Source organism: Exiguobacterium sp. s146, assembly GCF_018618415.1.
GTDB lineage: Bacteria > Bacillota > Bacilli > Exiguobacteriales > Exiguobacteriaceae > Exiguobacterium.
This window is the reverse complement of sequence record NZ_JACSMA010000001.1, coordinates 1,196,960-1,253,459: the sequence shown is the minus strand read 5'-3', so window position 1 is coordinate 1,253,459 and position 56,500 is coordinate 1,196,960. Positions and strand designations below refer to the sequence as shown.

At 52.7% G+C, this 56,500-nt stretch carries 59 protein-coding genes, 1 pseudogene and 2 riboswitches (2 of these 62 cut by a window edge); of the genes and pseudogenes, 23 read left to right on the top strand and 37 right to left on the bottom strand.

All coding sequences use genetic code 11. From position 1 onward, the window contains the following. The 3 genes and pseudogenes from KNP83_RS06485 to KNP83_RS06475 all read left to right on the top strand — a co-directional run. A protein-coding gene (locus tag KNP83_RS06485; protein WP_353048518.1) for a barstar family protein crosses the window boundary here: on the top strand, positions 1-140 show its 3' portion. It extends 865 nt beyond the left edge of the window; only the last 140 of its 1,005 coding nucleotides appear in the window; its start codon lies off the left edge, out of view; it ends in the stop codon at positions 138-140. A 64-nt stretch (positions 141-204) separates the two neighbouring features. Further along, positions 205-453 (top strand): annotated as a pseudogene (locus tag KNP83_RS15060) (CPCC family cysteine-rich protein); the annotation flags it as partial. Between the two features lie 225 nt (positions 454-678). Beyond that, positions 679-1,233, top strand: a complete 555-nt coding sequence (locus KNP83_RS06475; RefSeq protein ID WP_214753318.1) for a suppressor of fused domain protein — start codon at positions 679-681, stop codon at positions 1,231-1,233. Between the two features lie 52 nt (positions 1,234-1,285). Here the strand turns inward: KNP83_RS06475 and KNP83_RS06470 are convergent, their stop codons facing one another. Beyond that, positions 1,286-1,996, bottom strand: coding sequence for a GntR family transcriptional regulator (locus KNP83_RS06470; RefSeq protein ID WP_214753316.1), 711 nt, complete (start codon positions 1,994-1,996; stop codon positions 1,286-1,288). Between the two features lie 153 nt (positions 1,997-2,149). Between KNP83_RS06470 and bglA the strand changes: the two genes are divergently transcribed. Next, a complete protein-coding gene (bglA, locus tag KNP83_RS06465; protein WP_214761549.1) occupies positions 2,150-3,604 on the top strand; it encodes a 6-phospho-beta-glucosidase BglA in 1,455 nt (484 codons plus the stop codon). A 50-nt stretch (positions 3,605-3,654) separates the two neighbouring features. On the opposite strand, the gene KNP83_RS06460 is transcribed toward bglA, so the two are convergent. Both KNP83_RS06460 and KNP83_RS06455 read right to left on the bottom strand, forming a co-directional pair. Further along, on the bottom strand, positions 3,655-4,521 hold the full coding sequence (locus tag KNP83_RS06460; protein WP_214761547.1) for an AraC family transcriptional regulator: 867 nt from the start codon (positions 4,519-4,521) through the stop codon (positions 3,655-3,657). Between the two features lie 89 nt (positions 4,522-4,610). Next, entirely contained in the window at positions 4,611-4,826 is a 216-nt protein-coding gene (locus KNP83_RS06455) for a hypothetical protein (protein WP_214761545.1), read from the bottom strand. A gap of 538 nt (positions 4,827-5,364) precedes the next feature. Between KNP83_RS06455 and KNP83_RS06450 the strand changes: the two genes are divergently transcribed. After that, complete coding sequence (locus KNP83_RS06450; protein WP_353048524.1) at positions 5,365-5,595, top strand: excalibur calcium-binding domain-containing protein; 231 nt, start codon at positions 5,365-5,367, stop codon at positions 5,593-5,595. Positions 5,596-5,628: 33 nt separating this feature from the next. On the opposite strand, the gene KNP83_RS06445 is transcribed toward KNP83_RS06450, so the two are convergent. Continuing rightward, the gene (locus KNP83_RS06445; RefSeq protein ID WP_214761543.1) at positions 5,629-6,168 is read right to left on the bottom strand and encodes a hypothetical protein; all 540 of its coding nucleotides are present in this window, start codon (positions 6,166-6,168) and stop codon (positions 5,629-5,631) included. Positions 6,169-6,333: 165 nt separating this feature from the next. On the opposite strand from KNP83_RS06445, the gene KNP83_RS06440 reads away from it, so the two are divergent. Then, entirely contained in the window at positions 6,334-7,143 is an 810-nt protein-coding gene (locus KNP83_RS06440) for a glucose 1-dehydrogenase (protein ID WP_285801540.1), read from the top strand. Positions 7,144-7,174: 31 nt separating this feature from the next. On the opposite strand, the gene KNP83_RS06435 is transcribed toward KNP83_RS06440, so the two are convergent. Then, a complete protein-coding gene (locus KNP83_RS06435) occupies positions 7,175-7,972 on the bottom strand; it encodes a helix-turn-helix transcriptional regulator (RefSeq protein WP_214761541.1) in 798 nt (265 codons plus the stop codon). Positions 7,973-8,112: 140 nt separating this feature from the next. Next, positions 8,113-8,373 (bottom strand): DUF1294 domain-containing protein, encoded by a 261-nt coding sequence (locus KNP83_RS06430; RefSeq protein ID WP_251130438.1) that lies wholly within the window; start codon positions 8,371-8,373, stop codon positions 8,113-8,115. A gap of 208 nt (positions 8,374-8,581) precedes the next feature. Between KNP83_RS06430 and KNP83_RS06425 the strand changes: the two genes are divergently transcribed. Both KNP83_RS06425 and cls read left to right on the top strand, forming a co-directional pair. Then, positions 8,582-9,364 (top strand): LysM peptidoglycan-binding and 3D domain-containing protein, encoded by a 783-nt coding sequence (locus KNP83_RS06425; RefSeq protein WP_214761540.1) that lies wholly within the window; start codon positions 8,582-8,584, stop codon positions 9,362-9,364. A 120-nt stretch (positions 9,365-9,484) separates the two neighbouring features. Further along, a complete protein-coding gene (gene cls, locus KNP83_RS06420) occupies positions 9,485-10,951 on the top strand; it encodes a cardiolipin synthase (protein WP_214761538.1) in 1,467 nt (488 codons plus the stop codon). A gap of 47 nt (positions 10,952-10,998) precedes the next feature. On the opposite strand, the gene KNP83_RS06415 is transcribed toward cls, so the two are convergent. The 5 genes from KNP83_RS06415 to KNP83_RS06395 all read right to left on the bottom strand — a co-directional run bounded on the left by KNP83_RS06415 (position 10,999) and on the right by KNP83_RS06395 (position 15,857). Beyond that, entirely contained in the window at positions 10,999-11,976 is a 978-nt protein-coding gene (locus KNP83_RS06415; RefSeq protein ID WP_214761536.1) for a hypothetical protein, read from the bottom strand. Next, complete coding sequence (locus KNP83_RS06410; protein WP_214761534.1) at positions 11,973-13,001, bottom strand: DUF58 domain-containing protein; 1,029 nt, start codon at positions 12,999-13,001, stop codon at positions 11,973-11,975. Before KNP83_RS06410 ends, KNP83_RS06415 begins: the two co-directional genes overlap by 4 nt. A 1-nt stretch (position 13,002) precedes the next feature. Further along, positions 13,003-13,911: an AAA family ATPase gene (locus KNP83_RS06405; protein WP_029595449.1), complete on the bottom strand. Its 909-nt coding sequence runs from the start codon at positions 13,909-13,911 to the stop codon at positions 13,003-13,005. Between the two features lie 395 nt (positions 13,912-14,306). Then, entirely contained in the window at positions 14,307-15,002 is a 696-nt protein-coding gene (locus KNP83_RS06400) for an amino acid ABC transporter permease (RefSeq protein WP_214761532.1), read from the bottom strand. Positions 15,003-15,008: 6 nt separating this feature from the next. Beyond that, on the bottom strand, positions 15,009-15,857 hold the full coding sequence (locus tag KNP83_RS06395) for a transporter substrate-binding domain-containing protein (protein WP_214761530.1): 849 nt from the start codon (positions 15,855-15,857) through the stop codon (positions 15,009-15,011). A 332-nt stretch (positions 15,858-16,189) separates the two neighbouring features. On the opposite strand from KNP83_RS06395, the gene KNP83_RS06390 reads away from it, so the two are divergent. Together KNP83_RS06390 and KNP83_RS06385 are read left to right on the top strand one after the other, a co-directional pair. Continuing rightward, complete coding sequence (locus tag KNP83_RS06390) at positions 16,190-16,582, top strand: hypothetical protein (RefSeq protein WP_214761529.1); 393 nt, start codon at positions 16,190-16,192, stop codon at positions 16,580-16,582. 73 nt (positions 16,583-16,655) lie between these two features. Then, positions 16,656-17,198 (top strand): GNAT family N-acetyltransferase, encoded by a 543-nt coding sequence (locus KNP83_RS06385; RefSeq protein ID WP_214761528.1) that lies wholly within the window; start codon positions 16,656-16,658, stop codon positions 17,196-17,198. Positions 17,199-17,355: 157 nt separating this feature from the next. On the opposite strand, the gene KNP83_RS06380 is transcribed toward KNP83_RS06385, so the two are convergent. Genes KNP83_RS06380 through KNP83_RS06370 form a run of 3 tightly spaced genes read right to left on the bottom strand, consistent with a single transcriptional unit; the run spans position 17,356 to position 19,165 of the window. Beyond that, positions 17,356-17,805, bottom strand: coding sequence for a GNAT family N-acetyltransferase (locus KNP83_RS06380; protein WP_214761526.1), 450 nt, complete (start codon positions 17,803-17,805; stop codon positions 17,356-17,358). A gap of 17 nt (positions 17,806-17,822) precedes the next feature. After that, the gene (locus tag KNP83_RS06375; protein WP_214761524.1) at positions 17,823-18,539 is read right to left on the bottom strand and encodes an MBL fold metallo-hydrolase; all 717 of its coding nucleotides are present in this window, start codon (positions 18,537-18,539) and stop codon (positions 17,823-17,825) included. Positions 18,540-18,553: 14 nt separating this feature from the next. Beyond that, a complete protein-coding gene (locus tag KNP83_RS06370) occupies positions 18,554-19,165 on the bottom strand; it encodes an NUDIX hydrolase (RefSeq protein ID WP_214761522.1) in 612 nt (203 codons plus the stop codon). Positions 19,166-19,307: 142 nt separating this feature from the next. Between KNP83_RS06370 and KNP83_RS06365 the strand changes: the two genes are divergently transcribed. Beyond that, a complete protein-coding gene (locus KNP83_RS06365; RefSeq protein WP_214761520.1) occupies positions 19,308-19,814 on the top strand; it encodes a DinB family protein in 507 nt (168 codons plus the stop codon). Positions 19,815-19,852: 38 nt separating this feature from the next. On the opposite strand, the gene KNP83_RS06360 is transcribed toward KNP83_RS06365, so the two are convergent. The 4 genes from KNP83_RS06360 to KNP83_RS06345 all read right to left on the bottom strand — a co-directional run bounded on the left by KNP83_RS06360 (position 19,853) and on the right by KNP83_RS06345 (position 25,531). Further along, positions 19,853-20,521: a hypothetical protein gene (locus KNP83_RS06360; protein ID WP_214761518.1), complete on the bottom strand. Its 669-nt coding sequence runs from the start codon at positions 20,519-20,521 to the stop codon at positions 19,853-19,855. Positions 20,522-20,621: 100 nt separating this feature from the next. Continuing rightward, the gene (gene parC / locus KNP83_RS06355; RefSeq protein ID WP_214761516.1) at positions 20,622-23,027 is read right to left on the bottom strand and encodes a DNA topoisomerase IV subunit A; all 2,406 of its coding nucleotides are present in this window, start codon (positions 23,025-23,027) and stop codon (positions 20,622-20,624) included. A 2-nt stretch (positions 23,028-23,029) separates the two neighbouring features. After that, a complete protein-coding gene (gene parE, locus KNP83_RS06350) occupies positions 23,030-24,997 on the bottom strand; it encodes a DNA topoisomerase IV subunit B (RefSeq protein ID WP_214761514.1) in 1,968 nt (655 codons plus the stop codon). Between the two features lie 129 nt (positions 24,998-25,126). After that, positions 25,127-25,531, bottom strand: a complete 405-nt coding sequence (locus KNP83_RS06345; protein WP_021067467.1) for a CoA-binding protein — start codon at positions 25,529-25,531, stop codon at positions 25,127-25,129. A gap of 353 nt (positions 25,532-25,884) precedes the next feature. Between KNP83_RS06345 and KNP83_RS15215 the strand changes: the two genes are divergently transcribed. Further along, a complete protein-coding gene (locus KNP83_RS15215) occupies positions 25,885-26,940 on the top strand; it encodes a GGDEF domain-containing protein (RefSeq protein ID WP_214761512.1) in 1,056 nt (351 codons plus the stop codon). Between the two features lie 15 nt (positions 26,941-26,955). Beyond that, positions 26,956-27,966, top strand: a complete 1,011-nt coding sequence (locus KNP83_RS06335; RefSeq protein ID WP_214761510.1) for a tyrosine-type recombinase/integrase — start codon at positions 26,956-26,958, stop codon at positions 27,964-27,966. Between the two features lie 63 nt (positions 27,967-28,029). Here the strand turns inward: KNP83_RS06335 and KNP83_RS06330 are convergent, their stop codons facing one another. The 3 genes from KNP83_RS06330 to KNP83_RS06320 form a co-directional block, all read right to left on the bottom strand. Further along, complete coding sequence (locus tag KNP83_RS06330; RefSeq protein WP_214761508.1) at positions 28,030-29,169, bottom strand: hypothetical protein; 1,140 nt, start codon at positions 29,167-29,169, stop codon at positions 28,030-28,032. After that, positions 29,166-30,377 carry a hypothetical protein gene (locus tag KNP83_RS06325; RefSeq protein ID WP_214761506.1) on the bottom strand — a complete coding sequence of 404 codons (1,212 nt, stop codon included), beginning with the start codon at positions 30,375-30,377 and terminating at the stop codon, positions 29,166-29,168. The genes KNP83_RS06330 and KNP83_RS06325 overlap by 4 nt, the downstream gene beginning before the upstream one ends. Positions 30,378-30,447: 70 nt before the next feature. Continuing rightward, positions 30,448-31,620, bottom strand: a complete 1,173-nt coding sequence (locus tag KNP83_RS06320; RefSeq protein ID WP_214761504.1) for a MalY/PatB family protein — start codon at positions 31,618-31,620, stop codon at positions 30,448-30,450. Positions 31,621-31,736: 116 nt separating this feature from the next. Between KNP83_RS06320 and KNP83_RS06315 the strand changes: the two genes are divergently transcribed. The 3 genes from KNP83_RS06315 to KNP83_RS06305 all read left to right on the top strand — a co-directional run bounded on the left by KNP83_RS06315 (position 31,737) and on the right by KNP83_RS06305 (position 34,225). Beyond that, a complete protein-coding gene (locus tag KNP83_RS06315; protein ID WP_214761502.1) occupies positions 31,737-32,393 on the top strand; it encodes a M48 family metallopeptidase in 657 nt (218 codons plus the stop codon). A 183-nt stretch (positions 32,394-32,576) separates the two neighbouring features. Beyond that, a complete protein-coding gene (locus tag KNP83_RS06310) occupies positions 32,577-33,437 on the top strand; it encodes an Hsp33 family molecular chaperone HslO (RefSeq protein ID WP_214761500.1) in 861 nt (286 codons plus the stop codon). A 59-nt stretch (positions 33,438-33,496) separates the two neighbouring features. Further along, positions 33,497-34,225: a MerR family transcriptional regulator gene (locus KNP83_RS06305; protein ID WP_214761498.1), complete on the top strand. Its 729-nt coding sequence runs from the start codon at positions 33,497-33,499 to the stop codon at positions 34,223-34,225. Between the two features lie 385 nt (positions 34,226-34,610). On the opposite strand, the gene KNP83_RS06300 is transcribed toward KNP83_RS06305, so the two are convergent. The 6 genes from KNP83_RS06300 to KNP83_RS06275 all read right to left on the bottom strand — a co-directional run bounded on the left by KNP83_RS06300 (position 34,611) and on the right by KNP83_RS06275 (position 40,036). Further along, a complete protein-coding gene (locus tag KNP83_RS06300; RefSeq protein WP_214761496.1) occupies positions 34,611-35,054 on the bottom strand; it encodes a hypothetical protein in 444 nt (147 codons plus the stop codon). Positions 35,055-35,534: 480 nt separating this feature from the next. After that, a complete protein-coding gene (locus KNP83_RS06295; protein ID WP_214761494.1) occupies positions 35,535-36,440 on the bottom strand; it encodes a methyl-accepting chemotaxis protein in 906 nt (301 codons plus the stop codon). Between the two features lie 203 nt (positions 36,441-36,643). Next, positions 36,644-37,048, bottom strand: coding sequence for a YajG family lipoprotein (locus KNP83_RS06290; protein WP_214761492.1), 405 nt, complete (start codon positions 37,046-37,048; stop codon positions 36,644-36,646). A gap of 34 nt (positions 37,049-37,082) precedes the next feature. Next, positions 37,083-38,330 carry a hypothetical protein gene (locus KNP83_RS06285; protein WP_214761490.1) on the bottom strand — a complete coding sequence of 416 codons (1,248 nt, stop codon included), beginning with the start codon at positions 38,328-38,330 and terminating at the stop codon, positions 37,083-37,085. Positions 38,331-38,341: 11 nt separating this feature from the next. After that, complete coding sequence (locus tag KNP83_RS06280; protein ID WP_214761488.1) at positions 38,342-39,634, bottom strand: hypothetical protein; 1,293 nt, start codon at positions 39,632-39,634, stop codon at positions 38,342-38,344. 105 nt (positions 39,635-39,739) lie between these two features. Then, positions 39,740-40,036 carry a DUF302 domain-containing protein gene (locus KNP83_RS06275; protein WP_353048517.1) on the bottom strand — a complete coding sequence of 99 codons (297 nt, stop codon included), beginning with the start codon at positions 40,034-40,036 and terminating at the stop codon, positions 39,740-39,742. A 259-nt stretch (positions 40,037-40,295) separates the two neighbouring features. Here KNP83_RS06275 and KNP83_RS06270 point away from each other — a divergent pair, with 259 nt between their 5' ends. Continuing rightward, on the top strand, positions 40,296-40,691 hold the full coding sequence (locus tag KNP83_RS06270) for a Spx/MgsR family RNA polymerase-binding regulatory protein (protein ID WP_021067479.1): 396 nt from the start codon (positions 40,296-40,298) through the stop codon (positions 40,689-40,691). Positions 40,692-40,719: 28 nt separating this feature from the next. On the opposite strand, the gene KNP83_RS06265 is transcribed toward KNP83_RS06270, so the two are convergent. From KNP83_RS06265 to KNP83_RS06245, 5 genes are all read right to left on the bottom strand, one after another. Then, positions 40,720-41,382: a methionine ABC transporter permease gene (locus tag KNP83_RS06265; RefSeq protein ID WP_214761486.1), complete on the bottom strand. Its 663-nt coding sequence runs from the start codon at positions 41,380-41,382 to the stop codon at positions 40,720-40,722. Further along, positions 41,354-42,388 (bottom strand): methionine ABC transporter ATP-binding protein, encoded by a 1,035-nt coding sequence (locus tag KNP83_RS06260; RefSeq protein ID WP_214761484.1) that lies wholly within the window; start codon positions 42,386-42,388, stop codon positions 41,354-41,356. The genes KNP83_RS06265 and KNP83_RS06260 overlap by 29 nt, the downstream gene beginning before the upstream one ends. 9 nt (positions 42,389-42,397) lie before the next feature. Further along, a complete protein-coding gene (locus tag KNP83_RS06255) occupies positions 42,398-43,219 on the bottom strand; it encodes a MetQ/NlpA family ABC transporter substrate-binding protein (protein ID WP_214761482.1) in 822 nt (273 codons plus the stop codon). 72 nt (positions 43,220-43,291) lie between these two features. Beyond that, positions 43,292-43,396: riboswitch (SAM riboswitch) on the bottom strand. A 40-nt stretch (positions 43,397-43,436) separates the two neighbouring features. Beyond that, on the bottom strand, positions 43,437-44,453 hold the full coding sequence (locus KNP83_RS06250) for an iron-containing alcohol dehydrogenase (RefSeq protein ID WP_214761480.1): 1,017 nt from the start codon (positions 44,451-44,453) through the stop codon (positions 43,437-43,439). Next, entirely contained in the window at positions 44,450-45,625 is a 1,176-nt protein-coding gene (locus tag KNP83_RS06245; RefSeq protein WP_214761477.1) for an aminotransferase class I/II-fold pyridoxal phosphate-dependent enzyme, read from the bottom strand. Before KNP83_RS06245 ends, KNP83_RS06250 begins: the two co-directional genes overlap by 4 nt. A 77-nt stretch (positions 45,626-45,702) precedes the next feature. Further along, a riboswitch (SAM riboswitch) is annotated at positions 45,703-45,803 on the bottom strand. Positions 45,804-46,013: 210 nt separating this feature from the next. Between KNP83_RS06245 and KNP83_RS06240 the strand changes: the two genes are divergently transcribed. The 3 genes from KNP83_RS06240 (at position 46,014) to KNP83_RS06230 (ending at position 50,225) form a co-directional block, all read left to right on the top strand. Beyond that, complete coding sequence (locus KNP83_RS06240) at positions 46,014-47,078, top strand: AI-2E family transporter (protein WP_353048516.1); 1,065 nt, start codon at positions 46,014-46,016, stop codon at positions 47,076-47,078. A 265-nt stretch (positions 47,079-47,343) separates the two neighbouring features. Beyond that, a complete protein-coding gene (locus tag KNP83_RS06235; protein ID WP_214761475.1) occupies positions 47,344-48,588 on the top strand; it encodes an MDR family MFS transporter in 1,245 nt (414 codons plus the stop codon). 143 nt (positions 48,589-48,731) lie between these two features. Continuing rightward, positions 48,732-50,225: a peptide MFS transporter gene (locus KNP83_RS06230; protein ID WP_214761473.1), complete on the top strand. Its 1,494-nt coding sequence runs from the start codon at positions 48,732-48,734 to the stop codon at positions 50,223-50,225. Between the two features lie 50 nt (positions 50,226-50,275). On the opposite strand, the gene KNP83_RS06225 is transcribed toward KNP83_RS06230, so the two are convergent. Then, positions 50,276-51,571, bottom strand: a complete 1,296-nt coding sequence (locus tag KNP83_RS06225; protein ID WP_214761471.1) for a glutamine synthetase family protein — start codon at positions 51,569-51,571, stop codon at positions 50,276-50,278. Positions 51,572-51,763: 192 nt separating this feature from the next. On the opposite strand from KNP83_RS06225, the gene KNP83_RS06220 reads away from it, so the two are divergent. Further along, positions 51,764-52,801 carry an SDR family oxidoreductase gene (locus KNP83_RS06220; RefSeq protein ID WP_214761469.1) on the top strand — a complete coding sequence of 346 codons (1,038 nt, stop codon included), beginning with the start codon at positions 51,764-51,766 and terminating at the stop codon, positions 52,799-52,801. A 40-nt stretch (positions 52,802-52,841) separates the two neighbouring features. On the opposite strand, the gene KNP83_RS06215 is transcribed toward KNP83_RS06220, so the two are convergent. Then, entirely contained in the window at positions 52,842-53,165 is a 324-nt protein-coding gene (locus tag KNP83_RS06215; protein ID WP_021067491.1) for a YflT domain-containing protein, read from the bottom strand. Between the two features lie 103 nt (positions 53,166-53,268). Next, positions 53,269-53,496, bottom strand: a complete 228-nt coding sequence (locus KNP83_RS06210; protein WP_214761467.1) for a hypothetical protein — start codon at positions 53,494-53,496, stop codon at positions 53,269-53,271. A gap of 112 nt (positions 53,497-53,608) precedes the next feature. Here KNP83_RS06210 and KNP83_RS06205 point away from each other — a divergent pair, with 112 nt between their 5' ends. Further along, positions 53,609-54,667 carry a GTP pyrophosphokinase gene (locus tag KNP83_RS06205; protein WP_251139198.1) on the top strand — a complete coding sequence of 353 codons (1,059 nt, stop codon included), beginning with the start codon at positions 53,609-53,611 and terminating at the stop codon, positions 54,665-54,667. Positions 54,668-54,758: 91 nt separating this feature from the next. Beyond that, positions 54,759-55,196, top strand: coding sequence for a MarR family winged helix-turn-helix transcriptional regulator (locus tag KNP83_RS06200; protein WP_021067494.1), 438 nt, complete (start codon positions 54,759-54,761; stop codon positions 55,194-55,196). 104 nt (positions 55,197-55,300) lie between these two features. Here KNP83_RS06200 and KNP83_RS06195 read toward each other — a convergent pair whose 3' ends face one another. Both KNP83_RS06195 and KNP83_RS06190 read right to left on the bottom strand, forming a co-directional pair. Then, positions 55,301-55,918: a class F sortase gene (locus KNP83_RS06195; protein WP_214761463.1), complete on the bottom strand. Its 618-nt coding sequence runs from the start codon at positions 55,916-55,918 to the stop codon at positions 55,301-55,303. Beyond that, positions 55,887-56,500: the 3' portion of a DUF4397 domain-containing protein gene (locus KNP83_RS06190; protein WP_021067496.1), read on the bottom strand. It continues 184 nt past the right edge of the window; the window shows 614 of its 798 coding nt (coding positions 185-798); its start codon lies beyond the right edge, outside the window; the stop codon is at positions 55,887-55,889. Before KNP83_RS06190 ends, KNP83_RS06195 begins: the two co-directional genes overlap by 32 nt.

Genomic DNA, 56,500 nt, shown 5'->3' with positions numbered 1-56,500 from the left:
GGCCGACAGAGCCACAGACAGGGGAAACATTTTTAGGGGAGTTTCATCCGAACATATTCGGAAACTTTGTATTGGCTCACAGCGCGGATGATTGTTATCATTTTTTTGACCATATAAACTTAGCGATTAAGCGGTTTTAGGTGAGAATTTGCGTTTGAGTGTGTATTCATCCTTAGAAAACCTTTACGGATCGGAGATTTATTAATGAAGTTGTATACTTGCATCTGTTGTGGCTATAAGACGATGGACGAAGAACCTCCAGGGACGTTTTCGATTTGTCCAAAATGTTTTTGGGAGGATGATGGTGTGAATCCTGATTCTTGGGGAGGCGCCAATGGTATTTCATTGCGAACGGCGCAACGGAATGTAATTCGGTTTGGCGTATCCGATGAATGGTACATCAACGAACATAGTACGAGGGAATATGAAAAAGATATGACGTGGAAACCCGTATGGGAAATGGAAGAATCTCAATCTGCGTTCATTTTAATTAATGGTGATGTCTTTTGTAAAAAAAAGAACAAGAATGTTGATATTAACCGGTTTAATGAACAATTCGAAAAGATGTTGAAACAAAATGGGTGGGTATTCGCCGGAGAGTTGAATCAATCTGAAACTTAAGTTTGAGATCCGTAGTTACCGCACACATTTCAACATAAAAAGAAAGTAGGAATAGGATTGGACTATTTAGAACATTTAGAAACCCATTGCGGCGAATTTGTCGGTGGCTACGATTTTCCCGATTTACCGGAGGACCATGTCCAAATCCTCAAATTGAAAGAGCCAAAACCATCTGACGTCGTGAGCATCTCGACACTAGGGTTACATCTGCATCCTCTTCAATTCGAGGATGGCTCCGGTGCCCATCAAGAGGTGCTGTTTCGCTTCAAACAAAAGCGTGCCGAGCAGGACATCGTCCAGTTAGCATGGCACTTAGCGACCCATGCGCTCGAGACACATCAAGCATTTGATTTAGGTGAGTACTTCAGTTTGCCGAAAGGTGTGCTCAAACGTAGTAAATTCTCATCCATCTATGTGACCACACCATTCTACTCGGATGAATCGTTTTTGGTGTACGAAGGCGATACGCAGAACGTTCTCGTCGTCTGGTTCGTCCCGATTTTCCCGTCAGAAGAACGGTTTATCGAGGAGCACGGTGCCGAAGCGTTCGACGAATTGCTTTATGAAACGGATGACGAACTGCTCGATTTGAAACGCAAACCGCTCGTCTAAACCGAATCCGTGTTAACTGACAAGCCCCCATGCGCATGCATGAGGGCTTGTTTTACATATATGGACCGTTCGCTTGGACGACGAACTGCGAATGCTCGTAGTGGTACGTGATGCGTGAGTAGTCGAAAGGCTTTCCGTTCGTCAGATGAAAGATCGTCTCGATGCGAAGCGTCGGGTCGTCCTTCTTAAGACCGAGGTACTGGGCTTCGGTCTCGTCCAACCGCCCGACCTGCATGTACATGTCCGAGAAGCCGATCGTGACGCCAAGTGCGCCTTGGACGTAATCGAAAATCGAGTCGGCGACAATCTCCCGGTTCAAATACGGCACAATCGCCTTCACGTAATACGATTTCTCGTAACAGAACACCTCGCCGTCGACATAGCGGACGCGTTCGACACGATAGACGTCATCTGTCACGTCAATACCGAGGTTCGCTGCAATCGTCTCGTCGGGCTTTGTCACCGAGACGTCGAGCACATCCGATGTCAGAATGCGGCCCCCGAGGTTGCTCTTGAATCCTTGCGTCGAGAACAGGCTCATATAACCTGGGCGGTTGTGGCGCCGGACGAAGATGCCGCTCCCACGCAATTGAAAGATGATGCCTTTTCGCTCGAGCAACTCGAGCGCTTTCGTGATTGTGCTCTTACTGACGGCATATTGGCTCATCAACTGTTCGAGGACGGGCAGTTTATCTCCTTGCTTCAAATCGTGTTGATTGATGTATTGTTCAATCTCTGCTGCAATCTGTTGGTATTTTAGCATGTGGCATCCTCACCTTGTATGATCTGCTTTGATTGTACCACGTCACCATTTCGTCGAGAATACAAAATGTATCGTACTTGTATAATTGTACCGGTACAATTATACTTGACGTGTACGATTCATCATTGGTATCTCGAACAAGGAGGAACACATATGAAGACATTACCAAAAGACTTTCTATGGGGTGGCGCTCTTGCCGCGCATCAATTTGAAGGCGGCTGGGACGCCGACGGGAAAGGACCGAGTGTCGTTGATGTGTTGACGGCAGGCGCCCACGGTGTCGCACGTCGCATCACAGACAAGGTCGAGCCGGACGAGTTTTATCCGAACCATGAGGCCATTGACTTCTACCACCGTTATAAAGAAGACATCGCGCTCTTCGCCGAGATGGGCTTGAAGTGCCTCCGTACCTCAATCGGCTGGAGCCGGATCTTCCCGAACGGCGACGATGCAGAGCCGAACGAAGCCGGTCTACAATTCTACGACGACTTGTTCGACGAGCTATTGAAGCACGGCATCGAACCGATCATCACGTTGTCGCATTTCGAGATGCCACTCCACCTCGCGCGTGAGTACGGCGGGTTCCGCAACCGTAAAGTCGTCGACCATTTCGTCCGTTTCGCCGAAGTGTGTTTCGACCGTTACAAAGACAAGGTCAAATACTGGATGACATTCAACGAGATCAACAACAAGATGGACGTCAACAACCCGCTCTTCTTATGGACGAACTCCGGTGTCATCGCCGAAGACGGGGAGAACGCCCGTGAAGTGATGTATCAGACGGGACATCACGAATTGATTGCGAGTGCGCTCGCCGTCGCGAAAGGGAAAGCAATCAACCCGGACTTCGAGATCGGGGCGATGGTGTCTCACGTGCCAATCTACCCATACTCGTCGAACCCGGACGACGTCATGCTCGCCGAAGAGATGATGCGTCAGCGCTACTTCTTCCCTGACGTGCAAGTGCGCGGGGTCTATCCGAGCTACGCCTTGAACGAATTCGAGCGGGAAGGTTACACGATCCCGTTCCTTGATGGAGACGAAGAAATCTTGAAGAACGGGACCGTCGATTATCTCGGGTTCAGCTACTACATGTCGACGACCGTGAAGAGTGACGTCGTCGCCGACAACAGCGGGGACATCGTCAACGGCGGTCTGCCGAACGGTGTCGAGAACCCGTATATCAAGTCGAGCGACTGGGGCTGGGCAATCGACCCGGTCGGCCTCCGCTACGTGCTCAACCGGTTGTATGACCGTTATCAAATCCCGCTCTTCATCGTTGAGAACGGATTCGGGGCCGTCGATGAGATCGTCGACGGGAAGATTCATGATGCGGCCCGCATCGACTACTTGAAGGCACACATCGAGCAGCTGAAACAAGCGGTCGTCTATGATGGTGTCGACTTGATTGGTTACACACCGTGGGGCATCATCGACATCGTCTCGTTCACGACGGGTGAGATGAAGAAACGGTACGGTATGATTTACGTCGACCGTGACAATGAGGGCAACGGCTCGATGGAGCGGATGAAGAAAGATTCGTTCGATTGGTACAAGCATGTGATCGAGACGAACGGGGAAGCGCTCGCCTACGAGCCTTCGAAATAAACGACGATACCTCCCAGAGACGCCCGTCTTCAGGAGGTATTTTTCTGTGCTTATGTTGTTTTTGGTTTGACCGCTACCCACACTTCGCTATAGACGTTGTGTGATGGTCCGTCATGCTTCGTGAACGAGATGCTCGGCAAGTCGGCCAGCTCGTACCCAGACGTCGGTAGCCATTCGGCATAAGTCTTGGCCATCGTCTCCTGCAGCGTTTCCGGGAACGGGCCGGTATTTGGGAAGACGGCCCATAGGTTCGACTCGATTGTAATCTGTTCAAGGTCTTCATACGGATTGTGTTGCGTTGTCGCAAAGCCAATCATGTGCGTCAGTGAACCTTGTTCGTCCAAATAGCCTTCATCGAAGTCGTACGATACGTTGAGCACTTGGTGCGGATAGAGGTCCGCCAACTGATGCATCTCGCTACGCTGTTGCTCCGTGATGGACTGTGCCAACGCGACAATTGAATGGTTCACCCCTTCAAACTGAATCGGGACGCGTTTCGACACGCCGACGACGTTGAAGGAAGGTTTTTGTTCTAGTTTGAATTCCATCGAGATTCCTCCTTTGATGTCGATAAAGAATGTGAATTTCGGGAATGACTTTTGTATCTTGTTCTTGATCACTTCTGACGGTAAAAAGCCGCACCAGTCTCGAAACGCCCGCGAGAAGCCGTCGACGGATTGGTATCCATACATATAGGCCACGTCCGTGACCGATTTGCCATGAATCAAGTCCTTATTCGCTTCGGATAATCGACGGTTTCGGATGTATTCATTGAGCGTCATCCCGGCCATGTACGAAAACATGCGTCGAAAATGATAGTCCGACACTCCGACGATGCGGGTGATGTCCTGACTCGTGATGTCTTCTGTTAGGTGTTGATCGATATGGTCCATCAATCGGTTCAATGACTCAAGCATCTGCATTCCCTCCTTTCTGCACTCATCATACTTCGAACATCGTAAAGGGACTCGATGATTTCGATACGGATGTCATCGGATAGCAGACATCACTGGTTGTAGCCGATGAACGTTGTGAATAGGATCAGGATGACCGACGACGTCATGAGGAGGAATGCAAGCGAGCTCGCGAACACGAGAAATGCTTTGGAGCAGTGAAGACGTCGCTTCCAAATCCCGATGACAAACACCACGTTCAGCATGAGAAACAGTGCGAGCAACAGTAGCGGGAGGGCCCGGTCCTGCATCAATATAAGTAAGTCCATAACTAATTCCCTTCCTTTGCTGGTTTGTTAACAACGAAATTAGTGATGCTCGGTGAAGACAAGATACCAACAATCCTGTCCTTGCCAGACGCGTATCGTCCAACAAGATCCATTCGGAAAATCGTCAAGAGAAAACGCATGATTAAAGGTGAGGTGGTGTTTGAATGTCTTTTCCCACATTTGCTGTAATTGGTCGAGTGGCTGTTCTTCTAACTGGATCCTCCGCGAAGAATGGTGTCGGGTGATCAAACACCTGATGGCCTCAGGACCAAATACCAACCGTTCGATAAGCTCCAAAGTAAGCGGTTCAACCATCTCGTGTTCTGAGACAAGCAAATTCCCTTGATAGAGTTGTTCATTCGTATTGTCGATATGAAACGGTGATAAGGTCAATGTGATGGTCCTTTCATTTGAACATTTTATAAATCAGGTTAGTTATCCTAATCCCTCCTATAATGAACGAGAATGGTAACGCATATCGTTTGTGATCAAGGAGGAAACAATCATGAAGTAATTACTTCGCGCGACCATCGCTGGGATCGCGTTGTTCACGCTCAGTGTCGCGTCGTCAGAGACCGTGGACGCCGCACCGAAAAAATTTAAGAATTGTACCGAGCTGAATAAGACATACAAAGGCGGGGTCGCTAAAACGAAGACGACGAAAAACAAAGGCGGGAAGACGAAGTACAAGCCTTACGCCAACAGTTCGCTGTATGAAGCGAACAAATCAAAAGATCGTGATAAAGACGGTATCGCTTGTGAACGCTAAGAGATGAGAGGACAGCCGTCCTCCGTCTCTTTTTTAGTTATTAAAGCGGTACGATATATCCCCTTCAGCATCATATTCAGCGATCGACTCAATCGACTCGATTTCGTCGACGAGCACGAACCAGACATTATTCCCGGCCTTCGTCTTCAACAGCTCCGGTTCGAACCGTTCCCCGTTCAACTCGACGACGACCCGGCTCGTCTCGCCGTGGTTCATCCCATAAAGGATCTCGTATGGGGAACATGCTGACGTATCTCCGCACGTTCGGCCATCGATTGACCATGTGAGATTTTCTTCTGACAGCGTTCGCGATGTAATCGACTCAACGCGATCGTCAATGGTAATTTCAAGCCCGATACCTTGCGTGGACATATCGTCGCTCCATTCGTCGACAGCAAAGCTGTTCTTGAAAAAGCGAAGACTCATGTCACGGTCATCAACAGGGTAGGTGAGAATCGGTTGCGCTCCATCGGGCAGCTGTGGCTGCTTCGTCGAATCAAATGCCCAGGCAACTCCGGATGATAACAACAACGTGAACACGAGAATGAGGACAATCTTTTGCTGACGGTTCATGTATTCCACACTCCTTATGAGCAAAAAAATTCGTTCTAACTCTTCATATATGTATATCTTTTATTGTACGGGACGGTCTTTCATAACAGAAGAAGATATTTCCAAGTGGACACACACTTCTTCAAAAATCCTGGTATAGAATAATGACACGTGAGCAGGGTGCACTTGTCATTTTCTCTGTCGCTCTTCAGTTGTCTCAATAAGGAGGAATGCGGTGGAAAATTATCAGGTAAGACGGCGCTCGTCACCGGGGCCGGGTCAGGAATGGGGCGGGCCATCGCCAAACTGTTTGCCGAGGAAGGGGCGTGCGTCGTCGCCGTCGACATGAATGCGGATTCGGTCGAAGCGGTCGCCTCAGACATTAAAGCGAGCGGCGGGGAAGCCGTCGGTGTCGCCGGGAACGTCACGAAACAGGAAGATATCGACAAGATGGTCGAGACGGCGACGAGCACGTTCGGTTCGCTCGACATCTTGGTCAACAACGCCGGGATCATGGACAACTTTTTGACCGTCGGCGAAGTGACCCACGAAGTATGGGACCGGGTCATCGCCGTCAACTTGACTGGACCGATGAAATTGGCCCGGGCCGCCATCAACGTCATGGACAAGCAAGAATCGGGTGGCGTCATCATCAATAACGCCTCGGTCGACGGTCTGTTCGGGACACGGGGCGGTGCCTCGTACGTCGCCTCGAAGCACGCACTTATCGGCCTGACAAAAAACATTGCCGCCACGTACGGCACGTTCAACAAGATTCGGGCCAACGCCATCGCACCGGGCGGGGTCAATACGAATATCGGTGCCACCATCACCGCACCGAGCGAGCTCGGGATGCGTGCCATCCAAGGGGCAGGGGAGGCGCCGATGGGTGAACCGGAGCAGATTGCCAAAGTCGCGTTGTTCCTCGCCTCCGACGATTCGAGTTTCGTCAATGGCGACGTATTGAAAGCAGACGGCGGTTGGACCGCCCTGTAACGAGAAAAGCCGACACGCGTGTCGGCTTTTGTTATGTATTCAATTTGCGAAACGCGAGCGGCGTCCGATTATGTACTTTCTTGAACGTCTGGACGAAATGGCTCACGCTCGTGAAGGCAAGCCGGTTCGCCACTTCAGCGACCGGAATGTCCGTATCACGCAACAGACGTGCGGCCCGTTGCATCCGGACGACTTGGACGTAGGCGAGCGGTGAGGTGTCTCCCCATTTCGTAAAATAGCGGCAACACTCGGCCCGGCTCAATCCGCCGACAGCAGCGATGTCTTCAAGCGACAGCTTCATCGTGTCATGGTCGTGTATATAGGAAATCATACGCTGCATGCGCTCCTGCCCATGCAGCCGTGTCACGGGTGGCCGTTGAATCCAGTAGCGCCAGACGACGGCGAGTTGTAGTGTCGCATCGAGCAACGCGAAAGCCGAGTCTTTCTGTAAACTCCGGACTACTTTATGAAGCGTCTCGAGGACGGCTTTGTGACCCGGTTCAGTCGGATGCAGCACGTGATGGCCAATCGTCTCGATGAACGGGGTGACATAGCAATCCGCGAGCGGCGCGGCCATTAAGTCGAACGGGTCGACTTGGACCATCGTCATGTGGAACGAATCATCGGTCCGCTCGACTTTGGTGATTTGTCCGCGGTCGAGTAACAATGCCATCCCGGCACGAAGCCTTGAACGGGTACCGTTCACTCGGACCTCGACCTCTCCTTGTGTTACTAGCCAGATTTGAAACTGTGCAGTCATCGTGAACCCGATCTCCATCGTTCGTCCGGTCCACGACTGAACATCAATCATGTTCTCTTCGACATTCATCCCAACACCTCAACAATCGAACATTTATTTCAATTTCGCACCGGATGGAGACTTCGTTCCCTCGCCATCAAGCGTCAATCCGGACATTTTGAATTCATTTCCGCGAGACGGCTCGAACGAGTTTCTTCTATATAATGGCGTCAGAAGATGAACCAACCTGTGATTCCGGCATGGACGAGGATGGCGACCGGGACACCAATCCGAAACATCGGCTTCAACGTCTTATGACGGAAGAGGCGCATCGCGAGATAGGCCCCGAATGCTCCACCGATCCAGACGAGAATGAGTAACGTTCGTTCTGAAATTCGCCATTCCCCTGATTTTGCACGGCGTTTATCGAGGAAAAATGACATAAACGCTAGTAAATTAGTCACAATGTAATATAGCAGTAATAGTTCCAAAGACTAAAACCTCCTTTCTCTTCTCTTAAGTATAGACGAAAACGGCTCAACAAAGCCATTTTTATCTGGATTGTAAAAATTCAGATTCCTCTCATCCCCGTGAAAGCTTCTGTAACTGAACTGATATCACTCTCATATCAGGCTGTAACGGCAGTGAAATATACAGGTGTTACAGTAAGGGGGCGTTAGAAAAGGGAGGAATATTCTTATGAAAAAACCACTATTAACACTAACGGCACTCGCTGGCCTTAGTTTAGGAGTCGCTGCTCCAGCTTCGGCAGCATCAACACACACAGTTCAGTCTGGAGATACACTTTACCGTATCGCCGTGAACAACAACGTATCTGTAAATGATATCAAACGAGCGAACGGCTTAAACTCTAATATGATCTATCCAAACCAAGTATTGAAGCTCGCGAAGTCAGAAGCTAAAGCTTCAAGCGCTTCAAAAACGTATACAGTTAAAGCAGGCGACACGTTGTATCGCATCGCGACAAACAACGGCGTATCTGTCAACCAATTGATGACATGGAACGGTCTTAAATCAGATCTCATTTTCCCTGGTCAACAATTCTCTGTAAAAGGTGCCAACGCAGCATCGGTTGCAAACAGTGCACCAGCCGCTAAACCAAAAGCATCAACATCTGCACCAGTGACGAAACAGTCTACGTCGACAACGCAAACCCAAGCTCCGGCTTCAGGTAAGACGATGACTGTGGAAGCAACGGCTTACACGCCATACTGTGCAGGATGCTCAGGAATCACGGCAACAGGAATCGACGTCCGCTCGAACCCGAACCAAAAAGTCATCGCGGTTGACCCTTCAGTCATCCCACTCGGCTCTAAAGTTTATGTCGAAGGCTACGGCGAAGCAATCGCTGGAGATACTGGCGGCGCCATCAAAGGTAACAAAATCGACCTCTTGATGCCGACACAAGAGCAAGCACTCAACTTCGGTCGTAAATCAGTTCAAATCACAATCTTAAACTAATCGATTTACCCCAAAAACACCGCATGCGCGGTGTTTTTTGTGTTGTAGACGCGGTATCTGTAAACGAGCATTTCGTTTTGCCCGTCATCGGGTAAACTAGAGGATAAAGGAGGCGTCGAGATGCTCCCAACTGAAATCATCATCAGTATTCTTGGTATCGTACTGATTGTCCTGAACGTGACGTTCGCCGTCACCATCATCTTCTTTGAGCGGCGTGACATCGGTTCGACCTGGACTTGGTTGCTCGTGCTGTTTTTCATCCCGTTGCTCGGATTCTTCATTTACATTTTTTTCGGCCGCTTGATCAAATCGAACAACTTTTATCAAGTCGACGAGGAACGGCGCCATGAGTACGCCAAACACGTCGACGACCAGTCGACCAAGCTCGATGCGCATGAAGGCCTGTTCGCGCTTGACCCGCTCTTGTCCAAATATCGCCGACTCGCCCGTTTGAATCTATCGTCCACCCATGCACTCATGACATATCATAACGCGATTCAGGTCATCCATGACGGCGAGCAAAAGTTCGAGGCGTTATTTCACGACATTGAGATGGCGACGCAGGAGATCAACATCCAGTACTATATCATCCAGAACGACTCGCTCGGACAAGCGCTGATCGAGGCGCTCACACGTCGGGCCAAGGAAGGCGTCAAAGTGCGCCTGCTCTATGATGCTGTCGGCTCACGGGGATTGCGACGCTCCCATTTCAAACAGCTTCTCGCGCACGGGGGCGAGGTGAAATCGTTCTTCCCGTCACGCCTCGGCATCAACTTCCGTGTCAACAACCGGAATCACCGGAAACTTTGTGTCATCGACGGGGACATCGGCTATATCGGTGGCTTCAATGTCGGGAATGAATATTTGGGTACGAATCGCCAGTTCGGCTATTGGCGTGATGTGCATTTACGTATGAGAGGAGAAGCGGTACGTGAATTGCTCGAACGTTTCCTCCTTGATTGGAACCGCGCTGTACCGACGAAGCGTCGAGCCGAGAAAGGGGACTTCCTTTGGCCGACCGCCCTGATCGAGACGGCCCGGTCCCCGGTTCAAATCGTCACATCGGGTCCGAACTTGTCGACCGAGCATTTGAAGAACATGCTCGTCAAGATGATCACCGAGGCGAAAGAGACGATTTATATCCAGACCCCTTATTTCATCCCGGACGCCAGCTTCCTCGATGCCTGCCGCAACGCGCTCATGTCTGGGACGAAGATTCGCCTGATGATCCCGAACAAGCCGGACCACATGTTTGTCTACTGGGCGACGTATACGAATGCAGCCGAGCTCGTCCGCTACGGGGCCGAGGTATATACGTATGAAGGGGGCTTCCTGCACGCGAAGACGCTCGTCATCGATGGCGAGGTCGCCTCGATCGGCACGACGAACATCGATGCCCGCAGTTTCCGGCTCAATTTCGAAATTTCAGCGCTCGTCTATGACGAGGTCGTGGCCCAGTCCGTCATCGATGCGTTCGAACGGGATATGAAGAGCGCCGACCGATTGACGCTCGAACGTTATGAGACACGCACGAAATGGATCCGGTTCAAAGAGAGCGTATCGCGCCTGTTAAGTCCAATCCTCTAAAAAAGACCAGCCAGACCGTCCGGGAGCGCCCGGCGAGCTGACTGGTCTTATTTTTTGAGCGTCTGGATGACCTGGCGTTCGAACGCCTCGACGATCGGCACCGGGGCTTCTTTCTCTCCGTACTCGGCCGCCTCGAGCCAAATGGCGAAGCGGCTTCCTTCGGTGAATCCGATGCGGTCGAACCATTCCATGACCGTCTCCTCACGATGGCGAGGATGGGCCTGTTCGAGCCGTCTGCCGGCATCGAGCAAACGGACATGCCTCGGGGCCCGTGTAGCGCGACGGACGGCACCTGCAGCTTGGTGTTGCTGCTTCGGTACCGTCACCTCCTCATGGATTTCTTTACGGCGTTGCAAGTAGATGAACAAGGCGACCATCCCGACCAAAAGGACGAGAAAAGCCACAATCAAGAACAACGATTGATTCGTCGCCGATTCGAGCAACGTCTCGTTCGTGACCGTCTCGGCATCGATGTTCGGGTTGTCCGGGACGAGGATACGGTTGACACGGTCAGACGGGTCCAAATTGAAGCCGTCGAACCAGCTGCCGATCCATACGAAAATGGGACGAATCCAGGCGACGAGGTTACCGAACAATAGCTCCTTGATCGTCCGAATGACCACGGCCAGTCCGAGACCGACGGCGAGGGCGACGACGAGCGTCGACAACATCCGTTTATAGTCACGGCGGTAATAGAGGCTCCGTTGCCAAAACAAGAACAGGAACGGGAAGGCGATCATCGCGAGCGGCTGCGAAGCCGGCGGGAACAACCAATCGACGATCAAGAACAGCACGCTGGCGATGGCGTACCGGTCCGTCCAGTCGAGCGTCCGGATAAAGGCGTGGACGTACGTGAACAACAGCAACGTGACGCTCATCTCATAGGAGATCCAAAGGGCGGCGATGCTCAGGGTCGTCTGCACGCCAAGTTGCCAGTTGCGCGGCAAGCGGAGCGTCAACAGAAAGACGAGTGGAAACGCGTGACCGACATAGAAAGCGGCGAATACCCACCAAAGTAGTCTCATCGGCCATCACCTCCGAGCCGTAAAATCGATTGGCTGCCACCGTATTTGGCGACTTTTCGTTCGAACAGCGACCGGGCGAGCGGGAAATCCCGTTCCGATAGACAAGCGAGCGTCGTCATGACCTTGCGGAAATGCATCTCGCCGCTCCCCGGGGCGAGGTCATAGGTGATGCCTTCTTTCGTCAATGTCGGCACGATCAATCCATAGCTCGCGTTCTCTTTCTCAAAGTCGCGGCATAAGGCTGCCGCCTGTGAGATTAACCGCTCCATCTGATGGGTCAGGGCGCGTCCGTCTTTCGTCAGTAAGTCGAGCACGACGACATATTCGTTTGCTTGGACGGGTTGCTCGGTCCGGGCGAGCAGTTCGCCGGTCTTCGCATAGGCCGACCAATACAGCTGTCGCATCGGTTGACCGTGATATGGCGCCACCGATTGGAACGTCTCCGGGTCACGATAGGCGCTATGACGAACCATCTCTTCGCCCGGTAACGTCGGAGGACGCTTCGGAATCGGATAAGGAAGAAATTCGGGGAAGACATAGCCAATCCGGTCGAGCGGGTCTTCCTTATAAAGCGAGAACATGCGGAGCGGGTCACGGATTTCCATGCCGATTGCCTCCATACGGATCGGGCCGCGCCGAATCGCCTTGAGCGGCAGCGTATAGGCGACGGCCGCCTCGCGTCCAACATAGTTCTCCTGGCGCCAAAAGGCGTGCTCCTCCGACTCTACGGTCGGATGGAGGTAACCTGACAGACGGACGACACCGAGCGGCACAGGCGCCGTCGACACCAGTTTGATCGTATACGTCTCTTCATCGTTAGGGAACAGCTTCAGCTCGTCGGTCACTTCGACATGGACGTATTCTGCGAGCCGGAACAACAGCTCCGGCATGATCAAGGCATACAGGCTGAAGCCGATAATCACACTCGCGAGGAAGACGTTGCCGTATAGGGCGGTGAACACCCCGACGACGAACAAGAGCCACATATACCCGGACTCGAGGTAGCGAGGGCTGACGAGTTGCATGTCACACCTCGGAAGGGACCGGGATGGTCTCCAAAACGGACTTGATCAGTTTGGACGGCTTCGTCTTGAGCGACGCCTCGACCGTCAAGACGATGCGGTGCCCGAGAATCGGCAAAGCGAGCGCGCGGATGTCTTCCGGTGATACGTAATCCCGTCCGTCCATATAGGCGTGGGCCCGGGCCGCCATCGTATAGGCGAGGGTCGCCCGCGGGCTCGGTCCGACCTCGATGTCGCGGTGGTGACGGAGCGCCTCGACAAAATCGAGTAGATAATCTTCCATCGCCTCGTGGAACAAGACGTCACGGACGGCTTGCTGCATCTCGGCAAGTTCGGTCTGTTGCAACGTGAACGGGGCCGCACTCAAATGCTCGTTGCGGAGCAAGCGACGTTCCGACTCCCGTGACAGCGGGGCGAGCGACAGTTTGAACAAGAAGCGGTCAAGCTGTGCCTGGGGCAACGGGAACGTCCCTTGGCCATCGAACGGGTTTTGCGTCGCGATGACGAAGAACGGGTCCGGGAGACGAAGTGACACTTCACCGAGCGTCACTTGACGCTCCTGCATCGCCTCTAACAGCGCCGACTGGGTCCGTGGTGTCGTCCGGTTGATCTCATCGACGAGCAGAATCGATGTGAAGATCGGTCCGGTCCGGCGTTCGAACGTGCCCGTCGTCGGATTGAACAGCTCCATCCCTAAAATGTCACTCGGCAGCGTATCCGGTGTACATTGCACGCGTTGGAACGCGGCCGATACCGACGTGGCCAGGCTGCGTGCGAGCGTCGTCTTGCCGGTCCCCGGTCGGTCCTCGAGCAAAACATGCCCCCCAGAGAGTAGGGCGATCGTCGACAGCTTAATCGCCTTCGACTGCCCAATCACTTGATCGTTTAAATGTGTCGTCCATTGTTGCACCATAATGTAAGTCCCCCGTCTATTTTCTGAATATTTATAAAAATCATAGCACACTCGCGGACCGAGATGGAACGCTAAAGAACGGTGCTGCCAAATATGTAGGTCAATCGCGGTCAATCCGAAGAAGACGTTCTCGCTTTCTTGCGGCTCGGAAACTCGATGATCACGTAATACAAGACAATCATGGTTGTGAAAGGCTGCAGGGCACTGACCCATGCTGGGCCGTCGAACAAAATATAGGTAAGTGTAATGAGGATAGATGAGACGAATACTAGCTTTGAGAACATAGGTGATCAAGTCTCCTTTGAATCGCAATATGGAATAGATTGACTATACCACGAGATTTTCTCCATAACCGCCCGACAAAAAAACTGACCTGCCCGTATGAGGCAAGTCAGTCATCGTTTCGGTGTATCCAAATAGCGCTCGAAATGCCGCTCTAGCCAGTCTTGGAAGAACGACATGAACGTACAGATGCCCCAATAAATCAGGGCGACGACCAAGTAGACGGTCATATAGTCGAATTCCCGGCCCCCGACAATTTTCGCCTTATTGAAAATCTCTGGGACGGTGATCATGGCGGCGAGCGAACTCGCTTTAATCAAATCGAGGAACACGTTCGAAAGCGGGGGGAGGGCGATTCGCGTCGCTTGCGGCAAGATGACCCCTTTCAGCGTCAGCCACTTGTTCATCCCGAGCGAGCGTGCCGCCTCGACCTGTCCCGGGTCGACGGCACGAATCGCAGCCCGGACGATTTCCGCGATATAGGCCGCCGAGTTCAGGCTGAACCCGATAATCGCCGCCGTCAGCGCCGCAAATTCGATGCCGATGAATGGAAATCCTGAATATAAGATGAACAGGATAATCAGAATCGGGACACCCCGCATGAACGAGATATAAAACGTCGACGGGAACCGAAGCATCCGGGAAGGTGACAGTTTCCCAAGGGCAAGCACGAGACCGAGCAACAAGCCGAAGAACATGCTGACGAACGAGATCCACAGCGTGTTCGGCAAGCCGCCTAATAGATACGGAAACGAGCGCACGGCCAGGTCGACGTCAAAAATCGCTTCCCATTTCACACCTTCGAACATGACCGCTTAATCCAATTCGACGATCGTCGCATCGACGTCCGGTTCGACCGAGACATCGGCACCGTTATAGAACGTTTCCGACAACTCTTTCACCGTGCCGTCTTCAAGCATCTCAGCAAGGACGCGGTCGATGTTCTCTTGAAGCTCAGCGTTTTCCTTATCCATCAAGAACGCGACTTCCTGTGGGTTATAGGCGATATCCGGGTGAATCGTGATATCGAACTCCGGGAAGAAGGCGAGGGCGAGCGTCTGGAGATAGTAATCGTTCAAGATGACGTCGGTCCGTCCTGTCGAGACGTCACGAAGATACTGGTCGTTCGTCGCATTGTCATAGATGACTTCCTCGGCCCCGTATTGACGTGCCACGTCCATGAAGACCGTTGTCGCTTCCCCAGCGGCTTTCTTGCCTTTCAAGTCTTCAAGCGACTCGATGCCTGACAGGTCGCTCTTGCGAACAATCGCCGTCCCGTACGTGTACTTGTATGGCGTCGAGAAGGCAAACTTCTCTTTGCGGTCCTCTGTGACCGAGATATCGTTCGCCGCGACGTCGACTTGTCCGTTTTGAACGCTCGTCAACATGTTGTCGAACGCCATCTCTTTGAATTGGACTTCAAGGTCGAGACGTTTCCCGACCTCTTTCATGAGCTCGACATCAAACCCCGTCAACGCATCGCTGTCCTCTTCGCGGAACGAAGCCGGGTAGAGTGTCCCCGCCGTGCCGACCGTGAGCGTGCCGTCTTCTTTAATTTCGTCCCAGCGCGAAGTTTCGGCCTGATCGGTGCTAGAATCACCACACGCCGCGAGCGGGACAGCGAGTAATAGCGATGCTGCCAAACCTTTTGTCATACGTTTCATTCAAGTTCCTCCTTAAGTTATCATCTGTCTAAAAATAGCATGACAATGGATTACAGGCAACTCCTATGAGCGGATAAACAGCGTGAATATTATTTTTGAAACATTAATCCATAAAGCGCTAACATGTTGATGAATGAGGGATTCAATCGAATGACACAGTTTATTAATTATGATGAAACAGATAAATAGATTTCGTTTTGAACAATGCGGTTTAAGCGACAATATCATCGTGTTGATAAGCCGACTCCCACGAATGGAACATCATTAATTGATGTATGATAGATAGCAAAGGCTTATTCGTAACATTTCAAGATTCGGAGAAGGGAATACACATGGAGAAATGGGAAAGATGGACCGTCAACCCGGAGCTACCGGCTAAGCTAGAGTTACAGGCTCTCATTGATGATCAAGACGGATTAAGGCTCGTGTTTACTAGTGTTCATGATGACACGTACACATTTTTGTTTGACGGACTTGTATTCTCGTATCGAAATACAGACGAAGGAACGCTTCTCAAATCCCTAAATCGTCTATTCAATCATTATGAGGCTGATTTTATTGGCGAATGGACACTCTTTCAAGTGACCGATTCGAGCTATTTAGAATGGCTGGCTGAAGAGTCAGATACTAGTTATGAAACGGTTTATACTATTCAGCATTACGTATTCCTGACATCAAATGACGTGGTCGAAGTATTGTCGACAGAGCCGCCAATCTTGATTTAAAGACCGTCACTCCGTGGCTACTCTGTAAAACTAGACGGGAGCGGTCAATACATATAGAGAGGAGAAGGATGCAATGGAAGGAACACCAAACATCTCGATTCAAGCGTTGAATGAGGATTCCATCAGCGTCGTGAACGAGGCGAATGATCCGTTTCCGGTCATCGGCAAAATCATTCCGAGCTTCTGTGACGGGGATTGGACGCATGAGGAACAGTTATATGAGACAACCCATGAGACGAGCTTCCCGGACGATTCACTGGACTGGTCTGCATACATCAGTGGTGAGGACAAACAAGTATTCTTGGCATTCGACGAGACGACGTGCATTGGACAAATCCGTGTGATGAAAGACTGGAACCGTTTTGCCTATATCGAGAATATCGCGGTACAGAAAGCGTATCGACAGAGCGGACTCGGCCATTTGCTGATGAAAGCTGCGGAGACGTGGGCAAAAGAGCAATCGTTGCTGGGATTGTCGCTGGAGGCGCAGAACGATAATGTGATCGCGTGTCGATTTTATGCGAAAGAAGGGTTCGAGCTCGGCGGTGTGGACACGCTGAAGCAAATCGGCAATCCGAATATCGACATGACGTTGTATTGGTACAAGATCTTTTGATTTCACATGAGAGGAGAGACGTCATATCTGACATCGATTTTCTCTTCATTTTCTTCTAGTTAACATAACATATATTATCAGTAAAAATAAAACTATGTCTCAATCCTTTAGTATACTTAAAGAAGTGAGACGGAATTTGAAATTTTAGAAATGGGACTTAAGATCGCGTGAATCGAATCAATGTGACACCTGGTTCCGGTTCGAACTCGGCGCTCGGTTCGAACCCGAGCTTCGTGTACAACTTCTTGGCCGGTCCGTTATGTTTGCCCGTATGCACATAGACGAGCTTGTCTTCATGCAAGCTGAGCGCGTGTTCGAGCAACGTCGTCGCGAGCCTCGCCCTGAAATACGTCGGATCGATACATAATTTCGTGACCTCGACCGTGGTCTCAGCCGCTTCGACCGTGATGAATCCAATCAACCGCTCGTCGTTATATAAGCCATAGCTCGTACCCGGCAGATTTTGAATGACTTCGACCGTCTCATAACGTGCTGGAATTTCATCGAACCCAATCAGTTCGGCTTCGACCGCATAGGCGTTCCGCTGAATCTCGAGCATCTGCTCGGCCAGTTGATAATCTGTCGTCTGAATCTCGCGTAATTCCATCTGTCCGCACCTCCGGCTTATCGTGAAAATAGACGTGCTTGCTTGCGTTTGGCCCGTTTCAGCGCCAAATAGAGCCGGTGTGTCCCGGCGACCGGTTGTCCATGTCCGACGAACGTATGTCGCGGTGCCAAATCGATCAACTTCTCCGCGTATTCGACCGCTGCGCGTCTATCCCATGTTGCGACACCCGGAAGCGGGAACAACGGACGGACGTCCCCTGCCACGGCGACTCCCCCACGCGTCTGAAACGCATCTCCGGCAAACAAAATCCGCTCCTTCTCATCGAAATAGGCGATGGAGCCCGGCGTATGACCCGCTGCCGGATAGACGCGCAGACCGAACAAGCGCTCACCCGGGTCGAGCAGTTTATCCGGGAGGGAGTGAATCTTCGGGAGCGATCCTTTCAGTTTGAGCGGCCGCTCATCCGAATCGGTCGTCTTGTCCCCTTCGAGGAGACGGGCGTCCCGTCGTGAGACATACAGCTCAGCATGCGGATGGGCCTTCAAGATGGCGTCGACACCACCGACGTGATCACCGTGGGCGTGCGTCAGCAAGATGGCGAGAAGCGGACTCTCCAATGACTCGATATATGCTAGAATCGCTTCTGCGTTGCGCTCAAGGGCGGTATCAATCAAGACGAGCCCGAGTTCCCGCTCAATCAACTGGACGTTAATCGGTAACACAGGCGCATAAAACGTCAGTTGATGGACGTGATCAATCCGTGTGACTTTCATGGAATCCCCTCCCCTTAATCAAATAAAGTGATCCAATCCTCTTGCCATCTAGCCTCAAAACACATATAAAGCTGTTCCTGGGTGTTCCGTGCGGTCGATAAGAGTGGTAAGTTGTCCCGCGTGAAGAACGCCACCTCGCTCGTCTCATGGCTCACCTGCGCCTCTCCACCAATCAGCTCGCATTCGATGAACAGTTTGTAGTAATGCTGCGACAACGGCGGATGGTCGTGATGATGCATATCGAACAACGCGAGCAAACGAACCGGTACGACGTGAAACCCGGCCTCTTCCTCAATCTCCTTGATGATGTTCTGTGCCGGAGACAGTCCGACCTCACAAAACCCACCCGGTAACGTCCAAAGCCCGTCCGACCGTTCTTTGACGAGCAAGACCGCATCGTCCCGGAAGACGACACCGCGTACGTCGAGCTTCGGTGTCGGGTACCCATCGACGTGCGTCAGTTTCGTGACCTCATCCAATGCGAGGTCTGACTGTCGTTCGAACATCTCGGTCGCGATCCGTTGGAGTTCGACATAACGTTCGCGATCGAACTCGTCTTTCGTGAACGTCAATCCGGCCTGTGCAAGCGCCTGGAGCCGTTTGGCCCAGTCGAGCCATTGAGACATAGTGATCCCTCCATGATTTATCCTCTTATCCCATTCGCCATGAGATGGGCTTGTTCCTTTTAGCAATACCCGCTCCTAAGAGAAAGTACCGATCCTCCCCGTGATATACTGAAACAAGAACAGTGGTCAAAGGAGGAACAATATGTCGATGCCAGTGTTGTCTCAGTTCAAGCAAGACTTGGAGGGCTATACCGAACGGCAGTTACATTATAAGAAAGCCACGGAGGTCTGGTCGATTGGGCAGATGTACGACCATATCATCGTGGTAGCCGAGGAATATGCGGACGAGATTGAGCGTTGTCTCGCCTCACACGAAGACCAACCGCTCGGAAAGACCGAGTTCGGTGAACGATTGTTTCAGGCGGGCGGTTTTCCAGCGATGAAAATTCGGTTACCCGATGAAATGAACCAACCCCCGAACAATACGGACCGGCGTGAAACGCTCGAACGACGAATCGATGACTTGTCTACGCGCCTGATGCGGCTTGAACCGCTCGTCCGCTCGGCAAACCCGGATGTCAAAGCCCGGCATGGCGGATTTGGTTGGCTGAACGCACAAGAATGGTATGACCTCATCGAGATGCATACCCGCCATCATTTACGGCAACAGGCCGATTTGGAGCGCTATTTGCTGGAGGCTGGAATCTAACATACCATCAACATAAGACGCCTTGAGCGTCTTTTCGTTTACTTCTCATAATAATAGCTTTTTGTGAACGGATCATTTCGTTCGTACCGCTCACACCAGTCGAGAAAGCTTTCATCTTTTGACTTTGTCTGAGTGTAGGTCACCCAATCCGTCAGCAAGTCGCTGTAGTAACTAAGTTCTGCCTCGTACTCCGCTTGCTTTTCTTCACTCAATACGGATTGGTTCAGCTGTCTCGCTTCCATGATGATGCCTCTGTCCTCTTCAACCTCACCGAGATAGAGATCTTCGTTGATGTGATGAAATGCGAACCATAGGGCAAATATTTTCCGGTCCATGAGCGCTTGGACTGCAATCTGTTCCGAAAGTCCACCGAGTACGAATGCCTGTTCATACTCTTGTAACCAGCGAAAAGGACGAGGGTCATCCGGGAAACGTCGCTTCCATTCGTGGAGGGTCGGTTGTAGTACATTCGTAACGAGCGAATACACGAATATATGATAAGAATCATTTTGGTCGGACGATTCATCATGCGTGTAGAGCCAGGCAACGAATTCCTGTCGCTGATCAAAATCCCACGTCTCTACCATCTCAAGAAATGGTGTCATGGCGGCAAGTGCCTGCTTTCGTAATCCTCGCCGCTTCAATTCACAAAACGTGCGGAATTCCGGATAATTGTTCATGTTTGGGTCGTTCAGCAAATCGTGCATGGAATGATCTCCTCGTTTATGGATTCACTTTCTTCTATTTCCTCTGGTATATCGAAACGAAAAACCCCTGCACAACGGCTGTTGTACAGGGGTTTTCGCGTCAATCGAGATACACGTCCTCGATTTCACCGAACGTCTCCTCGTCAAATACGAACGAGCCGTTGGCGTAGCGGTCCAAGAGCGTCAATTGCTTCGTCTTGACCGTCTTCGCTTTCTCTTTCCCAATGATGTGGAGCGTCTCATCGTCATGTACCGGGAGCACACGACGAATCTGGTGCGGTTTCGATTTGACCTCACGGATAAGCATCGTCCCGCGCAAGTTGCGGTTCGTGCAGTCGAACTGGTCCTCAAGCTTCATCTTCTTGACCGCTCCACGCTGCGTCACAAGGACGAACAGCGGCGGTGTGAAGAAGGCAAAGGCATCGGCGACGAGATCGCCGTCTTTCAAGTTCATCGCTTTAACACCGGCGGCACGCTGGCCGACGACCGGTACGTCATCTTCCTTGAACCAGAGCCCGTAGCCCCGTTCCGACACGAGGAAGAGTTGGCCTGGTCCGTCACTGATGCCGGCGAAGACGACCTCGTCGTCACCTTTCAGTTTGAGCGCCATGAGCGCCTTCGACTTGCGTTGGGCGTCATAGTCACGGAGCGGCGTCCGTTTGACCATCCCTTCACGCGTGACGAACAGACAGTGCGCGTCCGTCTCGAACGTCGAGACGACATCGGCCGAGACGACCTGTTCGCCTTCGATCGGGACGAGGTTGGCCACATGCTGCCCGGCATCTTTCCATTTCGATTCCGGAATCTGATGGACCGGGATGAGCAGGTAGCTACCCTTGTTCGTCCAGACGAGCAAGTGATCCGTCGTCATCGCCTGGGTGACGAGGACAGGACGGTCTTTCGCCTTCATATCCGGCATGTCGTCGCTCGAGGCGCCATATGAACGCATCGATGAGCGTTTGACGTATCCGTCACGGCTGACGAACACCATCGTCTCCTCGACGGCAATCATGACCTCGGTTTTCAGTTTCAACTCTTCGACCTCGGACTCGATGACCGAGCGCCGCGCGTCGCCGAACTCGTCACGGAGCGCCGTCAACTCTTTCGAGATGAGCTTCCGTTTCGTGGCGTCGACGTTCAAGATGTTGGCGAGGCGGGTGATCTCTTTCTGGAGCGCCTTCGCCTCTTTCTGGAGCTCGACGATATCCGTGTTCGTCAAGCGGTAGAGTTGGAGCATGACGACCGCTTCGGCTTGACGGTCCGTGAACAAGAACCGCTCCATGAGTTTCTGTTTCGCTTCAGACTTGTCTTTCGCCGACCGGATGAGTTCGAGCGTCTCATCGAGGACCGAGATGGCCTGTTCGAGCGCGTCGACGATTTCGGCACGTTTCTTCGCCTGGTCGAGTTCGAACGTCGTGCGACGGGTGACGACTTCTTCGACATGCTTCAAGTACGCGTCGATGATTGACAAGAGACCCATCTGTTTCGGTGTTCGGTTGACGATGGCGACCATGTTGTAGTTGTAGGCGAGTTGCAGGTCGGTATGCTTCAAGAAGAAGTGGAGCACACCTTCCGCATCGGCTTCCTTTTTCAACTCGATGACGACGCGGACGCCGGTCCGGTCGGTCTCGTCACGGACTTCGGCGACGCCTTCGACTTTGCGGTCGAGGCGGAGCTCTTCCATCTTCTTGACGAGGTTCGCCTTGTTCACCTCATATGGGAGCTCGGTGATCGTGATCTGTTCACGGCCGCCCTTGAGCGGTTCGATGACCGATTTGGCACGGATGATGACCTTGCCTTTGCCGGTCTCGAACGCCTTCAAGATGCCATCTTTGCCCATGACAATCCCGCCAGACGGGAAGTCAGGTCCTTGCATATAGCGGAACGCGTCATTCGTCGTCTCGACCTCACCTTTCAAGCGGGCGATAGCGAGGTTGAGCACCTCGGTCAAGTTATGCGGCGGAATCTCGGTCGCGTAACCGGCGGAGATTCCCGTCGTCCCGTTCATGAGCAGGTTCGGGAGGAGCGACGGCAAGACGAGCGGCTCCTCGGTCGAATCGTCGAAGTTCGGCGTATAGTCGACCGTGTTCTTCGAGATCGACGTCAGCATCACACCGGCGATCTTCGACAGACGGGCCTCGGTATACCGCATCGCGGCAGCCGAGTCGCCATCCATCGAGCCGTTGTTCCCGTGCATATCGATGAGCGGGTAACGCAACTTCCAGTCCTGCGACAGGCGTACCATCGCCTCATAGACGGAACTGTCACCGTGCGGGTGATAGTTCCCGATGACGTTCCCGACCGTCTTGGCCGATTTGCGGTACGGTTTCTCGTTCGTGTTGCCTTCATGGTGCATCGCATACAGGATACGGCGCTGCACGGGTTTGAGCCCGTCGCGCGCGTCGGGGAGAGCCCGGTCCTGGATGATATATTTCGAGTAACGCCCGAAGCGGTCACCGACGACCTGTTCGAGCGACAAGTTTAAAATGTGTTGAATCGTCGACATCGTTACATCACTTCCTCAATCGCTTTAGTCACGTGTTCATTGGCGATGATTGAATCATCTTCCTGGAGGCCGAAGGCGACGTTCTCCTCGATCCACTCCCGGCGATGGGCGACGTTGTCTCCCATGAGCACCGAGACGCGTTTGTCGGCGACGGCGGCGTCGTCGACTGTGACGCGGATGAGCGTCCGTGTGTCCGGGTTCATCGTCGTCTCCCAGAGCTGGTCGGCGTTCATCTCACCGAGACCTTTGTAGCGCTGGAGGATATAGCCCTTCTTGTACACTTTGACGAGCTTCTCGAGCGCCTCTTCGTCCCAGGCGTACTCGAACTGTTCCGACTTGCCTTTCCCTTTCGAGATGCGATAGAGCGGCGGCAAGGCGACGAACACTTTGCCGGCCTCGACGAGCGGGCGCATATAACGGAAGAAGAACGTCAATAGGAGCACTTGGATGTGGGCCCCGTCCGTATCGGCATCGGTCATGATGATGATTTTGTCGAAGTTGCAGTCCTCGAGGTCGAAGTCGTGGCCGACGCCGGCCCCGATCGCGTGGATGATTGTGTTGATCTCCTCGTTCTTCATGATGTCCTGGAGTTTCGACTTTTCCGAGTTGATGACCTTCCCGCGCAGCGGCAGGATGGCCTGGAACGTCCGGTCGCGACCCTGTTTGGCCGAACCACCGGCCGAGTCACCCTCGACGAGGAACAGTTCGTTCTTGGCGGCGTTCTTCGACGTCGCCGGCGTCAGTTTCCCGTTCAAGATGCTCGAACGTTTCTTCTTCTTGCCGTTGCGCGCCTCTTCCCGGGCTTTCCGGGCGGCTTCGCGGGCTTGGGCGGCACGGATCGCCTTCTTGATGAGCATCGTCGCCATCTGCGGGTTCTCCTCGAGGAAGATCGTCAGTTGCTTGGCCATGACGCCATCGGCGCTCGTGCGGGCCTCCGGCGAGCCGAGTTTCGACTTCGTCTGTCCCTCGAATTGGAGGAACTCTTCCGGGATTCGTACCGAGACGATGAGCGTCAAGCCTTCACGGACGTCTCCGCCGTCGAGGTTCTTGTCTTTTTCCTTCAACAATCCGTTCTTCCGGGCGTATTCGTTCACGATTCGCGTCATCGCCGTCTTGGCGCCGACCTCGTGCGTCCCACCGTCCCGTGTCCGGACGTTGTTGACGAACGAGAGGACGTTCTCGGAGTAGGCGTCCGTGAACTGGAAGGCGAGCTCGAGCTCGATCTCATTCTCCGTCCCTTCGAAATAGACGATTGGATGAAGCGTCGCCTTGTCGTCGTTCAAATATTGGACGAACTCGGCGATCCCTTCCTCGTAATGGAACGTCTCCTCTTTCCCTGAGCGCTCGTCCGTCAGTGTGATCGTCAATCCTTTTAATAGAAAGGCTGATTCACGGAGCCGTTCGGCGAGCGTGTCGTAGTTGTATGTCGTCGTCGAGAAGATCGAGGCGTCCGGTTTGAAGTAGACGCTCGTCCCCGTCTGGCGCGTCTTGCCGGTCTCGAGGAGCGTCGTCTGCGGAATCCCGCCGTCGGCGAACGTCTGCTCGAACACTTTACCGTCGCGATAAATCGTGACGAGCACCTTGCTCGAGAGTGCGTTCACGACCGAGGCACCGACCCCATGGAGTCCACCTGACGTCTTATAGCCGCCTTGGCCGAACTTCCCACCGGCGTGGAGCACCGTGAAGATGACCTCCGGCGTCGGTTTGCCGGAAGCGTGCATCCCCGTCGGCATGCCGCGCCCGTGGTCGCGCACCGTGATGGCGTCATCTTTATGGATTGTCACGTCGATTTGGCCACCGAATCCGGCGAGCGCCTCATCAATCGCGTTATCGACGATCTCATAGACGAGATGGTGCAAGCCGCGATGGTCGGTCGAACCGATATACATCCCCGGACGTTTCCGGACAGCAGTCAGTCCCTCGAGCACCTGAATGGCGTCTTCGTTGTAGTTAAATAAGTCTGTTGACATTTTCGTCACCTCAATTTCGAACACACGTTCGTTTTTCTTACCTATTGTATAGCTGTTTTTAGATTCTGGCAAGCCTCCCTTCGCGAGCAGGGCTCGTGAAAAAAAGGAGACCTACCAAGGAGGTAGGTCTTAACCGAGAAGGCGGGCGTGCTCGACGTAGATGCATCGATTTTCGATGTAGTCGAGTCCGGCATCGCGAGCGATCCGTTCAGCGTCCGGGCTGGTGAGCCCGAGCTGATTGAAGACGAGACCGACATCCCCATGTCGGACGGCGTCTTCGGCCACACCGGCCAAATACTCATTGCGTCGGAAGACGTCGACGATATCGACGCGTCCCGGGATGCTCTCGACCGTCGGATAGACCTTACGTCCGTTCCACGTCTCGAGCGTCGGATTGACAGGGATGACTGTATAACCTTGCAGAATCAAATAGTCTGCGATTTGGTTCGCGGTCTTGTTCGGGTTCGCTGACACGCCGACGACAGCAATCGTCTTCGCTTCGGTGAGCCATTGTTTCAAACGTTGATCGTCCATCCTGAAATCCCCCTTTTGTTTACGTTCTCAGTGTACCTTTACCTGAATCACCGTTTCAAGCTTTATTTTCTTTTATCATACAACTGTAACTCTTTCAAATTTTTAAAACAAACCAATTGGTTCACCATAACTTATTATGTAAACCATATTATATGGTGTCATTTTAGCGAATCGCAGGTTAACGTGTGTCTCATGTCAAAATGACGTTTCAACAAACATTGCGTGAAATATCTATTTCACGCAATTATACTGGCGAATCTAAAGCGTTCTCGAGGACGCGATTGACTTATTTCTCGAACGCCCATGGGCAAATCAATGACAGTTCGGTATACTAAGATTCAGGAGGTGTTCGCGTGGGAACTGCCTATGAGGAACGTCGCGGTACACTATATAATTATCGCATCACTTTTTACGGGAACGCGCTCGCTTGGCTCATCCACGTCGTGTTCTTGATCACGTTTTGGCAACTCGGCGTCACGGTTCTCGCCTGGTCAAACCTATTCAGCATTCTGTACTACACGTTATCCTTTTACTTTGTACATAAACGATATTATCGGGCGTTCTTCGTCGGTCTGTTCGTCGAGGTCGTCTATAACGCCATCATCTCGACGGTCGTGCTCGGTTGGGGGGCGAACGTCCACTATTTCATCATCATGGTCGCCTATGGTGTGTTCTTCATGCCGAACGTCAGCCGGTCCATCCGGGGCGTCTCGACGATGCTGGCCATGGCCATCTATGGTTTCCTCTACGTGAATGTGACAACAGGGATGCAACCGCTCGCGCCGATGTTCGAACAAATATTGGGTCTCTTTTGTCTCTTGTCGACAATCGCCTTGATCGCCGGGCTGTCTTTCATTTTCGAAGGGTCCGTCGTCGAGGTGACGTCCGAGCTCGAACGGACGAACAAACGTCTTCATACGCTCGCCTCACGGGACGGCCTGACCGGTTTATATAATCGGACGACCGGATACCGATTGATCGAAGATGAGATTCGCGAGGCCATCGTCAATGGGCGGCCCTACGCCGTCGCCCTAGGGGACATCGATCACTTCAAGGCGTTCAACGAGCAACACGGTCACGACTGTGGCGACCTCGTGCTCAAACAAGTCGCCTCCGCGCTCGCCCGAACCGATGGAGTTTCCATCCGTTGGGGCGGCGAGGAGTTCCTCATCTTCTTGACGGGCCAGTCCGCCGCAGAGGCCACGGAGACGATTGACCGTTTGCGGCAACGCATCAAATCACTCGATACGATTTATGATGGCCGTCGACTCAGCGTCACGATGACGTTCGGCGTCACGACACGGACCGGATTCGAGGCCATCGACACGCTCGTCAAAGAGGCGGACGACCGGCTCCGAGCCGGCAAACAGGAAGGCAAGGACCGGATCGTCTCGTCAATCCATCAGTAAACAAGGAGAGATCTTTTGAGTATATTCCGCCAGCTCGGACAAGCGCCGACCAAGGTCGCGACGAAACGTTTCAACTTGAGCGGCTACGAGCGCATGCCCGACTTCATCCAGCGTTTTTTGAACCACCTGGCCGCCAAACACTATTCTGAACAGACCGCGCAGCGCTATCTGTATGACTTTTTGGACTTTTTCCGTTGGGTCGAGGCTGCCAGCGCATCCGAGGTCGACCCGGCATCGGTCGAGATTGACTCATTCGTCGAGTTCGACCACGCGGGGGCCGAGGCGTACGCGTCGTATCTCGCCCTCGAGCTCGATAACGCACCGAGCGTCATCAACCGCAAACTGTCGACGATGCAGTCGCTGTTCAACCATCTGATTGAGACAGGCGTGACGGCCCATAACCCGTTCCAGACGGTCGAGCGGCCGAAGCGCGCCAAACGCAACCCGGTCTATTTGACGGAGCAGGAATGGCTCGACTTCTCGACGCTCGTCCGTAGCAATGTCGGCATGTCCGACCGCGAGGCGAGCTGGTACGAGCGCAACCGGGACCGTGATTTCTTGATGATTCAACTGCTCGGGTTGACCGGGATGCGCGTCTCTGAACTCGTCGGCCTCGACTGGAACGATATCGACCGGGAGAGCGGCACGATTCGCGTCATCGGGAAAGGCAATAAGGAACGGGTCATCCCAATCGCCTCCCCGCTCGAGCCGCTGCTCGACGCCTATCAACGTCACGGTTCAGGTCCGCTGTTCCACTCAGAGCGAGGCAAGCGCATCTCAGTGCGGACGGTGCAGCACACGTTGAAGTGTCACATTGACCGTTTGAAACCGTATTTGTCGTTCTTGACGCATAAACAGGTCACGCCGCATAAACTCCGGCATACGTTCGCCTCCCGGCTCGCCATGAGCGGGATTGACGTCTTGACGATTCAACAGTTACTCGGCCACGAATCGGTGGCGACGACACAAGTGTATGCCCATATCGGCGACGAGAAGAAAAAACAAGCTATGATAGGTTTACGATAACTTATTATGTAAACCACTATAAAACACCTGAACTGATTGCGATGATCAGTTCAGGTGTTTTCGTTATAACTGTTTCGTCGATAGAATGACGATTGTTTCATCGAGCACCGTGTAATAGGCATCTTCGAACGTCTGTCGCTCGTTCGTCTCGAGATTGAAAACGCTCACGCCCCCACTGGCACCATCCGCTGACTCATGGATGAAATAGTTCGATACGAGCACGCGCTCGAACGGCGCCGTGTCGAGGAAGCGGGCCCCGGTCGTTGCGTCAATCAGTTCGGTGTGATCCGCCGATTCTTCGACCTTGATGAAAATCGTCGAGCCGACATCATCGTACGTGAAGTCGATCGGTTCATAGGCGCCCCAGTCGACGACGGCCACTTCACGGAGCACGTCCGGGGCGGTCAGCTCATAAATCGTCTCCTCATTCGCCTCATCGACGAACGTCGAGAACCGGAGATGTTTGTCCCGTTCACCCAGGTATTGGACCGTGTCCCCTTCCCCATGCAGACGGATCAAGTCCTCGAACGGGATCTCGTCTTGACGGGACCGGATCGCCTCGACCACCTCGTCGAGCGAACAGATCAAAATCGCCTCCGAATGGTCGATTGGGTCGTCCGGAGAGACCCGACCGTCCTCGAGCGCCTCATAATAGGCGAACTCGTCCAAGCGGGCGTTGCAGACGACGTACGGCACGCCATCGAGCTCGGTCGTAAATAGATAGAGCTCACGGAACTTGCCGGCATGACCGACGAGCCGCTCGTCTCGGATTCGCTCTTGGAACGCCGTCTCCGCATCATACAACCAAGCCTCGTCCGTATCGCCGAAACTCGTCAAGAAGAGGAAGTACCGGTCCGCGAGCACCCAATAGAGCGTGCTATTGCCACGTTTCTCGAACGTTGCCAGCACGTCCTCTTGTCCGGAGCGATAGTCGAACGCAATCAATTCCGTGCGGACGACACCGGTCCGGTCTGGTGTCTCGTTCAAGAAATAGACGCGGGCGTCACTGACGAACAGCTTCGAGATGCCGTAGTCTTCATAGACACGATGACTGATCAGTGTGACGGCACCGTCCGCTTCATCATAGCGATAAATCGAGAAACTCGTCTCGCCGGTCTTCTCCCGATAGTAGACGGATGACTCGGTGACGGCGATTAAATCCTCATGGCTGATTGACATGGCACGTGCGTCAACGATTCTCATAGGACACCTCTCTCATAGGAAGATTCAACCGGCTCGACGGTGACGATGCCGGGTGGTCGTTTCGGGAATGAAATTCGCAGATGGGCGAACTCGATGATCGATTGGCGAGGATCTGATTTCTCCACCCATCGGACGCGTTGACGGTTCGCCAAGGCATGGCCAATCTTTTCTTCGATTTGGAATTGAGAAATGCCACGATAGGCGACTTCTTGGATATAGGTCGATTCATCGGGTTCGAACTGTTGCCAAATACCCATCACGAGCTGCCCGAGCGAGGAGACCCGTTGCTCCGGCAGACGGACCGTCCGGAGCGTCTTCTCCACTTCCTTCAGACACTCGAGCGGGTCGTTCCCGACGGCGAACAGCCGCTTGGCCGAGTTGTTCATGACCCGGTAACGTCGTTTCCCGCTCTCGAGTCGGAGTACTTGTGCATACGGCTCGACCGGAACCCCATGAAAGAACGTATCGGTCCCGCCCCAAGAATAGCCAAAAGCGGGGTCGAATTTTTGAATCGTCTTCATGAAGGAGAGCATGAAATCCTCGACCTCGCGACGTTCGAGCCGTAACCATTCGGCGAGCGCGAGCGTGCCGCGGTCCTTTTGGATGCGGTGCACCGGGAAGAACAAATCCCCTTCAGCCAGGCGATGTGGTTTAAGCTCGGTCCCGTCCGCTCGATAGTCCGTCGCTGGACGGCCGCTCCGGCCTGCATAGATGATCCATTCGTCTTCCGTGCTCTCGAACGCGTAGGCTTGATGCGCCCATGGTGGCGTCACGTATAGAGCCGGATACTCCTCATACGTCTCAAGGTGCAGATAGGAACGGTCGGTCCACAGCTGCGCGAGCAAGCGGACGATTTCTCCCGTCTCCGACTCTTTTGGTGCGATATAATTGCCGGTGTTACCGATATACGTCAAGACATGGAAGTCGTAGGCGTGATACAGGTGACGCACGATCCGCTCGAACACAGCGGCAATCATCCGTTCGAACAACGGGTGGTCTTCGTTCCGGTCGACCGATGTCGCATCGACCGTACACATGAGCCAACCCATGCGGACGTACAGGCGAATCCGGAGCGGATACGAGATCAATGGGGACGAAGATGCATGAATCTCCGTCAGACCGAGGTTGGCCATGTTCTCGACCTGTAACGTGAACCCGCTACGCCTCAGTTGTTCCTCCATCTTCTTTTTCCAATTGATCGTCTCCATTCACATTCACTCGCTTTCCGTGGCCAACTTTCTGGTGTGGCTCATTGTGAAATTTTTCCCGTTTCTTGATTCATACAAACGCCTTTCCGCCGGCATGTTCGGTCAGTCGCTTGAGCGCCTCGTCAAGAACGGCACGAGACGTCCCGAAATTGATCCGTTCGAACGTCTTGCCCGACTCGCCGAACGGGAGGCCCGGTGACAAGAACAGACGGACTTCCTCATGCAGCCACTTCTTCCGTGCTTCCGGCTCTAGGTTGAGCGCCGCGAAGTCGATCCAGAGGAGATAACTCGCTTCGGGCAGGAACGTCTTCAATTGAGGCAGTTCCTCGTTGAACCGATTGACGAGATACGTCGCCTGCTCCTCGAGTTCGGCCGTCAATTGGTCGAGCCAACGCTCGGCCCGCGAATCCGTATAGGCCGCGATGATGGCCGTGTTCGCGAACGGTGTCGGCAGCACATGGTGTTTGTTTTGGACTTGGGTGATCCGCTTTCGCATCGCATCGTCAGGACAGATGATGTATGACGCGAATAACCCGGCGATATTGAACGCCTTCGATGGTGCACTCACCGTGATGACATCATCATCGAGACGATTGAGGGCGGTGTGCCGCTGTGACGGATAGGTCAAGTCGGCATGAATCTCATCCGCGACGAGGATGACGTCATGACGACGCGCTAGTTCGACGACGCGTTTCAGCTCGGCCTCGGTCCATACCCGTCCGACCGGGTTATGCGGCGAGCAGAGCAAGAACAACTTCGCCTTGCGCATCTGTGTATCGAGCGCATCAAAGTCCATCTCGTAACGACCCTCGACTTGACGGAGCGGGGCGTCCAACAGCTCCCGCTTCAACCCGGTCACGAGTTCATGGAACGGCGGATAGACGGGCGATTGGATAACGACCCCTTCCCCTTCCTCCGTCAACGCCTCGACGATATGAGTCAATCCCGGTACGACGCCGTTCGAGAACAGGACGTGATTGGCATCGACCTTGAGCTTGTGACGGCGCTCATACCAGGAACTCACGGCAGCCTGCGCGTCTCTCGAGAACAGCGTATACCCGAACTCCCCTGTCGCGGCCCGTGCTGCGAGCGCCTCTGAGATGGACGGTGCCGTGCGGATGTCGATGTCAGCGACCCAGAGCGGTAAGACGTCGTCCTTTAGCCGGAACCAACGGTCGAGACCGTCCCATTTCACTGAATCCGTTCCCGTCCGATCAAGCGATTGATGTAAGATTGATTTCATGTTCATCCCTCCTATTTCTACTGTAACAAAAAACGAGCGTGCGAGTCCGCAAAACGGTGGCGGATTCGGGTCGTGTCAGCTATAATCGACCGAGATACTTCAAGGAGGTGAATCCGATGACCGTGACCGTCATCCGCCATAAACGCCGGAAACGGGCAGCCTTTTTCGTGACAGCGGACGGGATCGAGCTGCGGATTCCGGCACGGCTCCCGAATCGGGTCGTCGAGACGATTTTAACAGATCATGCCGAGTGGATCGCGGAACGCATCGCGACATTACCGAAGCATGACCTCTTGCCCGACGACAGGCTGCGCCTGTACGGGGAAACGTTGCCGCTCGTGAGACGCGATGCTGAGACCAAATTCCGCTTCGATGGGGAACGGTTCTATTGTCCGCTCGCGTGGGACGAGTCGTCGCTTCGGGAAGCGTACGAGGCTTGGCTCCGAGAACGAGCGCTCGCCCACGTCACCGAACGTGCACCCCACTATGAACGATTGCTCGGTGTGAGGGCGAAGCGGATCCGCATCGGTCACCAAAAGACGCGTTGGGGGTCGTGCAGTTCAACCGGGACGATTTCCATCAACGTCCGGCTCATGCTCGCCCCGAAAGAAGTGATGGATTACGTCATCGCCCACGAATGGACCCACCTCGTCCACTTCGACCACTCCAAAGCGTTCTGGTCGACGCTCGCTTCGGTCTATCCGGATGTCACCGGCGCGATGGCCTGGCTGAGACAGCATGGCCATACGCTGCAAATCAAAAAAACCAATTGAACAGGGCTCAGTTCATATAAAGATTACTGGTTTTTAATTATATATTTCATCTAAAAAACTTCCGATAATCCCTCATATGTTAACTAAAAATAAATATCGTAAAAATTACATTTATTCCTTGAACCTTACGTAGGGTAATGTTTTATAGTGAAATTATTCTACTTTTACAAGGGGGGAATCATTGTGCAAAATGTTCTTGTAAAGACGTTAATTAAAGAAGAACAAATTCGTCTATATTTTATTGATAATACCCAGCTGCTTCGAGATATCTATGCCTTAAACCAGGAACTACCTAAACCGCTTAACCTGTTGTTAGGCAAAACGATATCAGCAATGAGCATACTCTCTGGTACGCTCAAAGGGAACCAGCGAATGAGCCTCCAGGTAACGTTGAGCAACCCTCGCCATAAGATTTTTGCGGAAGCCGAAGCGAATGGAAATGTCAGAGGATACCTGAACGAGGAACTTTTGAGATTTTCTAATATAGAAGAAAAGTCAATGCAAGATTTGATTGGACCTTCTGGGATGATCCGTGTCATAAAGGGTTCTGAGATGAATCAATTCACCAGCATTACCGATATGCCAAATCAACATATCACGGATGATATCGCCAACTATTTTGTGCAGAGTGATCAGACGCCGACCTATCTTTATTCCGACATTCAGTTGGATAATGGAGCTTCCCTTCTTTCCAGCCATGCACTATATGCACAACTACTTCCCGGTGCACCATCACAACTGCTTTCAGAAGTGAAAATGATTGTAAAAGCCAATCCGGATATTTTCAGTAAACTAAACGCTGAAGAAGCGAGTGACAGCGAAGAAGCGTTAACCCAGTTCTTTGGGGATGCAAAAATTATCGGCCATAGCTCCAGTCAATTTTTCTGCGGGTGCAGTAAAGAAATGTTCTATGGCATGCTTTATTCATTGAGTGAAGAGGAAATCAAACGGAGCATTGAACGAAATGAAGACATCGAAACTTTTTGCCATATTTGCGGGAAAACCTACACGTTTGAGCAAAAGGAGATGCAGCAACTCTTCTAACTTCGAATTTCTCGTTTTTAGTTGGTGAATAGAAATGATGTTGAAAGGAGGCTAAGCGAATGAAGGAATATTGGAAAGTCGGAGAAATTGCAGAATTGACGGGTTTAACGATTCGAACTTTACGCTATTACGATCAAATCTGTTTATTTTCACCTTCTCAGTATACGGAGTCAGGACATCGGCTTTACACGAAAGCAGATTTGGTACGTCTTCAGCCAATTTTGTCCTTAAAACAGATGGGAATATCGTTAGAAGAAATACAACTTCTGTTGTCTAATCCGGAGAAACAAACCGTTGCGGAGATTTTGCAAACCCAAATTTCTCGAGTCAAAAAAGAGATAGAGGTTCAGCAAAAACTAGTAGCGGAGTTGGAAAATGCGTTATCGGCTGTACACAGTAACCGGACCCTCTCGATTTCAGAACTTACTAAATTAATGGAGGCGCTGAAAATGAATAAGGAAAAATACTTTTCGAAGCAGCAATTGGATACCATGGAAAGCAGATATGAAAACGCCGACAAACAACTTTTAAAGCAAGCAGAGCAAGAATTTAACGGTCTTATCAAGGAAATTCGTTTTGAAAAAGAAAAAGGCGCTTCTCCTTCCGATGAAAAAGTACAAGATTTAGCGAGAAAATGGAATGACATCGTGAATGCCTTTTCCGAAGACGATAGTACTTTCCGCAAGCAAGCCGAACATTTCCACGCTGAAAACCCAGGGAACGAACTGCAGTATGAAATAGATGGCGAGCTATACCAATTTATCAATCAAGCATTGAATCATAAGTGATTTTATATATAAGGAAGAGGAAAGCTGATAAATTGGCTTCCCTCTTCCTTTCTTATATTTGTTTTTAAAGAACTTCCGATAAGTCATGATATGTAAACTAACTTTTCATTTGATTCTCTTTTACATAGACTTTGGCGTTAGTGATATGAATGGAACATTTCTGTTTTTAACTTCTACTCATCAACCATCGTCGCAACATGCTATTTTATTCTTTCTTGCTCTTGCTCGAAAAGATGAGTATACCGCTTAAGTTTTGAGTGATCGTTTAAGTGTTTTGCAAAGTACTTGGCTTTGTAGAATTTATTCCAACTATCGCGTTCTTTTTCAATTTCTACAAACGCACGCTCTATTTCTGTATTTTCTTTTAGCTAGCCATATCCCTTATTCAAAAAGACTGTTTGAAATCATTAACAACCTTTTCCACGTTCGAACCATCCGGCTCTATCCACCAGAGATCACTTCGGATTTGTTCTACAGGATTATCTAACCTGGACAAATAATCTGATTGATCAAGATTAGAAAGCAATTCATATTGCAAATGACATTGATGGGTGTTTGGCAAGAATTTCCCTTCTTCATCTGTCTTTAGATGCTCATCGATGGTAGGAATGAAATCATAATAGATTCCTAATTCAACATGGATAGACATCGGTGGCCAGCCGGTTACAACTGAAAAATATTTCTCCACCGCTGTGATATCTAACACCCAGATAGAATTGCCAATCCAAGCCCAGTTATGCCTCGTATTCACTTTTGTAAATCCACTTTCTTTTAATAAAGACGATAATGTTCTTCTTATTGTTTTGTTTACTTCTGGGAATCCAATCATTAGAAACATCCAAAGTGATATTGTGTCTATACATAGACAAACCATAGATTAGTACTTGTTATGTAAATATATATATTTTACCATTACTATACTAAAACCGTATAGAATAGTCTTTTGAATGTATCATTTTTTCTTACAAGTTCACTTTCTCTATGTTTTTAAATTAATTCAGTGGGATAGAATATTTGAATGTAACTTAATTACACTTAAGTTACATTCGGGCATAGAAAAAAACTGAAAAATTTTTGGTAAAAATGAAACTTTACTGGAATTAAATTGGTATAGTTAATGCAAGAGTATAAGAGTATTTAAGGCGAAGAAGACAGCAAACGAATGGACAAATCCTTGAAGAAGGCCACAAAATGGAATCGGCTGCAAACAAAAAAAGATATTTCTCTCTCTCTGAACTGAACCCTGAATGAGCACTTTTTATCAAGTGTCTATCATTCAGGGTTCAGTTCAGTATGTCCGATTGGTTTTTTATATGGCTGACGTGAACCGTTCGGCTGTACCGTTCAGCGATTCGGCTGACTGTTCGATATGCACGAACCGCTCGAGCGTCTGTTCCATGATATGCACACTCTCTTGAATGTCCGTTCTGGAGCGAGAGACACCGTCAACGATCGAGACGAGTTCTTTATTCATCCCGTCCGTGTTCGCTCGCACTTCGATGACGGTACGTTCGACAAGACGTGACAAGTTGCGAACCTCGGTCGCGACGACGTTGAAACCAAGACCATGCTCACCTGCCCACGCAGCCTCGATCGCGGCGTTCAGCGACAACAGGTTCGTCTGGGCGGCAATCTCCTTGATTGTACTGGCGATCTTCGTGATCTCGGCAGCCTGCTCCTGCAAGTTCGCGAGTGTCTTCAAATTCTGATTTGAGTCTGCGTCGAGGCGTTCGATTGTCCGCTTCAACTGTTGACTCTCCTCCATGCCGCGATGGGCCCGGTCGTCAAGGTTTTCTGCCATGTCACGGAACGAGCGCGCATAGTCCTCGATCGTCTGTTGCCGACTCGTGATATCGGAGGCGATTTTGACGACGCCGACGACCTCGTCCTGTTCATAGATTGGCATATAGGTCGCCTCGAGCCAAATCGAATCACCTCGGGCGTCGATTCGCTCGATTTTGTCGGCCGAGCTGAAGCCGTCGAACAGTTTGTTCCAAAACGCTTGATAGTCTGGGCTGCTGACGAAACTCGGGGCACAGAACAAATGATGGTGCATCCCAATCATTTCGTCACGCTTGTATTTCATCGCCTTGGCAAAGAGGTCGTTCACATCGACGACGCGTCGCTGACGGTCGAATCGAATCATCGCCACGTTGGCCTCGAGGGCGCGGAGCACGTCAGGGGATGAGAGACTAGCGGTTGTTGTCAGTTCCATTCCGATTATTCCTACCTTCTTTTCTCGATTTCCTTTAGTGCTTTATTCCTGAAATATAGCGGAATTCTAGTGTAACCTGTGCGAAAAGTCCTGAATAGCATCGGTTTTTGAAATCGAGTCACCATCTTGAATTTGAAGTGTTTTCCAGTTACACGTCCGACGAGGGTCACAAAAAAGAACCCGCGCCTGGCACGAGCCCTTCGTCATTCCGCTTTATCGAAGATGGCTTGCAACAGCGTGACCTGTTCGGCCGTGAGTACGCCCCGGCTGTCCTTCGGGTTGATGCCGCCCATCATCTGTTCTTCGTACCAGATTCCGAAGTCGAGCGAACGCTCCGGCGCATCGTCCGGCGTGTACACGAACGTCGCTTTGACATCCGGTTCCCGCTCGATCAGGACGGGTTGGTCTTCCCACTCGACTTCCTCCGTCGTTCGGTCAAGCTGAGCAGACGTCTCAGCGTCGGTGATGGTGCGTGTCGGCCCATAGTTGCCATCGGCGTCTAATGTTTGATACTCGATACGTGACGGATTCAAGTTTTCCTCGCTACTGGCACAACCGCCGAGCAGCAGTCCCATCCAAAGGACACATCCTACTAGCATTCGTTTCAACAGATCATCCCTCCTCGTTTTACGTCCGATTTGTTCATTCGAACGCCTGTGGGAACAGTTCTTGGAACGTCTCGGCCCCGGCACTCGACAGTTTGAACACTTCCCCGGTCTTCACGTCCTTCACAAAGACATCGATTTTCTTCGACCGTTGCTGGTAACTCACTTCGAACTGTTGCCCGAGATTTCCACGCAATAGCGTCAAATGCTTATAATCTTTCGTCTCACCACTCTTCGTCGACGGACTCGCGGTCTCAAGGGCTTCGACCAATCGTTCATTCGCCTCTCCGCTCACACTGACCGCGTCCGGATAAGGGAGCGGGACTTCCCGGTGGTACGGATACTTGTGGAGATAAGCAACGGCTATCTCGTTTGAATTGGCCGTATCGGTAAGGAGAGCATTCGACCGATAGCGCATCGACACGGTCTTCGTCATCTTTTGTCCATCCACGTCAATCGTGAGGTCATATAGCGGATAGGGTGTCATCGGTTCCATCGTGCCACCGTTATGTACCCGACGGAAGGTCAGGCTGTCCGCCCCGTTGAGCAGGTCGGTATCTTGTAGAATTGAGGCGGAATAGCGAGCCCCGTCTCCGCCATAAGACATGAGCAGATAGGGCATGTTCGTCTCCGTATCTCTTCCTAGTGCGATGAACAAATCAAATGGTGTGAGGTTCGGCGAAAAGTCGAAGTACGGGTTAAAGTGGCCCCCTTCTCCAATCCCGACCTCGACCGTTCCGCTAAATCCGGGTGAAATCCTCATAAGCGTGACCGGATACGGTTCGATGTCTTGTCCATTTTCGTAGAAGGCGTCCGGTTTATATAATGAGGCCCGCTCATGGTCGGTCGCGACATGCACGGTCGGAAAAAACGAAATCTCAGTGCCGATTTCATCTTTCAAGTAGGAAGGTCTTTCCTTAAGCACGACGGCCCGAACCCCGTCCATCTGTTCTGATTGACAGAGCGCATAGACCGCATCCCCTTCGACATATGTCACTTCACTGAAGCTGTATCCATCATAATCGTCAGTTATAAACGGTGCCCGGGTCGCACCCGCCATCCCGAGTATTGAAAACGTCTCTCCATCTAGTTCGGACAGGAGTTCACCGTCTTCACATTGGTTCAATATGGCTTCGGCATTCACTACAGGCTCTTGACTGTTTATCGTAACCCGTTCGGCCTGCCAGTGCTCCTCAATATGGTCATAGCGGATGACGTCCGCGTCTTCCGAACAACCTGCCGTCATCAACAAGAGCGACATTGCCGCCAGCGTTCGTTTCTTCATGTTCCACCCACTCATTTCTTCTTCAAATCAGGAAAGTAGGACAAGAACGTCTCGGCCCCTTCGCTCGTCAGTTTATACGTCTCATCGGTCGAGCGGTCGGTCACGTAGATATCTAACTTCTTCGACCGTTGTTTATACGTCACGTCAAATTCTTGTCCTTTAAGCCCCTCGACAATCGTCAGAAACGGATACTCCCCTGCATCACCAGAACGGTTGGTCGGCTCAGCGTCGTCGATGGCTTGAATCAGGTCATCCATCTCGATCCCGGACGCACGCAACAAGTATGGATAAGACAGCGTCGATTCAGTGTTGAACGGCTGTTGATGCAGATACACGAGCGGCTTGGTCTCGATTGGCATGAATTGATCTTCTGGATTGCTCTCAAGCGCCTTTCGCTCGGCCGTCGACAACAGTTCTGAAGCGCGATACGTGATGGTCACCGTCTCGGTCACCGTTTCTCCGTCACGTGAGTAACTGAAGTCATACAACGGATAAGGCTGATCCGGGACGAGCTCAGCATCGAGTGGATGACGCTCCACCGACAAATCGTGATACTGCGGCACCTCTTCCGTCGGATCGAGCACGAGGTCAAGCGGACTGATCGAGACATATAACTCGGCCACCATCATGAGAATATAAGGCTTCTTTTCTCCCGGATGATACCCGATCCCCACTTTCGCCTCCTCCATGTGTGCCATCGTCGGGTCGAAGGTGAACAACGGGAATTGATTCGGTCGATCTCCGACGGTCAGTTCAATCTCACCGTCAAACGCAGGTGAGATTGAGACGAGCGTGTCGAAGAACGGGACCACCGCATTCTCAGGCTCGTTCAGTTCCTCCGCATCGCGTAACGTCGCCTCGGCGGCTACATCGGCCGGACGGACATGCGGACGGCGATTAATCACGCTTCCTGCTGACAGATCGACGAAGTTCGGGAACGATTTGATGACCTCGACTTGGAAGCGATTTGAGACCATGTCACGACAGAGGGCATAATCGTGATCCCCTTTTATGTACGTCACCGATTTAAAAGCATACTCTTCGCCGGTATCCGTCATCGGATGACGATTTGCCAACACCGTGTCGAATACCGTCAAATCGCCTTCGAGCTCAGTCGTCAAGTCACCCGTACAGGCTTGAAGCGTCTCGCTTACCGATTCAATGATTTTTGGTTGTTCATGTGCATAAGTACTGACCGTCCAGTGGGTATCGATGTAGGACAAGTTCACGACACCTTGCTTCTCTTCCCCACAACCGGCCAATAATCCCGTGGATAACATAAGCATCCCGACTAACTTTTTCAACTCATCCGCCCCTTACCATCTATTTGTACCAATTTTACCATTATATTACTTTGAGCGGGAACACGAAAAACCCGCCCACTCTCATGGACGGGTTAACTGGATCAATTAGACGGCTTGATCAATCGCACGCGTCAATCGTGTCTCGACATCGCGGGCCACCGTTTGGAGCGATTCATCCTCGATCAGTTCAATCAATTTCGTCGGCTTCGGCATCCCGCCATGGGTCGCCCCGTTTTTCGTGAAGACGGCGAGTTTGCACGGAAGGAAATACCCGCGTTCCCGGTGCGTGTTGATGACTTTCTTCGCTTCTTTTGGGTTGCACACCTCGAGGATTCGATAGTCCCCGTCAATCGCCTGGCCTTTCTCTTCGAACGTCTCACTCAAATTGAAGTCCCAGAGCACCCCGAACTCTTCCTCTTTGAGCGTCGTTTTCAGCTTCTCGACGACCGCTTCGACCGTCTAATCGGTCTTGACCGTGTAATCAAACATGTGAATCCCTCCTCGATTGTAGTCTCTCTCGTTTTCTACCCGAAGTGAGGACCGACATATCGTCTGTTCGACCGAAAAAAGTATATGTGATTTGAAACATATTTGATGTCCGTCACGTATGTATGAGAGAAAATAAAGAAGTCCAACCTTACGTAAAGGAGAAGTGGTTGCCGTGACGGTCACCGTATTCACACATACAAGCTGCAGTTCTTCCCGTAAGACGATCGATTGGTTACGTGAACAGAACATCCCGTTCATCGAGAAAAAATTGACCGATCAAGGAATGTCGTTCACCGAATTCAAAGACATGCTCCGCCTCACCGAGAATGGCACGACCGACCTGTTGTCCGTCCAAAAGAGTGTGTATAAACAAGCGGCGGATCAACTCGATGAGATGTCGCTCCGCGAATTGTACAGTTTCGTGGCGTCGCATCCCCAAATCTTAAAAAGTCCCATCGTCGTCGATGACAATCGGATTCAAATCGGGTTCAGCGAGAAAGAGATTCGCACGTTCATCCCGCGCCATGACCGCATCGCCGAATTGAAACGATTGCTCGACAACAAATAAGAGCCCTGCCGAAGCAGAGCTCTTTTTCTTATGCCTTCTTGAGTCGGGCCGCCAGGCGGTTCCCGAACGATTGAATCGACTGGACGAGCAGAATCAAGACGAAGATGGTCACATACATGACCTCCGGCTCGAAGCGGAGATGGCCGTACTGATAGGCGATATCGCCGAGTCCACCGGCCCCGACGAGTCCGGCCATCGCAGTCGCCCCAATCAAACCGATCGTCGCGATCGTCAAACCGAGCACGATCGAGGAGCGGGCCTCCCGAATCAACACGTACCAGATGATTTTTCGGGTCGAAATCCCCATCGCCTCATACGCCTCGACGACACCGCGGTCGACCTCGAGTAGCGCCGACTCCATAAGCCGCGCGATATACGGTGCCGTGAACACGATCAGCGGCAACAGCACGCCTTGCACCCCGATCGTCGTCCCCATGATGAAGCGGGTGAACGGCAGGATGAAGAACAACAGGATGATGAACGGGATTGAACGGACGACGTTGATGACGCTCGACAAGATGCCATAGAAATAACGGTTGGCGAGTCGGCCGTTCGGACGTGTCAAGACGAGGAGCGTCCCGAGCGGCAGTCCGATTAACGTCGAGATGACGAGCGCAATGCCGGTCATCGTGAGCGTCTGAATCGTCCCCGTCCAAATCAAGTCACCCCAATTTTCCCAAAACTGAACCATGGCTCGTCACCTCCTTCACTTTCACACCGCTCGCTTCCAAGAAACGGATGGCTTGGTCGGTCTGGGCTTGATCGCCGTCCAAGTGGACGAGCAGATTGCCGACGAGACCGCCTTTCAACTTCTTGATGCCGCCCCCGATGATGTTCGGGAGCAAGCCGAACCGTTTCGTCAACTGGGCGAGCACGGCCTGTTCGCTCTGATGTCCGATGAACGACAGGTTGACGAGCGTGCCGTGCGTGCTCAATTCTTCGACGATCTCTTTCGGGACATCGAGGTTCGTCTTCAAGAACTTGCGTGTCGTCGCATGATGCGGGTCAGAGAACACGTCGAGTACGTTCCCTTCCTCGATGATTCGTCCAGCCTCAATGACCGCGACCCGGTCGCAGATGCGCTCGATGACTTCCATCTCATGGGTGATGAGGAAAATCGTCAGCCCGAGCTCGCGGTTGATGTCGAGCAACAGGTCGAGGATCGACTCGGTCGTCTCTGGGTCGAGCGCGCTCGTCGCCTCGTCGCTGAGCAAGATGTCCGGCTCGTGCGCGAGGGCACGGGCGATGGCGACACGTTGCTTCTGTCCGCCCGACAGTTGCTCCGGATAATGTTTCCGATGCTCCGTCAGCCCGACGATATCGAGATATTTGTCGACACGATTCCGGATCGTCTGTTTATCAAGTCCTTCGAGACGGAGCGGGATGGCGACGTTCTCTTCGACGGTCGCCGTCTTGAGCAGGTTGTAATGTTGGAAAATCATCCCGATGCGATGGCGCAACTTCGAGAGACCGCGCTTGTCGAGTTGCGTGATGTCCTGTCCTTCAATCTCGACTTGGCCTGACGTCGGGCGTTCGAGCAGATTGATCATGCGGATGAGCGTGCTCTTGCCAGCCCCGCTTCGACCGATGATACCGAAAATCTCGCCTTTCTCAATCGTGAGCGAGACGTCGTCGAGAGCGGTGACAGCACCTTTATTCACGGTGAACGTCTTGGTGATGTTGCGAAGTGCAATCATAGGCCCTCCTTAAAATGCCGGGACGATCGAGCCGTCGAACGTCTCTTCGATGAACGTCCGGACCTCGTCCGAGTGATAGTACGATTTGAGTGTCGCGACGACTTCGTCATCCTTGTTGTCGGTGCGGACGACGACGTAGTTCGGATACGGGTTGTCGACCGTGTCTTCGTGGAACAAGGCGTCCTCGTTGATCGATAGGCCGGCACCCATCGCGAAGTTCGTGTTGATGGCCGCGAGCGCGACTTCAGGGAGCTGGGTCGGGAGTTGTGACGCCTCGAGCTCGATGAATTCAAGGTTGAGCGGGTTCTCGGCGATGTCGCGTTTCGTCGCCTTGTCGGTCAAGCCTTCCTTGAGCGTGATGAGTCCAGCTGTCTCATAGAGACGGAGCGCCCGCAACTCGTTCGCTGGGTCGTTCGGGACAGCGACCTTGTCGCCTTCTTTTAACTCTTTAATGTCCGTCAGCTTCTCTGAGTAGAGACCCATCGGGAAGGCGACGGTTTTGAACACGTCGTCGATTTTATAGTCTTTATCGGCTTTTTGCAGCTCGAGGAATGACAGCGTCTGATAGCTGTTGACGTCGAGGCTGCCCTCGGCGAGTGCCGTGTTTGGCGTATTGTAGTCGTTGAATACTTTGATATCGAGCTCGAGGCCGTCCTCGGCCGCGAGTTCTTTCACTTTCTCGGCGATCTGTTGGTGCGGCCCACCCGTGACGCCAATCGTGAGCGACTCCGTGCTGAGCGCCTCGCTTGCGTCCGATTGTCCGCACGCCGAGAGCGCGATGGCGGCGAGTAGTGATGTTCCTGCGAGTACTGTTTTCTGTTTGATGTTCATGTGTGTTCCTCCTCCAAAATGAAAGCCCGCTACTCATTCAGAGTGGCGGGCACGACAAGTCAAAGTCGGACACGCTCATCTCCCAGACGATTTCGTCTGTTGGAATTAGCACCATGATCATAACGATCTGGTTGCCGGGTTTCACAGGGCCAGTCCCTCCACCACTCTTGATAAGCAATCGGTCTATTAAGTTGTTATCATCTTACTTTTAATTCTTTTAATTGTAAACACATAATTGTAAACTTTCAAAAATTATTTTCAGAAAATCTTTATTGAGCGGTGCTGGCAACTGTTGCAGCTCGGTCTCCACCATGACGGAGTCGACGAGAATCGGGATGTCGTCGGGTCCGATCCCGAGCGTCTCGAGTGTCGTCGGGGCACCGAATCGCTTCAACCATGCCTCCAAATATGGGGCATCGGCCGAGTGGCGCAACCGCTCTTGGACGATCAGGCCGAAACCGACCTTGTCCCCATGCAAGAAGGTGTGCGTCGAGTCGAATCGGCTCAAGGCGTTATGGACCGCATGCCCCACGGCGACACGTGTCCCGGCGTCCCCAAATCCTCCGACGGCACCGCCGATCGCGAGCACATGATCGATTGCGAAGCGGACGTCGTCGCTATATGACTTGAAGGCATGTTCACTCAAATCGAGTTCGACGAGTCGACCACACTGTTCGGCCAAGGCTAGCCCGGTGTTGACGCCGGCATCAATCGAGCTGTCCCCGCTCAAATAGCGTGCCTCGTAAAATTTTGCGACCGTGTCGATGACACCGGCCCGGAAGTATTCGTATGGGGAGCGTCTCATGACGCGCGAGTCGACGATGACCCGCTCGATGACGACGCGGAACATGTCGTAACGGTCGTAGCTCCCATCCTCTTGATAGACGACGCTGAGCGGCGTGAACGCGGCACAGTTAGAGGCGAGCGTCGGGATGACGATGAGCGGGACGCTCCGTTGATAGGCGACGAGTTTTGCCGTGTCGACGAGCTTGCCACCCCCGATGGCGATCAACACATCGGCGTCAAACGCTTTGAGCCGCTCGACTTCGGCGTCCGTGCATTCCCCGCCGAACGCTGTCGCCGGATAGTCGACGATGTCGGGATAGACGGCGCACACGACGCCATACCCGTTATGACCGTGCAGGACGTGGGCGCGTCGGTCGTCAATCAAGTCGTCGAGGCGGTCAAGCGCGTCATCGGCGTGGTCATATTCGAGGACGGCCTGACGAATCATGCGCGCACCTCCTCATAGGCGGCGAACAACCGCTCGATTCGTTCGACGGCCTCATCAATCTTCGGTTCTGGAGAGACGAGACCGAAGCGGACGTAGCCATCCCCTTCCGAGCCGAAGAAGTAGCCCGGGGTGACGGCGACACCGGCTTCATGCAACAGTTTCCGCGAGAACGACTTGGCATCGCCTTCAGGCACTTTCGCCCAGACGAAGAACGAACCTTCCGGTGGCTCGACGGCCCAGCCGGCCCGGTTCAATCCGTCGATGAGGCGGTCTCGTCGTGCCTCGTATAGCCGGGCCAAATCGTCGCGAATGGTACGGGGCGCCTCGAGCGCAGCGACGGCCGCCGCTTGGATGGCCGAGAACACGCTGACGTGGACATGGTCCTGATACGTGTTGATTGCTTCGATGATGTCCGCGTTGCCGACGGCGAAGGCGACGCGCCAACCGGACATGTTGAACGCTTTCGACATCGTATACACCTCGATGCCGACTTCTTTCGCTCCTTCTGCCTGCAAGAAGCTCGGTGGGACGTGGCCATCGAACCCGATGCTGCCGTAAGCAAAGTCGTGGACGACCATCAAGTCCCGCTCCTGGGCGAAACGGACCGTATCGTCAAAGAAGGCGGGCGAGGCGACGGCACCGGTCGGATTGCTCGGGTAGTTCAAATACATGAGTCGCGCCCCTTCGGAGTCGAGCGTCTCATAATCGGGCAAGAATCCGTTCTCTTCTCGGAGGACGAGGTCACGGATGACGGCACCGGCGAGTCTGGCCCCCGAGATATAATCGGGATAGCCCGGGTTCGGTAACAGAATCCCGTCCCCAGGTTCGAGCACGCATTGCGGCAATGTAATGAGACCCGACTTTGATCCGATCAGGATTGCGACTTCGGTCTCCGGGTCGACCTCGACCCCATACTCGTTCAGATAGAACGTCGCGACCGCCTGCTTCAATCTGGTCTGACCCCGGAACGGACCGTATTGATGGGTCGAGACGTCGAGGAGTGCCGTCTGGAGCGCATCACAGATCGGCTCGGGCGTCGGCAGGTCGGGTGTCCCTTGTCCAAGTCGGATGATGTCATGGCCGGCCTGTTCGAGTTCGGCCACCTCGTTCGCGAGTCCGACGAAATGTTGGGGTGGTAACGTTTTTAATAAGTGTGAGCGTCTGTCTGTCATGAATAGTCCTCCTATGCAAAAAACACCCCTTTCCGCGGAAAGGGGTGTCGAGATACGGACGTATTCAAACAACCACCTTTCCATCTCTCAAGGTCACCTTGCTGGAATTAGCACAGTATTGGAACAATCTGTTGCTGAAGCTTCATCGGGCCAGTCCCTCCGCTTCTCTTGATAGAAAGTGTTTTTATATGCAATTTGTCTTTTTGTAATATGTCACTTAGTTAACCAGACGTTACCAATCTTGTCAATCCTTTTTTGAAAATGAGGATGTTCTCTTGAATCACGGTAAAAAAACGTTCATAGTAAAACTGAACGTTATTCTACACAATTTAAAACATGAGGGGATGGACCATTGGAACTAAACCGTCAATTGATTTAGAAGTTGAGCGTGATCGGCTTGATCTTGCTCGTCCTCTGGAAGGTCATCAGCGAACCGGATACGATTTCGCGAGTGACGCAATATACGTTCCAGTTGCTGACGCCGATTATTATGGGAATCGCCATCGCGCTGCTCCTGAATACCGTCCTGTCCTATATAGAAGAACGGTTTCATCTAAAACGATATCAAGGCTTACTGATCGTCTATATCGTCTTTATTGGCATTCTCGTCATCTCTGCGGTGACACTGTTCCCGCGCATCTATTCGAGTCTCGCCTCGCTTATTGAGGAACTCCCGTCCTACATCCGGCAGATGAATGGGTTCCTGTCGCAGTTGAACACGTACTTGAAGGAGTATAATGCGACGATTGCGCAGGCCATCGACTTCAGTCGGTTCGAGGAGCGTTTCTCGGGTTGGGTCGAGACGGCGGTCCTTTCGTCGGTCAGTTACGTGTCGAGCTTCACGATGACGCTCATCAACTTCTTGATCGGGATCGTCATCTCGATCTATCTATTGAAAGACAAAGAAGTCTTCGCCCGTATGTTCAAGCGGCTGCTGTATGCGATGTTCCCGGTCGCGTCGGCCAAGACGACGATCGATATCTTCCAAGAGATGGATTACATCTTCAAGCGCTATATCATTGGGAAGTCGCTCGACTGCCTCATCATCGGGGTGCTGGCCGTCGCCGGTCTGTTGATTATCGGGGCGCCGTACGCGCTTCTCCTCGGTGTCATCGTCGGCGTCTTGAACTTCATCCCGTATGTCGGGCCACTGCTCGGGATGATTCCGGCGTTCATCATCACCTATTTCTACGACCCGTTCACGGCACTCCTCGTCCTCTTGTTCATCTTCTTGTTGCAACAGTTCGACGGGCTCTGGCTCGGGCCGAAGATACTCGGTGACAGCGTCGGCATCACGCCGTTCTGGGTCATCACGTCAATCATCATCGGCGGTAGCCTGTTCGGCCTTGTCGGGATGTTCATCAGCGTGCCGGTCACGGCGATGATTCAAGTCGTGTTTTCGCGTTTGATTGACTACCGGCTCGCCCGCAAGAATCTGAACGAATTATTATGACACATTCATAATTTGTGTTGACACATTTCACCGAATTATCATAATCTTGAAAAGAAGACAGTCCAATGCAGAAAGGAGAGGTATCCATGTCAGTCATTCAACGCTCATTCGTCCAAGTCCATATTGACCGGCAGGCGCCTCTCCGTGATTTGAATCCGTGACGTTCGCCTGCCTTCCGAGGCATGTCTAAGATCGTAGGGACGCGTATGCCTTTGTGCATGCCGCGTCCCTTTTTTCATTCCATCAACTAAAGCAGGTGAACCCAATGATTCAATCACTCAAACGACTCGACCGCAATATTTGGATCCGCTTCCTCGGGGAGACGATTACCGGTGTCATGATGTTCATGATCGCGCCGTTCCTCGTCCTCTATTACAGCGACAAGCTCGACAGTTATATCCAGGTCGGGGTCATCATGGCGACCGGTCCGATCATGGCCCTCATCGGCTCCGTCGTCGGCGGACGGCTCGCCGACGTGTATGGCCGCAAGCCGATCATGATGATTGCCATCCTCGGCGACGCCCTCGCCCTCGTCGGCTTCGCGTTCGCCGAGACGTTCTGGCCGCTCCTTCTCTTGAACGCCATGCTCGGCTTGACGAACTCGTTGTTCCATCCGGCCGCGAGCGCGATGGTCGCGGACGTGACCGAACCGGAACAGATGAACGAGGCGTTCGGTCTGTTGCGGATGGGCCATAACATCGGGGCCGCACTCGGCCCGCTCCTCGGCAGCGCCGTCCTGTTCATCGATAGGCAGTATATCTTCTATTCGGCCTCGCTCGTCTTCGTCTTGTATGCGCTCGTGCTCGGACGCTACATCCGAGAATCGCTCCCGGAGACGACCGAGGCCGACACGCCGTCGAACCGGGACGTCCTGCGAGTGTTTTATAACGACAAGGTGTTCCTCGTCTTCATCTTCGCCGGAGTGTTCATCTCGATGGGCTTCTCGCTCATCGAGAGCATGTTGCCGCTGTTCTTACGGGAGTCGATGCCGTCGTTCACCGACCGGGAGAACCCGTTCGCCTATATGCTCGCCTTGAACGGCATCATGGTCGTGTTGTTCCAGTTCCCGATTGCCTCGAAGCTCGGACGCAAGCCGTTCGGTAACGTCATGCTCGCCGGGGCGACCATCTTCGGCGTCGGCATGATTCTGATCGCGGTCATGCCTCGTCTCCTCTACTCCCTTGGGACACCGTACCTCGTCCTCGTTAGCGTCTTGCTCGCGGTATACGCGTTCTATACGCTCGGCGAGATGATCATGTCGCCGGTCCAACAGACGTTCATCGCCTTGATCGCTCCGGAGAACATGCGCGGGGCCTATAACGGTGCCGCCAGTATCCAGTGGTTGATTGGCGGGGTGACGGCTCCGATTATGGCGAGCCTGTTCTTCGATCAGCGGGCCGGCCATATCGCCTTGATTCTCGTCGGGGCGGCCAGTTGTGTGTCAGGTCTCATCTACTGGCAACTCGGACGTCGTGTCAGCGCAGCCGAAGCGAAACAGAAGACGGCTTGACCAAATAAATCACACTGAACCTAGTCGTTTAGTGTGATTTTTTGTTTCGTGTCAAGTTCGTTAAATTTTGAATATTTGCTTCTATTATTCTTTACAAACATAATGATTCTTTTTATGATTATACGGTCTAGGAGGGATTTTTCATGGAAAGAATTGATAAACAGAGAATTGTGGACAGCGTGCCGCAAAAAGGTTTTTTCGGACAGCCTAAGGGCTTGTTCACGCTATTCTTCACGGAGTTTTGGGAACGGTTCTCGTATTACGGGATGCGTGCCATCCTCGTCTTCTACATGTATTACGAGGTATCAGAAGGCGGTCTCGGCCTTGACCAGAACGTCGCCTTGTCCATCATGTCGGTGTATGGTGCACTCGTCTACATGTCGGGGGTCATCGGGGGATGGCTAGCTGACCGTGTGTTCGGGACATCCCGTGCCGTCTTCTTCGGCGGTGTATTCATCATGCTCGGTCATATCGTGCTGTCGATTCCGGGCAGTTTGACGTTCTTGTTCATCTCGATGGCATTGATCGTCATCGGTACCGGTCTCTTGAAACCGAACGTCTCGAGCATCGTCGGTGATCTTTACAATGAGACGGACCGTCGTCGTGACGCCGGGTTCAGTATCTTCTATATGGGGATTAACCTCGGTGCCTTCATCTCGCCTTTGATCGTCGGTGGGGTCCAAAAGAGTTATGGCTTCCATTGGGGCTTCGCGCTCGCAGCGGTCGGGATGTTCATCGGTCTCGTCGTCTTCATCGTCACGAAGAAAAAGAACCTCGGTCTCGCGGGTTCATACGTGCCGAACCCGTTGACGCAATCTGAAAAGAAAAACGCGATCAAGTACACGACGATCGCGGTCGTCCTCATCGGTGGCTTACTCGCCATCTTGATTCCACGAGGCTTGTTCACGATTAACACGTTCATCGGTCTCGTCGGTGTGTTCGGGATCGCGATTCCGACGATTTATTTCATCGTCATGTATCGCAGCCCGAAAACGACGGAAGTCGAGCGGTCACGGATTATCGCCTATATCCCGCTCTTCATCGCCTCGGTCATGTTCTGGGCGATTCAAGAGCAAGGTGCGACGATTTTGGCCAGCTATGCCGATAAGCGGACCGACCTTGAATTTTTAGGGTTCACGCTGTCACCGGCTTGGTTCCAATCGCTCAACCCGTTGTTCATCATCATGCTCGCTCCGGTGTTCGCATGGCTTTGGGTCCGACTCGGTGACCGTGAGCCGAGCATCCCGACGAAGTTCGCCTTCGGGATTTTGTTCGCCGGACTCAGTTTCTTGGTGATCTTGCTCCCGGCCTACTTCGGTGGCCCGGACACGCTCGTCAACCCGCTCTGGCTCGTCCTCAGTTACTTCATCGTCGTGCTCGGTGAGCTCAGCCTGTCGCCGGTCGGTTTGTCGGCGACGACGAAACTCGCCCCGGCCGCCTTCTCGGCCCAGACGATGTCACTCTGGTTCTTGTCGAACGCGGCGGCGCAAGGGATTAACGCCCAGCTCGTCCGGTTCTATTCACCAGAGAACGAGATGCTCTACTTCGGGATTATCGGTGGCGCAGCGATCGTACTCAGTATGATCTTGTTCGCACTCGCCCCGGTCATCAAAAAGTATATGCGCGGTATCCATTAAGCGTAAAAAGCCCATTCCTCGGACGAGGAATGGGCTTTTGTAGATCGTGCTTATTTACGGACTTGGATAAGCGACAAGTAGCGGTCGATCAAGTCGTGGTTGAAGTAATCGTGGAACCGGTCCGACTTGAGTGATTGAATCGACTCATGGAACGTCGCCGGGAGTGACGAGATGCCTTGGCTCTCGATCTGTTTCGCCGAGTACTCGAACAAGTCGTCCTCGTTCGGTGCTGACGGCTCGAGTTGTTGCTCGATGCCCTCGAGTCCGGCATAAATCAAGGCCGCGAGCGCAAAATACGGATTCGCACTCGGGTCTGGGTTACGGACCTCGACGCGTGTCGCGCTGCCGCGTGACGCCGGGATGCGAATCATCGAACTTCGGTTCGACGGGCTCCAGCAGATGTTGACCGGTGCCTCGAAACCTGGCACGAGACGCTCATACGATTCTGGGAGCGGGTTCGTGAAGATGGCCGTCGCACGGGCATGCTTCAAAATCCCTTCGATGAAGTGGCGGGCCGTGAGCGATAGACCGTAATCCGACTCCGGCTCTTCGAACGCGTTGACCGTCGGGTTGCCGTCCTTGTCGTTCTTCCAGACCGAGATGTTGAGGTGCATCCCCGAACCGTTCACGTCGCGGAGCGGTTTCGGCAAGAACGACACTTTCGCGCCCTTCTCTTGGGCCGCCAATTGAACGACCTCTTTGAAGAACTGGATGTTATCGGCCGTGTGGAGCGCGTCATCATATTTGATGCCGATCTCGTGCTGGGCCGGTGCGACTTCGTGGTGGACCGCCTCGATGTTGAAACCGACCTCGCTCAAGCGGTTGGCGATATGCTGACGGACCTCATACCCTTTGTCTTCCGAGCGTGTCGAGAAGTATCCCGCCTCATCGTAAAAGTCGCCGTTCTCGTCGAAGATGAAAAATTCTGGTTCGGCACCGACGAAAATCGAGTAGCCGTCACGTGCCGCCCGCTCGAGGGCATCCTTCAAGACGTTGCGCGGGTCGAACTCGTAACGTTCGCCGTCCGGTGTGCAGACGTCACAGAAGAAGGCGAGAATGCTCTCGTCCCCGTCCTGCTCGTAGCGTGGACGATCTAAATCCGGTCTCAAGAATAAGTCTGAGTTTTTGATGGAAGAAAAACCGGCGATGGATGAACCGTCAAACATCGTCTTCCCTTCAAAGACTTCCGGCAACAATTTTGCAGAGAGAGTCAGTAGCTTCAAGTCTCCAAGCACGTCGGAGAAGTACATGTGGATTTGCGTAATCCCTTTCTCCTGAACCGTTTTTTCAATCTCTTCTTGCTTCTTCCTGTTGCCATCCTTATCTGTTCCGAATAGATTAGCCATGATTCTAAAAAACCTCACTTAAGTTATTTGACAGATCAACACTGTCATGACGTACCTTGCGTACGCTTCTCCTTAAGTCATAACCGACTTTAAAAATTGTTAAACCCCTAATTTTATTCTTTATGCTGAAAGTGGCTCATTCCGCCGTCCCTTGTTATGATGGGGAGAGACTGAAAAGAGAGGAAGAACGCTGTGAATATTTTTATGACCGGTGCGACCGGATTTTTAGGAGGACGGCTCGCCCGCGAGCTGATTCATCGTGGACACACACTGTGCGTCCTCGCCAGAACGCCTGAGAAAGTGGAGGCGATGTTCTCTCGGGACGAACTTCGCTCCATCACCGTCCTGGCCGGCGATTTGACGGCCCCGTTCCTCGGAGCGGATGACCGTTTTATCACCGACCATGACCGTTCGTTCGACTTGGTGCTCCATATGGCGGCCCTCGTCAAATTCGATGAGGAACTCCGGGAGGAACTGTTCGAGACGAACTTGACGGGGACGCGACAAGCGCTCGCGCTCGCCAAGGCGCTTCATTGTCCCCGCTTCTTCCATGTCAGTACCGCGTATACGCTCGGAGCACGTGAGGTCGGCGATGAGACGCTGTATGCGACCGACCAGACGTTCCATAATCCGTATGAGGAGAGCAAGGCCCACGCCGAACAGGCCGTCTGGGCGGAACGGGACCACCTCGCCGTCTCGATTTTCCGTCCCGCCATCATCGTCGGTGACTCGAAGACCGGAGAGGCCGACTCGAAGTTCACGATGTACGGCTATATGCGTGCCCTCGAGGTGTTCAAACGCCGCCTCGAGCGTCGCGGGGCACCGGATGGACCGATCCGACTCCTCGGCTCTGAGACCGGCACATCGAATCTCGTCCCGGTCGATTACGTGGCCGATGTGCTCCTCGCTGCCATCGAACACGCCAAACCGGACACGATTTATAACGTGACGAACGATGCCCCGCCTCGCAATGTGACGATGCTCGACTATATGAAGCAAGCGCTCGCCTTCCCGCACTTGAAAATCACGGAGACGGCGACGTCTTCGCTCAGCCAAGCCGAGCAGACGTTCAACGAGATGGTGAAAGTGTTCAATCCTTACTTGAATCGCGATATCGCATTCGACGACGCGAACACGAAACGTCTGTTACAGGACGCCGGATTCAAACCGCTCGATTTGAACGAGCGCTCGTTGCGCCGAATCGTGAACGCCTATTATGAGACGAAATGACGAAAAGAGCCGGGACTGACATTGTCAGTTCCGGCTCTTTTTATGACTTGTCGCAGACGAGGACGATTTTCCCGGCCTGAATCTCCCCTTCGAGCGATTCGACCATCTCTTTCGTCAGACCGAGGCTCTCGAGCTGCTCGATGCGGTCATCCGAGTTTTTCGTGAACTTCGACATGAGCGACTCCCAGAGCCCCTTCTCGGTGATGCGGTATGGTTGCACACCCGCCTCTGCGGCGAGCCGCACCGTCAATTCTTCATCTCTCGCAAATAAGTAAATGTGCTCGTTGACACATCCCCCTGATACCATCCCGTTCACTTCATGGTCGACCGAGGTCATATCCCGCACGATTCTTGTTTCTAACATATTCATCCTCCTAAACGTCCGCTGATCTAAAATCGAATAATATACTATTCCCGAAAAATGAGTCACAAAACCCATTTCTTCCAGCGATTTAAAAAAGAGGGGTTCAAGAAAACGTGGCGGTCCAGTCCTCGATCCCGAAATGGACGACGATGCCTTGGATGCGGGCCCGTTCGTCCGACTCAGACGACACTTCTTCGCGACTGATTCGAACGATATTGATGCCGGTCTGCCAGTCGATCTTACCAGACCGATATCCTGCCTGCTGCAACAATCCGGCGACGATCTCGAGTTTTTCGCGCTCGGCCGATTTCAACGTATGGCTCACTCTCATGCGTGACACTCCTTCCCGTTCCAAACCGTATTGTATCATAGGCACGGACGACAGATGCGACAGCGATTTCTTTGATGCTATACTACATATAATGAGACAAGGAGTGATGTTGATGCCGAGACAGGATATGAATACGATCATGCTCGACTATATGAACGAGAAAGAAGATTACGAAGCGTTCGCCGCCAAGCTGAAGTCGCTCCTCAGCGAGCTGTTGAACGACGCCGGCATCCAGTTCCATTCAATCGTCGCCCGAGCGAAGGAAGCCGAGAGCCTATATGCCAAGCTGTCCCGCAAACCGTATCAATACCGATCGTTGCGCGACGTCCAAGATTTGGCGGGGATTCGGATCGTGACCTATTTCCACGATGATGTCCGGGCCGTGGCCCAAATCCTTGAGGACGAGTTCCGGATTGACCGCGAACAGTCGATTGATAAATCCACGTTGCTCGACTCGAACGAGTTCGGATATTTGTCGGTCCATTACGTCGTCGGCTTGAGCGACACGCGGCTCGCCCTGGGGGAGTACCGGCGCTTCGAGGACAAAGAGGCCGAGATTCAAGTCCGGTCCATCTTGCAGCATGCCTGGGCCGAGATCGAGCATGACCTCGGGTATAAGAACCCGAACGCCGTCCCTCCGGAAATCAAGCGCAGTTTCAGCCGCGTCGCGGGGCTCCTTGAGATCGCCGACTCCGAGTTCGTCAATATACGCAAACAGTTGCGGACGTTCGAGCAAGAGACCGTCGAACGGATCGTCGAATCTCCGGACAAAGTGAGCATCACGCGAGATAATTTGAATTACTATATCGCCAATGACGTCACCGTCGAGAAACTCGACAATGCCATCTTCCAGAGCGATTGGCTGCTCGACACGGACCTATCGACGATCATCGAGCTGACGCGCATGTTCCATTACGCGGAGATTCGCACGTTCCAAGACTTGAGCGACACGCTCGACCTTTACTTCAATCGGGCCGTCCAATGTGCGACGTTGTTGCCGTCGTCGCTCCTACCCCGCCAAGGGATGGGCGTCGTCTACGCCGTCCTCGCGAAATTGCTCGCAGAGGGCGATGACCAGCAAATCGAGTTCTTCTTCCGCCGCTTTTATCCGGATTTGAAACATTACGATGAGGTCATCCAAGAACTTCGTACCCGTGAAGAGCCATCATAACTTTACAGACTTCATGTTTTTGTTGTAGAATGTTTTTATGTTATGAAATATATGCAAATAATGATATTTTATGTAGGAGGTACTCTTGAGGATGACAACACCTGTACAAACAGCATCCCGCCGCCAGCTCGTCGCCGATGCTGAGCGAGGGATTCGCATGAACTACCGCGGAGTGAAAAAGAACCTCCGGTCGATGTTCTCACAATACTTGACGCGAAACGAATTTTTCATCCTCCGCTCGCTTTGTCAAAACAGTCCTCAAATCGCCTCGGCTCTATCGAACGAGTTTCAATTCTCGGCTTCGATGATCACCGCTCTCGCGGATGAACTCACGAAAAAAGGGTTGATCTCCCGTGAACGCAGCGAACGCGATCGTCGTGTCGTCGAATTGCAAGCGACGGAAGAAGGCCGTGCCTTGTTCGAGACACTCGAAGACATGAAAATCGAGTATTTGATGGACGTGTTCACTGATTTCTCAGATGACGAATTGATTCTTCTGTCAAGACTCCTTGACCGAATGGACGCATAAGAACGACGGGGCCCGTAATCACGGCCCGGTCGTTTTTTTGTATTCCCAACACTACAACATAAACCCCTGAGTACGACCATCCGCACTCGGGGGTTTATGTTGATTCAAGATTTGGCGATCGCCGTGACGACGATTCGGTCGCGGTATCCGTAATCGGGGTCATAAGGACCCGCACACGTGATCAGCTGGAGCCGTTCCGCCTGGGTCGCCGCAAAGATTGAGGCGAGCGGGACGTCTTCGAGCCGATACCGTTCGATGGAAACGACCTCATACGCGATTGCCTTTTTGCCACGCTGGAGCGTCACCGATTCTCCGAGGCGTAAGTCGCCAAGGTTCGCGAAGATGGCCGGACCGCTGAGGTCATCGAGATGACCGGATAGGACCACGTTTCCGGTCGCCCCTGCTTTCGCCCCGTACCGATACCAGCCGACCTCATCCGTCTCGGTCGGCGTATCCATCCGGTCGAGTCGGTCTTTCCCGACCGGTTGGATCACCGCGTTGACATCAATTGACGGAATCTTCAGTCGTTTTGGAATAAACGAGTTGGTACGGAATGACTGTCGATCAATCTCGGTCGCTGCTAGGACGAGCGGTTCGGCGAAGCCGACGGTCGTCAATTTCGCGTCCGCGTCCGGTGCGTCTGCGCCCGGTGCAATCATAAGGAACGCTAACGTTGCGATGAAGAGTAGCTTAAGCGTCTTGCTTCTGACGACGAAAGACATAGAAGCCAGCTGCTGCTGCACCAAGAACCGCTGCTGCGAGCAACCAGTTCATCGATGCTGTCTGTGCGAGACCACCTTGACCTGTGTCAGGTGCTCCAGCCATTTCCCCACCATCTGCTGCGAGGAGGACTTCAAATGCTGGTTCGCCTTCAAGAAGTCCGATCGCGAACGCCGTGTAGTTTTTACCGCCTTCGAGGGCGACACCGTCAAGTGCTTTGACGACGTCAGTCGCTCCAGCCGGACGGACTTCGAGGTCATACGTGCCAGCATCGAGTGTACCGTAGTCACTCACTGCTTTGAACTCAAGGTTCGAGAAGAGTGGGTCGCCGCCTTTAGGAGCGACATCGACTGCCGGTGCGTCAGGTGCGAAGTGAGCGACGCGGACTTTCGATTTTCCATCTTCAAAGTTCGCATCGTCTTCCATGGCTGCGATCTCGATGTTTTCAAGTTGGCCGATTGCTGCCGCTGTGTAGAATTTGCCTGCTTCGATTGAGAGGTCTGCCGCAACGACGACCGTCTCTGCATCACCAGCTGGCTTGATTTCCACATTGTAATCTCCAGCCGGGAGAGTCAAGTAGTCTG

What these genes read in the sequence shown, in the direction of transcription:
- KNP83_RS06470 (WP_214753316.1), bottom strand. Translation starts at nt 1,996, where the DNA reads ATGCTAAAATACCAACAGATTGCAGCAGAGATTGAACAATACATCAAT.
- bglA (WP_214761549.1), top strand. Translation starts at nt 2,150, where the DNA reads ATGAAGACATTACCAAAAGACTTTCTATGGGGTGGCGCTCTTGCCGCG.
- KNP83_RS06460 (WP_214761547.1), bottom strand. Translation starts at nt 4,521, where the DNA reads ATGCTTGAGTCATTGAACCGATTGATGGACCATATCGATCAACACCTA.
- KNP83_RS06455 (WP_214761545.1), bottom strand. Translation starts at nt 4,826, where the DNA reads ATGGACTTACTTATATTGATGCAGGACCGGGCCCTCCCGCTACTGTTG.
- KNP83_RS06445 (WP_214761543.1), bottom strand. Translation starts at nt 6,168, where the DNA reads ATGAACCGTCAGCAAAAGATTGTCCTCATTCTCGTGTTCACGTTGTTG.
- KNP83_RS06435 (WP_214761541.1), bottom strand. Translation starts at nt 7,972, where the DNA reads ATGAATGTCGAAGAGAACATGATTGATGTTCAGTCGTGGACCGGACGA.
- KNP83_RS06425 (WP_214761540.1), top strand. Translation starts at nt 8,582, where the DNA reads ATGAAAAAACCACTATTAACACTAACGGCACTCGCTGGCCTTAGTTTA.
- cls (WP_214761538.1), top strand. Translation starts at nt 9,485, where the DNA reads ATGCTCCCAACTGAAATCATCATCAGTATTCTTGGTATCGTACTGATT.
- KNP83_RS06415 (WP_214761536.1), bottom strand. Translation starts at nt 11,976, where the DNA reads ATGAGACTACTTTGGTGGGTATTCGCCGCTTTCTATGTCGGTCACGCG.
- KNP83_RS06410 (WP_214761534.1), bottom strand. Translation starts at nt 13,001, where the DNA reads ATGCAACTCGTCAGCCCTCGCTACCTCGAGTCCGGGTATATGTGGCTC.
- KNP83_RS06405 (WP_029595449.1), bottom strand. Translation starts at nt 13,911, where the DNA reads ATGGTGCAACAATGGACGACACATTTAAACGATCAAGTGATTGGGCAG.
- KNP83_RS06400 (WP_214761532.1), bottom strand. Translation starts at nt 15,002, where the DNA reads ATGTTCGAAGGTGTGAAATGGGAAGCGATTTTTGACGTCGACCTGGCC.
- KNP83_RS06395 (WP_214761530.1), bottom strand. Translation starts at nt 15,857, where the DNA reads ATGAAACGTATGACAAAAGGTTTGGCAGCATCGCTATTACTCGCTGTC.
- KNP83_RS06390 (WP_214761529.1), top strand. Translation starts at nt 16,190, where the DNA reads ATGGAGAAATGGGAAAGATGGACCGTCAACCCGGAGCTACCGGCTAAG.
- KNP83_RS06385 (WP_214761528.1), top strand. Translation starts at nt 16,656, where the DNA reads ATGGAAGGAACACCAAACATCTCGATTCAAGCGTTGAATGAGGATTCC.
- KNP83_RS06380 (WP_214761526.1), bottom strand. Translation starts at nt 17,805, where the DNA reads ATGGAATTACGCGAGATTCAGACGACAGATTATCAACTGGCCGAGCAG.
- KNP83_RS06375 (WP_214761524.1), bottom strand. Translation starts at nt 18,539, where the DNA reads ATGAAAGTCACACGGATTGATCACGTCCATCAACTGACGTTTTATGCG.
- KNP83_RS06370 (WP_214761522.1), bottom strand. Translation starts at nt 19,165, where the DNA reads ATGTCTCAATGGCTCGACTGGGCCAAACGGCTCCAGGCGCTTGCACAG.
- KNP83_RS06365 (WP_214761520.1), top strand. Translation starts at nt 19,308, where the DNA reads ATGTCGATGCCAGTGTTGTCTCAGTTCAAGCAAGACTTGGAGGGCTAT.
- KNP83_RS06360 (WP_214761518.1), bottom strand. Translation starts at nt 20,521, where the DNA reads ATGCACGATTTGCTGAACGACCCAAACATGAACAATTATCCGGAATTC.
- parC (WP_214761516.1), bottom strand. Translation starts at nt 23,027, where the DNA reads ATGTCGACGATTCAACACATTTTAAACTTGTCGCTCGAACAGGTCGTC.
- parE (WP_214761514.1), bottom strand. Translation starts at nt 24,997, where the DNA reads ATGTCAACAGACTTATTTAACTACAACGAAGACGCCATTCAGGTGCTC.
- KNP83_RS06345 (WP_021067467.1), bottom strand. Translation starts at nt 25,531, where the DNA reads ATGGACGATCAACGTTTGAAACAATGGCTCACCGAAGCGAAGACGATT.
- KNP83_RS06330 (WP_214761508.1), bottom strand. Translation starts at nt 29,169, where the DNA reads ATGAGAATCGTTGACGCACGTGCCATGTCAATCAGCCATGAGGATTTA.
- KNP83_RS06325 (WP_214761506.1), bottom strand. Translation starts at nt 30,377, where the DNA reads ATGGAGACGATCAATTGGAAAAAGAAGATGGAGGAACAACTGAGGCGT.
- KNP83_RS06320 (WP_214761504.1), bottom strand. Translation starts at nt 31,620, where the DNA reads ATGAAATCAATCTTACATCAATCGCTTGATCGGACGGGAACGGATTCA.
- KNP83_RS06315 (WP_214761502.1), top strand. Translation starts at nt 31,737, where the DNA reads ATGACCGTGACCGTCATCCGCCATAAACGCCGGAAACGGGCAGCCTTT.
- KNP83_RS06305 (WP_214761498.1), top strand. Translation starts at nt 33,497, where the DNA reads ATGAAGGAATATTGGAAAGTCGGAGAAATTGCAGAATTGACGGGTTTA.
- KNP83_RS06300 (WP_214761496.1), bottom strand. Translation starts at nt 35,054, where the DNA reads ATGATTGGATTCCCAGAAGTAAACAAAACAATAAGAAGAACATTATCG.
- KNP83_RS06295 (WP_214761494.1), bottom strand. Translation starts at nt 36,440, where the DNA reads ATGGAACTGACAACAACCGCTAGTCTCTCATCCCCTGACGTGCTCCGC.
- KNP83_RS06285 (WP_214761490.1), bottom strand. Translation starts at nt 38,330, where the DNA reads ATGAAGAAACGAACGCTGGCGGCAATGTCGCTCTTGTTGATGACGGCA.
- KNP83_RS06265 (WP_214761486.1), bottom strand. Translation starts at nt 41,382, where the DNA reads ATGGTTCAGTTTTGGGAAAATTGGGGTGACTTGATTTGGACGGGGACG.
- KNP83_RS06260 (WP_214761484.1), bottom strand. Translation starts at nt 42,388, where the DNA reads ATGATTGCACTTCGCAACATCACCAAGACGTTCACCGTGAATAAAGGT.
- KNP83_RS06255 (WP_214761482.1), bottom strand. Translation starts at nt 43,219, where the DNA reads ATGAACATCAAACAGAAAACAGTACTCGCAGGAACATCACTACTCGCC.
- KNP83_RS06250 (WP_214761480.1), bottom strand. Translation starts at nt 44,453, where the DNA reads ATGATTCGTCAGGCCGTCCTCGAATATGACCACGCCGATGACGCGCTT.
- KNP83_RS06245 (WP_214761477.1), bottom strand. Translation starts at nt 45,625, where the DNA reads ATGACAGACAGACGCTCACACTTATTAAAAACGTTACCACCCCAACAT.
- KNP83_RS06235 (WP_214761475.1), top strand. Translation starts at nt 47,344, where the DNA reads ATGATTCAATCACTCAAACGACTCGACCGCAATATTTGGATCCGCTTC.
- KNP83_RS06230 (WP_214761473.1), top strand. Translation starts at nt 48,732, where the DNA reads ATGGAAAGAATTGATAAACAGAGAATTGTGGACAGCGTGCCGCAAAAA.
- KNP83_RS06225 (WP_214761471.1), bottom strand. Translation starts at nt 51,571, where the DNA reads ATGGCTAATCTATTCGGAACAGATAAGGATGGCAACAGGAAGAAGCAA.
- KNP83_RS06215 (WP_021067491.1), bottom strand. Translation starts at nt 53,165, where the DNA reads ATGTTAGAAACAAGAATCGTGCGGGATATGACCTCGGTCGACCATGAA.
- KNP83_RS06210 (WP_214761467.1), bottom strand. Translation starts at nt 53,496, where the DNA reads ATGAGAGTGAGCCATACGTTGAAATCGGCCGAGCGCGAAAAACTCGAG.
- KNP83_RS06205 (WP_251139198.1), top strand. Translation starts at nt 53,609, where the DNA reads ATGCCGAGACAGGATATGAATACGATCATGCTCGACTATATGAACGAG.
- KNP83_RS06200 (WP_021067494.1), top strand. Translation starts at nt 54,759, where the DNA reads ATGACAACACCTGTACAAACAGCATCCCGCCGCCAGCTCGTCGCCGAT.
- KNP83_RS06195 (WP_214761463.1), bottom strand. Translation starts at nt 55,918, where the DNA reads ATGTCTTTCGTCGTCAGAAGCAAGACGCTTAAGCTACTCTTCATCGCA.